This window comes from Kitasatospora sp. NPDC056076 (genome assembly GCF_042266305.1).
Lineage (GTDB): Bacteria > Actinomycetota > Actinomycetes > Streptomycetales > Streptomycetaceae > Kitasatospora.
Window position 1 is genome coordinate 1 of sequence record NZ_JBHJWG010000051.1, and the last position, 57,671, is coordinate 57,671.

36 protein-coding genes and 1 pseudogene (1 of these 37 running past the window's edge) are annotated in these 57,671 nt (G+C 73.2%); 22 read left to right on the forward strand and 15 right to left on the reverse strand.

The annotated features are described in order from the left end of the window. Window positions 1–91: 91 nt before the first annotated feature. Window positions 92–448 carry a hypothetical protein gene (locus ACFC1T_RS31895; RefSeq protein ID WP_375894442.1) on the reverse strand — a complete coding sequence of 119 codons (357 nt, stop codon included), beginning with the start codon at window positions 446–448 and terminating at the stop codon, window positions 92–94. Between the two features lie 452 nt (window positions 449–900). Here ACFC1T_RS31895 and ACFC1T_RS31900 point away from each other — a divergent pair, with 452 nt between their 5' ends. The 6 genes and pseudogenes from ACFC1T_RS31900 to ACFC1T_RS31925 all read left to right on the forward strand — a co-directional run bounded on the left by ACFC1T_RS31900 (window position 901) and on the right by ACFC1T_RS31925 (window position 6,024). Beyond that, a complete protein-coding gene (locus ACFC1T_RS31900) occupies window positions 901–1,383 on the forward strand; it encodes a flavoprotein (RefSeq protein WP_375894352.1) in 483 nt (160 codons plus the stop codon). A 105-nt stretch (window positions 1,384–1,488) separates the two neighbouring features. Continuing rightward, window positions 1,489–2,880 (forward strand): annotated as a pseudogene (locus ACFC1T_RS31905) (NAD(P)/FAD-dependent oxidoreductase). 69 nt (window positions 2,881–2,949) lie between these two features. After that, the gene (locus ACFC1T_RS31910; protein ID WP_375894355.1) at window positions 2,950–4,002 is read left to right on the forward strand and encodes a DUF6528 family protein; all 1,053 of its coding nucleotides are present in this window, start codon (window positions 2,950–2,952) and stop codon (window positions 4,000–4,002) included. 265 nt (window positions 4,003–4,267) lie between these two features. After that, on the forward strand, window positions 4,268–4,579 hold the full coding sequence (locus tag ACFC1T_RS31915) for a hypothetical protein (protein ID WP_375894358.1): 312 nt from the start codon (window positions 4,268–4,270) through the stop codon (window positions 4,577–4,579). Continuing rightward, window positions 4,576–5,235: an acyl-CoA thioesterase gene (locus ACFC1T_RS31920; RefSeq protein WP_375894361.1), complete on the forward strand. Its 660-nt coding sequence runs from the start codon at window positions 4,576–4,578 to the stop codon at window positions 5,233–5,235. Before ACFC1T_RS31915 ends, ACFC1T_RS31920 begins: the two co-directional genes overlap by 4 nt. Before the next feature lie 393 nt (window positions 5,236–5,628). Next, window positions 5,629–6,024, forward strand: coding sequence for a DUF2267 domain-containing protein (locus tag ACFC1T_RS31925; protein ID WP_375894364.1), 396 nt, complete (start codon window positions 5,629–5,631; stop codon window positions 6,022–6,024). 36 nt (window positions 6,025–6,060) lie between these two features. Here ACFC1T_RS31925 and manA read toward each other — a convergent pair whose 3' ends face one another. The 7 genes from manA to ACFC1T_RS31960 form a co-directional block, all read right to left on the reverse strand. Further along, complete coding sequence (gene manA / locus ACFC1T_RS31930) at window positions 6,061–7,251, reverse strand: mannose-6-phosphate isomerase, class I (RefSeq protein WP_375894366.1); 1,191 nt, start codon at window positions 7,249–7,251, stop codon at window positions 6,061–6,063. Window positions 7,252–7,272: 21 nt separating this feature from the next. Then, window positions 7,273–8,199 carry an ROK family protein gene (locus ACFC1T_RS31935; protein ID WP_375894369.1) on the reverse strand — a complete coding sequence of 309 codons (927 nt, stop codon included), beginning with the start codon at window positions 8,197–8,199 and terminating at the stop codon, window positions 7,273–7,275. A gap of 67 nt (window positions 8,200–8,266) precedes the next feature. Then, entirely contained in the window at window positions 8,267–11,320 is a 3,054-nt protein-coding gene (locus ACFC1T_RS31940) for an alpha-mannosidase (RefSeq protein ID WP_375894372.1), read from the reverse strand. Window positions 11,321–11,417: 97 nt separating this feature from the next. Beyond that, complete coding sequence (locus ACFC1T_RS31945; RefSeq protein ID WP_375894374.1) at window positions 11,418–12,719, reverse strand: glycosyl hydrolase; 1,302 nt, start codon at window positions 12,717–12,719, stop codon at window positions 11,418–11,420. 57 nt (window positions 12,720–12,776) lie between these two features. Continuing rightward, complete coding sequence (locus tag ACFC1T_RS31950; RefSeq protein ID WP_375894377.1) at window positions 12,777–13,709, reverse strand: carbohydrate ABC transporter permease; 933 nt, start codon at window positions 13,707–13,709, stop codon at window positions 12,777–12,779. A gap of 3 nt (window positions 13,710–13,712) precedes the next feature. Beyond that, window positions 13,713–14,585, reverse strand: a complete 873-nt coding sequence (locus ACFC1T_RS31955) for a carbohydrate ABC transporter permease (protein WP_375894380.1) — start codon at window positions 14,583–14,585, stop codon at window positions 13,713–13,715. Between the two features lie 173 nt (window positions 14,586–14,758). After that, window positions 14,759–16,048, reverse strand: coding sequence for an ABC transporter substrate-binding protein (locus ACFC1T_RS31960; RefSeq protein ID WP_375894383.1), 1,290 nt, complete (start codon window positions 16,046–16,048; stop codon window positions 14,759–14,761). A 133-nt stretch (window positions 16,049–16,181) separates the two neighbouring features. Between ACFC1T_RS31960 and ACFC1T_RS31965 the strand changes: the two genes are divergently transcribed. From ACFC1T_RS31965 to ACFC1T_RS31990, 6 genes are all read left to right on the forward strand, one after another. Next, window positions 16,182–17,207: a LacI family DNA-binding transcriptional regulator gene (locus ACFC1T_RS31965; RefSeq protein WP_375894386.1), complete on the forward strand. Its 1,026-nt coding sequence runs from the start codon at window positions 16,182–16,184 to the stop codon at window positions 17,205–17,207. Window positions 17,208–17,477: 270 nt separating this feature from the next. After that, window positions 17,478–19,952 (forward strand): discoidin domain-containing protein, encoded by a 2,475-nt coding sequence (locus ACFC1T_RS31970; protein ID WP_375894388.1) that lies wholly within the window; start codon window positions 17,478–17,480, stop codon window positions 19,950–19,952. A 74-nt stretch (window positions 19,953–20,026) separates the two neighbouring features. Continuing rightward, window positions 20,027–24,298, forward strand: a complete 4,272-nt coding sequence (locus tag ACFC1T_RS31975) for an NEW3 domain-containing protein (RefSeq protein WP_375894391.1) — start codon at window positions 20,027–20,029, stop codon at window positions 24,296–24,298. Beyond that, window positions 24,295–24,990 (forward strand): hypothetical protein, encoded by a 696-nt coding sequence (locus tag ACFC1T_RS31980; protein ID WP_375894392.1) that lies wholly within the window; start codon window positions 24,295–24,297, stop codon window positions 24,988–24,990. The genes ACFC1T_RS31975 and ACFC1T_RS31980 overlap by 4 nt, the downstream gene beginning before the upstream one ends. Before the next feature lie 420 nt (window positions 24,991–25,410). Continuing rightward, window positions 25,411–25,578, forward strand: a complete 168-nt coding sequence (locus ACFC1T_RS31985; protein WP_375894393.1) for a hypothetical protein — start codon at window positions 25,411–25,413, stop codon at window positions 25,576–25,578. A 214-nt stretch (window positions 25,579–25,792) separates the two neighbouring features. Beyond that, window positions 25,793–26,776: a serine/threonine dehydratase gene (locus ACFC1T_RS31990; protein WP_375894396.1), complete on the forward strand. Its 984-nt coding sequence runs from the start codon at window positions 25,793–25,795 to the stop codon at window positions 26,774–26,776. Here the strand turns inward: ACFC1T_RS31990 and ACFC1T_RS31995 are convergent. Both ACFC1T_RS31995 and ACFC1T_RS32000 read right to left on the reverse strand, forming a co-directional pair. Next, a complete protein-coding gene (locus ACFC1T_RS31995; RefSeq protein ID WP_375894398.1) occupies window positions 26,665–27,411 on the reverse strand; it encodes a LuxR C-terminal-related transcriptional regulator in 747 nt (248 codons plus the stop codon). The genes ACFC1T_RS31990 and ACFC1T_RS31995 overlap by 112 nt on opposite strands. Next, window positions 27,399–28,706 carry a sensor domain-containing protein gene (locus ACFC1T_RS32000; RefSeq protein ID WP_375894401.1) on the reverse strand — a complete coding sequence of 436 codons (1,308 nt, stop codon included), beginning with the start codon at window positions 28,704–28,706 and terminating at the stop codon, window positions 27,399–27,401. The genes ACFC1T_RS31995 and ACFC1T_RS32000 overlap by 13 nt, the downstream gene beginning before the upstream one ends. 111 nt (window positions 28,707–28,817) lie before the next feature. Here ACFC1T_RS32000 and ACFC1T_RS32005 point away from each other — a divergent pair, with 111 nt between their 5' ends. After that, on the forward strand, window positions 28,818–29,699 hold the full coding sequence (locus ACFC1T_RS32005; RefSeq protein ID WP_375894403.1) for a CPBP family intramembrane glutamic endopeptidase: 882 nt from the start codon (window positions 28,818–28,820) through the stop codon (window positions 29,697–29,699). 119 nt (window positions 29,700–29,818) lie between these two features. Beyond that, window positions 29,819–30,622: an alpha/beta fold hydrolase gene (locus tag ACFC1T_RS32010; protein ID WP_375894445.1), complete on the forward strand. Its 804-nt coding sequence runs from the start codon at window positions 29,819–29,821 to the stop codon at window positions 30,620–30,622. Here ACFC1T_RS32010 and ACFC1T_RS32015 read toward each other — a convergent pair. Further along, window positions 30,612–31,724: a GlxA family transcriptional regulator gene (locus tag ACFC1T_RS32015; protein ID WP_375894406.1), complete on the reverse strand. Its 1,113-nt coding sequence runs from the start codon at window positions 31,722–31,724 to the stop codon at window positions 30,612–30,614. The genes ACFC1T_RS32010 and ACFC1T_RS32015 overlap by 11 nt on opposite strands. A gap of 52 nt (window positions 31,725–31,776) precedes the next feature. Between ACFC1T_RS32015 and ACFC1T_RS32020 the strand changes: the two genes are divergently transcribed. The 5 genes from ACFC1T_RS32020 (at window position 31,777) to ACFC1T_RS32040 (ending at window position 41,656) form a co-directional block, all read left to right on the forward strand. Further along, window positions 31,777–32,172: a cupin domain-containing protein gene (locus tag ACFC1T_RS32020; RefSeq protein ID WP_375894408.1), complete on the forward strand. Its 396-nt coding sequence runs from the start codon at window positions 31,777–31,779 to the stop codon at window positions 32,170–32,172. Between the two features lie 45 nt (window positions 32,173–32,217). After that, a complete protein-coding gene (locus ACFC1T_RS32025) occupies window positions 32,218–32,832 on the forward strand; it encodes a hypothetical protein (RefSeq protein WP_375894411.1) in 615 nt (204 codons plus the stop codon). Window positions 32,833–33,437: 605 nt separating this feature from the next. Continuing rightward, on the forward strand, window positions 33,438–40,337 hold the full coding sequence (locus ACFC1T_RS32030) for an RHS repeat domain-containing protein (RefSeq protein WP_375894413.1): 6,900 nt from the start codon (window positions 33,438–33,440) through the stop codon (window positions 40,335–40,337). A 120-nt stretch (window positions 40,338–40,457) separates the two neighbouring features. Further along, window positions 40,458–41,012 (forward strand): hypothetical protein, encoded by a 555-nt coding sequence (locus tag ACFC1T_RS32035; protein WP_375894414.1) that lies wholly within the window; start codon window positions 40,458–40,460, stop codon window positions 41,010–41,012. A gap of 209 nt (window positions 41,013–41,221) precedes the next feature. Beyond that, the gene (locus ACFC1T_RS32040; RefSeq protein WP_375894416.1) at window positions 41,222–41,656 is read left to right on the forward strand and encodes an SSI family serine proteinase inhibitor; all 435 of its coding nucleotides are present in this window, start codon (window positions 41,222–41,224) and stop codon (window positions 41,654–41,656) included. An 81-nt stretch (window positions 41,657–41,737) separates the two neighbouring features. On the opposite strand, the gene ACFC1T_RS32045 is transcribed toward ACFC1T_RS32040, so the two are convergent. The 4 genes from ACFC1T_RS32045 to ACFC1T_RS32060 form a co-directional block, all read right to left on the reverse strand. Then, window positions 41,738–43,225 (reverse strand): alpha/beta hydrolase, encoded by a 1,488-nt coding sequence (locus tag ACFC1T_RS32045; RefSeq protein WP_375894419.1) that lies wholly within the window; start codon window positions 43,223–43,225, stop codon window positions 41,738–41,740. Window positions 43,226–43,351: 126 nt separating this feature from the next. Continuing rightward, entirely contained in the window at window positions 43,352–44,596 is a 1,245-nt protein-coding gene (locus ACFC1T_RS32050) for a cytochrome P450 (protein WP_375894448.1), read from the reverse strand. 111 nt (window positions 44,597–44,707) lie between these two features. Beyond that, a complete protein-coding gene (locus tag ACFC1T_RS32055) occupies window positions 44,708–45,673 on the reverse strand; it encodes an ankyrin repeat domain-containing protein (protein ID WP_375894422.1) in 966 nt (321 codons plus the stop codon). A gap of 246 nt (window positions 45,674–45,919) precedes the next feature. Then, entirely contained in the window at window positions 45,920–49,126 is a 3,207-nt protein-coding gene (locus tag ACFC1T_RS32060) for a M28 family peptidase (protein WP_375894425.1), read from the reverse strand. 330 nt (window positions 49,127–49,456) lie between these two features. Here ACFC1T_RS32060 and ACFC1T_RS32065 point away from each other — a divergent pair, with 330 nt between their 5' ends. The 3 genes from ACFC1T_RS32065 to ACFC1T_RS32075 form a co-directional block, all read left to right on the forward strand. After that, entirely contained in the window at window positions 49,457–50,899 is a 1,443-nt protein-coding gene (locus tag ACFC1T_RS32065) for a helix-turn-helix domain-containing protein (protein WP_375894428.1), read from the forward strand. A gap of 290 nt (window positions 50,900–51,189) precedes the next feature. Further along, a complete protein-coding gene (locus tag ACFC1T_RS32070) occupies window positions 51,190–52,047 on the forward strand; it encodes a sterol desaturase family protein (protein WP_375894431.1) in 858 nt (285 codons plus the stop codon). A 163-nt stretch (window positions 52,048–52,210) separates the two neighbouring features. Continuing rightward, on the forward strand, window positions 52,211–57,671 hold the 5' portion of the coding sequence (locus tag ACFC1T_RS32075) for an amino acid adenylation domain-containing protein (protein ID WP_375894433.1). 3,824 nt of this gene lie beyond the right edge of the window; the window shows 5,461 of its 9,285 coding nt (coding positions 1–5,461); it begins with the start codon at window positions 52,211–52,213; its stop codon lies off the right edge, out of view.

Sequence of the window (57,671 nt, forward strand, 5' to 3'; positions counted from 1 at the left end):
CGGACGAGGCCGACAGATCCGGTTGAGGACCCGAGGTCAGTCAGAGGTTGAGTCAGACCTGCCCGGGAACCGCTCATGAACATCCTCACTGTCAGAGGTGGCGTTCGACGGCCTCGAAGATGTCGGCGTCGGTCTCCTGCTGCCACTTGGGGAGGTCGTCCCAGTCGGCGGTGTAGGCGGGTTTGGGGGCGGCGATGTGGTGGTGGATCTGGGCGATCCAGCAGAGGGCGACGAAGCGGCCCTTCTGCTCGCGGGTGAGCTTCGAGGTGCTCCCGCCGCTGACGGTGATGAAGTCGCGGACCTGGCCGAACACGGCGGCTGCGGCAGCCCGTTCCCAGTCGGGCGTCTCCTCCCAGGGGGAGACGTAGCCGGGCTTGGGATCGCCGGGGAAGTGCTTGCGCACCCCGGCGATCCAGGCCTCGCGGAAGATCCGGCCGTCCTCGGTCATGGGGGATTCCTTCTCGGTGGTGGGATCGATCCCGTTGTGCAGGTACCGGGTTCGGCCGGCGTCGTCGCGCAGGATGACGTCCGCCGAGACGCGCTTGCGCGCCTGTCGCGCGTTGCCCTCGGCGGGGTGGGCGTTCCAGGCCTCGGTGTCGGTGGTGGTCGGCCTCATGATGGACCTCTCCGGGGCGACGGGATGATGGCGGCGAGCAGGAGGAGTCTGATTCTGCTCGCCCTTCGATGACTTCGCTCGGGTCTGGTTGACGCGCCACCGCTCGCTCTCCTGAAGGCTGGGCCAAGAGTACGGCTACGGAGAGTGTGGTGACTCCGACTCGGAGTCATGGGATCGGAGGGGCGCCGGGGGCGGGCGTTGGGGGGTCTCTGTGGAGGCGTGCGGGAAGATCGTGCATGCGGATCTGGTGGTGGGCTGCTAGGTAAGAGAGGGGCGTGCGGGCGATGCCGATGCTCTATGTGGTGGTGTGTGCGGCCGGAGTGGCCGGCGGGGTGGGGGAGTTGGTCTCCGCCGCGCAGGGGCGGGGGTGGTCCGTCGGGGTGGTGGCGACTCCGTTGGCGATGGGGTTCATCGACGTGGAAGGGCTTGAGGAGCAGACGGGTTTCCCGATCCGCTCCGCCTGGCGGAAGCCCGGGGAACCCCGTCCGCTGCCCGACCCGGACGCGCTGGTGGTCTCGCCGGCCACCTTCAACACGATCAACAAGTGGAGCGCCGGGATCTCGGACACCCTCGCGCTGGGCATCCTCTGCGAGTCCTACGGCTGGGGCATCCCCGTCGCCGTCCAGCCCTGTCTGAGCGCGGCCCAGGCGGCGCACCCGGCGTACGGGGAGAGTCTGGAGCGGCTGCGGCGGATGGGCGTGCGGATCGCGGAGTTCACGCCCGGGTCGTACAGCTGGACCCGGGCGCTGGACCTGCTGGGGGACTGACAGGGTGGCTGGTCCGGCGGCCCGATCCTGGCAGTGTGCGGGTGTTGCCCCGTGAGCGGCCCGGAGTAGCGTCCGGGCAGGTCGGCGACGGTGTGGGAGGTTCCGGTGGCAGCGGTCAACGGCGAGGTGTCGTTCTGGTACGCGGCGGAGGGGGTTCCGCTGTCGGGACCTGCCCTGCCGGGAGACCGGGACGTGGACGTCTGCGTCGTCGGCGGCGGGTACACCGGACTGTGGACGGCCTACTACGTGAAGAAGGCCGAACCCGGCCTGCGGGTAGCCCTGTTGGAGCGCCGCTTCTGCGGCTACGGCGCCTCGGGGCGCAACGGCGGGTGGCTGTACAACGGCTTCGCCGGCCGCGGGGTCTTCGCCAGGACGTACGGCCGGGGCCGGGCGGCGGCGATGCAGCGGGTGATGGACGCAGCGGTCGGCGAGGTCGTGGAGACCGCGGCCGCCGAGGGGATCGAGGCGGACGTCGTCCGGGGCGGGGTGCTCGAAGTGGCGCGGAGCGGGCCGCAGTTGGAGCGGTTGAAGGCCTTCGTCGAAACCGAGCGGGGCTACGGAGAGGGCCGGGTGGAGTAGCTCTCCGCGAAGGAGGCCGGCGAGCGCGTCAACGCCGCGGGCGTCCTCGGTGGGGCGTGGTCCCCGTACGGGGCCCGGATCCAGCCGGCCAAGCTCGTGCGCGGCCTGGCGCGGGTGGTACGGGAGCTGGGGGTCGAGGTGTACGAAGGCACGCCCGTCACCGGGATCGTCCCCGGCGGCGACGGCCGCCGCCCGCGCGCCGTGACGCCGTACGGCACCGTCACCGCCGACCGCGTGCTGCGCGCCACCGAGGGGTTCACCGCCGGGCTGCGCGGCGAGCGGCGGACCTGGCTGCCGATGAACTCGGCGATGGTGGCCACCGAGCCGCTGCCCGCGGAGTTCTGGGCGGAGGCCGGCTGGCAGGGCCGGGAGGTGCTCGGGGACTTCGCGCACGCCTACATGTACGCCCAGCGGACCGCCGACGACCGGATCGCCCTCGGCGGGCGGGGCGTGCCGTACCGCTTCGGCTCGCGGACGGACTCGGACGGCAGCACCCAGGTGGAGACGGTGCGCCAGCTGCGCCGGATCCTGAACGACTTCTTCCCCGCCGCCGCGCACGCCCGGATCGACCACGCCTGGGCCGGGGTGCTGGGCGTCCCCCGGGACTGGTGCGCGACGGTGGAGCTGGACCGGGCGAGCGGGCTCGGCTGGGCGGGCGGGTACGTCGGCAGCGGGGTGACCACCACCAACCTGGCCGGCCGCACCCTGCGCGACCTGGTGCTGGGGCGGGACACCGAGCTGACCGCGCTGCCCTGGGTGGGGCACACCGTGCGGCGCTGGGAGCCGGAGCCGCTGCGCTGGCTGGGGGTGCAGGCGATGTACGCCGCGTACCACGCCGCCGACCGGCAGGAGGCGGCCGGACGGGCCACCACCTCGCCGATCGCCCGGGGCGCGGACCTGGTCTCCGGGCGAATCTGACGGGCCGTTCGGCCGAGGCGCGCGGCTGGTCTGCCGGGTGCCGCGCCGTGCGCCGCGCACCGTTGGGGCGTGCTGAGGAGAACCCTGCCGGCCCTGTGCCTCGCCCTGCTGCTCTGCGTGCCCGCGGGCCGCGCGTATGCCGCCCGTGCCGCGTCCGTTGCCCATGGCGCGTCCGTCACCCGCGCCGCGTCCGCCGCACCGGACACCGCGCAGGACGGGGAGGTGGTCGCCGTGGACCAGGCGTCCCGCCGCGTCCTCGTGCTGCGGGGGGTCGAGGAGCTGACGGGGTACCAGGGCGTCGACCGTCCGCCCGTCGTGTGGTCCTGGGCGGCCGACCGGGCGTCCGACCTCGGCGACCTGGACCCCGAGCAGAGCTGGACCGACCCGGACGAGGCGAAGGGCCGGACCCTGGAGGGCCGGCACTACCTGCTGACCACGGCCTCCGGCGGGCTCGCCGCCGTCGTCGACACCGCCACCGGCGCCAGCCGCTGGGCGGCGGACCTCGGCGGGGACGTCAATCCGCACAGCATCGAGCTGCTCCCGGACGGCAACGTCGCGGTCGCCGCGAGCGCCGGCGGGTGGGTACGGCTGTACGCCGCCTCGCAGGGCTCCCGGGCCACCGCCCATGCGACGTTCCGGCTCCCCGGCGCGCACGGGGTGCACTGGGACGAGCGGACCGGCCTGCTCTGGGTGCTCGGCGACGGAGAGCTGACCGGGCTGCGGGTCGGCGGGGACCCGGACGCGCCCGCCCTGACCGCCGTCCGCAGTGCCCCGCTGCCCGACCAGGGCGGTCATGACCTCGCGCCCGTCCTGGGCTCGCCGGGCCGGTTCTGGGTGAGCACCCTGAACGGCCTCTGGCAGTACGACCCCGCCGCCGACGGGTTCACCGCCGTTCATCTGGCCGATTCCGCCGATCCCGCCCATTCCGCAGATCCGGCCGAGGAGCGGGATGTCAAGAGCATCGGTGACGAGCCCGGCACCGGGCGGCTGCTCACGGTGGTGCCGGACCACTCCCCGGCCTGCGACTGGTGCACCTCGGTGATCCGCCTGCACCGCCCGGAGGGGACGTGGAAGTTGACCGGCACGCAGCTGTACAAGGCGCGCTGGTGGGGTGGCTGGTAGCAGATCAGTGACGGACAGTAGTCGATCTTGGTCGGCGGGTCGGCGATACCACCCGTTCTGCTTACCGCGTTCGGCTGATGGGGCATATTGTGTACCCCGGCAAACTACTCCAATGGAAGTCAGTTTCCCCTCAGCGTCCGAAAACCATCTGCGGACCTGCGCCGACTGGGATAGCGTCGAAGCCGTCGGGGGGCCGACACCGATCGGGTGTATTCGAACGTCAGCTACCGGGCCGTAACGGCCCGAATTGGTCCTGGAGAAAAGCATGCGGAATTCCCCGGAGGAAAGCCGGTCGGACGTCATCGACGATCTGCAGCTCGCAGTCGACTCGCTGGCGGCATTTCCGGCCCGGAATGCGGCCGGAACGGCGGACGTGACCGAACGGCTCGCGGCGGTCGCCGCACTCTGCCGGTCGGTCGACACGGTGCTCGACAGCCTGGTCGTGCAGGCCGCCGCGGAGGCGGCCGAGGAGGGCTGGACCGCGGCCCGGATGGCGGCCGAACAGTCCGGCTACTACGCCAGGTTGCAGCGGGCGCTGCTCCCCACCGTCGCCGGCGCCGGGCTGACGGAGCAGTGAGCGCCCTGCGTCCGGGCGTGCACGTGCTGTCCTGCCCCACCCGGTGGAGCGACGTCGACGAGAACGGGCACATCAACAACGCCCGGCTGGTCGGCTACGTCCAGGAGGGGATTTACGACCTGTTCCGCCACCATGCGACCGCCGTCCGGCAATCGCTGTTCCCGTCCGGATTCATTATCGCCCGGCACGAGATCGATTACCTGGAACAGTTGCACCACCGCCCCGAGCCTTTGTCGGTGCGGCTGACGGTGGAACACCTCGGGCGGAGTTCCGCACACGTCGAGGTGAATGTCTGCCGGGAACCGCTCACGTTTATGCGGGCGCGGACCGTGGTGGTCGCGCGGGACCAGGAATCCGGGCGTTCGCGCAAACTCAGCCAGAACGAGCGGCGCTTTCTGGCGGCGTTTATGTCGGTCTCGGCGGCCGGCCCGGCGCCGGACACGGCGCGTGGCGACCGCCGGGCGGGCGGCCTTCCCGCTGCCGCTGCCGCTGGTGCCGCTGCGGCGGCCCGGGTGCAGGCGTCGGTGCAGGCGTCGGTGCAGGCGCCGGTCCCGGCCTCGGAGTCGGACCCGGTGCGCTGGGCGCCGGCCCGGCTGGGTGGCGGGGTGGGCTCGCCGCGCGGTCCGCGTCGGCGGTGTCGTACCTCGGCGGGCTGAACCGCCCGCCGAACCGCCCGCTGAACCGCCCGGCGACTGAGCCGCCCGGCGACCGTGGGCTCCCGTGCCGGTGACGGCGCGGGCCGGCGGCGTGATCGACAACGGCGTCGATCCGTCGGTCCGGCCCCTCCCGTCCAGCCCCTCCCGTCCGGCCCTTCCCGTCCGGCCCCTCCCGGACCGCTTCCTCCGCACCGCAAGGGCACGGCGTCAGGGTTCCGTTCAGGACCGCCGCCCCACCCGCAGCGGCGGGTCCGCCCGGTTCGGAGCGCAGTACGCTGAGCAGCACGGGAACCGGAACGTCCCCCGGCGGTGACGGGCTGCGACCGACCAGCAGCCTCCATGGACCATCGGCCGCCGACCCGGCCCGGTCCCGCCGACCGGAAGGAGGACGCGATGACCATCTCCTGGGAGGACTTCCTCGCCCGTGTCGTGGAGCGCGGCGAGTACCGGGGCGAGGCGGAGGCGGACCACGCCGTCCGGGTCGTGCTCTGCCTGCTGGGTGAGCACTTGGTGGGTTCGGAGCGCGGCGAGCTCGCCGGGGCGCTGCCCGCCACGTACGCGACGCTGCTCGGGGACGCCCGGCCCGCCGCCGAGCCGCTGACGGCCGAGCGCTTCGTCGAGGCCGTGGTGGGCTGGATCGACGGCGCCACGACCGCGACCGCGCAGTGGGACATCGGGGCGGTGCTGAGCACCCTGGCCGAACTCGTCCCGGGGGAGCTGGTCGACCGGGTGGTCGAGCAGCTGCCGGACGGCTACGACCTGCTCTTCGGCCACCCGCTGCCCGCGTGAACAACCCCGCGTGCACAACCCTGCGGGTCCGGGCGCCTAGGGCACGCCCCAGCGGCCGGTGGTGGCCCGGAACAGCTCCGCGCCCGGCCCGGTCAGCTCGACCGGCCCGGCGCCCGGGGGCAGGTACGCCGAGGCCCCCCGGGGCAGGTCGAGGCCGGGGTGTCCGGGGGCGTGCAGCCGGGCGCTGCCCGCGGTGCAGAGCAGGATCTGCGGGGTGGGCAGCTCGATCCGGACGGGGGCGGCCGACGGGTGCAGCCGGGAGAGCCGGAACTCTGCGGCAGGGGACGGGAATTCGGCCTCGACGGCGGTCAGTGGGCGGGCTTCGAGGACGGCGGGCGCGGCCGCCCGGAAGTCGGTGACGGCCAGCAGTCCGGCCACGTCGACGTGCTTGCCGGTGAGCCCGCCGCGCAGCACGTTGTCCGAGTTGGCCATCAACTCGACGCCCACGCCCCGGAGGTACGCGTGCGGCACCCCGGCGGCGAGGTAGAGCGCCTGGCCGGCGGCGAGCCGGACGTGGTTGAGCAGCAGCGCGGCGAGCAGGCCGGGGTCGCCGGGGTACTCCTCGGCGAGCCGGGCGTAGGCCGCGCAGGTGTCCGCGTGGGGGCCGCCGGAGGCGGCGGTGCGGCGCAGCGCCCCGGCCACGGTGGTGAGTTGGGGAGCGTCGGCGGCCAGTGCCCGGCGCAGCAGTGCGGGCAGTGCCTCGGCGGCGGGCCGCTCGCGCAGGGTGGCCGCCCAGGGGGCGAGCACGCCGAGGGCGTCCAGCAGCCGGGCCGTGGCGGCGGTCGGGCGGAAGCCGCAGAGGGCCTCGAAGTCACCGAGGGCGCCCAGCAGTTCGGGCTTGTGGGAGCGGTCCTTGTACACCCGCTCCGGGGCGGTGGGCGGGATGCCCCGGGCCTGTTCGGCGGCGTACCCGGCCTCGGCCTGGGCGCGGGTGGGGTGGACCTGCAGGGAGAGCGCCCGGTCGGCGGCCAGCACCTTGAACAGGAAGGGCAGTTCCGGGCCGAACCGCCGTACGGTGTCCGGCCCGAGCAGGCCGTCCGGGTCGGCGGCGATCAGTGCGTCGAGCGCCCGGCCGCCGGCCCGGGAGGGCGCGGAGGGGTGGGCGCCCATCCACAGTTCGGCCTGCGGGGTGCCGTCGGGGGCGGTGCCGGTGAGGGCGGGGATGGCGGTGGGGGAGCCCCAGGGGTAGTGGCGGACCGGGTTGTCGAGCAGGGTGTAGGGCGGCATGCCAGGGGTCTCCCGGGACTGTCAGCGGCAGAGCGCGGCGGCGCCGATCAGCCCGGCGTCGGTGCCGAGCTCGGCGCGGCGCACGTCCAGGCCTCGGACGTAGGACAGGGCGGCGTAGCGGTCCAGGTGGCGGGCGAGCGGGGCGAACAGCACCTCCCCGGCGGTGGCGACGCCGCCGCCGACCACCACCCGGTGGAGGTCGACCAGGGCGGCGGTGGCGGCGATCCCGGCGGCCAGGGCCTGGGCGGCCCGGTCGAAGGAGGCCAGCGCGACCGGGTCGCCCGCGGCGGCGGAGGCGGCCACGGCGCGGGCGGTGGCGTCCTCGCCGGGCGGGCGCCAGCCCTCGGCGAGGGCCCGGCGGGCGATCGCGGTGCCGCTGGCGAGGCCCTCCAGGCAGCCGCGGGAGCCGCACGGGCAGGGCTCGCCGTCCAGGTCGACGGTGATGTGCCCGAGGTGTCCGGCGTTGCCGCTGGGGCCGGGGCGCACGGCGCCGTCCAGCACCAGTCCGGCGCCGACGCCGGTGGACACCACCAGGCAGAGCGCGTTGGCGGCGCCCCGGGCGGCGCCCTGCCAGTGCTCGGCGGCGGCCATCGCGACGCCGTCGCCCGCCAGGCGGACCGGGAGTCCGGCCACCGCCGGGTGCGCGGCGACCTCGGCGACCAGCGGGAAGCCCCGCCAGCCGGGGATGTTGACCGGGCTGACGGTGCCGTCGGCGAGGTCGACCGGGCCGGCGCTGCCGATGCCGACGGCCGTCACGGCGGCCCAGTCGGGGGTGCCGGCCAGCTGGTCCAGCACCTTGTGCACGACGGCGAGCACGGCCGGGCCCGGCTCCCGGGCGGGGGTGGGCAGTTGCAGCCGGTGCCGCAGCCGGCCGGCGCCGTCGACCAGGGCGCCGGCGATCTTGGTGCCGCCGACGTCGACGGCGGCGAACAGGGGGGTGAGCGGCATGGCGGGCTCCAGGAGGGGTCGGCGGCGCCCCGGCCGGGCGGGCCGGGGCGCCTTCACCGTACGTCGGTCAGCGGGTGGGGCTGAGGCGCAGCGTGACGAGTTCGAACGGGCGCAGCGCCAGGTGCACCGCGCCGTCCTCGACCGTCACCTCGCCGCGGGTGCCGTCCCAGGGCCGTTCCAGCAGGTCGCAGGGGACGGCGCCGGCCAGCGGGAAGGAGGTGCTGAGCCGGCCCCGGGCGCGGCCGCCGCCGGCCTCGTAGACCCGGACGACCAGGTCGCCGCTGCGGTCGTCGGCGAGCTTGACGGCGCTGACCACCAGGGCGTCGTGGTCCACCTCGACCAGCGGCGCGACCCGCTCGGCGGTGCCGGTGACCCGCCGCTCGGGCAGGCCGATCCGGTAGCCCTCGCGGACGGCGTCGCCGATCGCGGCGCCGGGGACCAGCGCGTGCCGGAAGCGGTGCAGCCCCTGGTCGGTCTTCGGGTCGGGGAAGCGCGGGGCGCGCAGCAGCGAGAAGCGGACCGTGGTGGTGGTGCCGCCGTCGTCGGCGCGCACGCTGCGGGTGACGTCGTGGCCGTAGGTGGAGGCGGTCACCAGCGCGACGCCCCAGCCGGGCTCGTCCAGGTGGACGAAGCGGTGGTTGCAGGCCTCGAACTTGGCGGCGTCCCAGCTGGTGTTGGTGTGGGTGGGCCGGTAGAGGTGGCCGAACTGGGTCTCGGCGGCGTACCGCTCGGTGTGGACGTCCAGCGGGAAGGCGGCCTTGAGGAACTTCTCGGTCTCGTGCCAGTCGACCTCGGTGTCGATGTCGAGCCGCTGCTCGCCCGGGTGCAGGGTGAGGGTCTGGACGACGGTGGAGGAGCCGAAGGAGCGGGCGATCCTGACCTCGGCCCGGCCGTCGGCGGCCGTGGCGGTGAGGGAGTCGACGCCGGTCAGGTCGGTGACGGTGTTGCGGTAGAACTGGTCCACGTCCCAGGCGTCCCACATGTTGGGGAAGTCGGGGTGCAGCTGGAGCAGGTTGGCCCGGCTGCCGGGGGCGACGGTCTCCCGGCCGGTGGCGAGCTCGACGGCCGAGCCGATCAGGCCGTCGGCGTCGACCACCACCTCCAGCAGGCCGTTGCGCAGCGTGAACCCGCCGCCGTCGAGCGCAGTGACGGTGGCGGCCGGGGCGTCCGTGGCGGCGACGGCCGCGCCGCCCGCCGGGACGGCCGAACGGGCGTGCGGAGCGGAGTTGAACACCAACTCCCGCCCGCCGTCGGTGGATCCGGCCAGTGCCTGCTGGGCCGCGTCGATCAGCTCCGCCAGCTCCCGGGCCAGCGCCGCGTAGGTGGCCTCGGCCTCGCGGTGCACCCAGGCGATCGAGGAGCCGGGCAGGATGTCGTGGAACTGGTGCAGCAGCACCGTCTTCCAGATCCGGTCCAGCTGCTCGTACGGGTACGCGTACGGCTGCTCGGCTCCCGCGCGCAACGCGGCGGTGGAGCACCAGAGTTCGGCCTCGCGCAGCAGGTTCTCGCTGCGCCGGTTGCCCTGCTTGGTCTTCGCCTGGCTGGTCAGGGTGGCCCGGTGCAGCTCCAGGTAGAGCTCGCCGACCCAGACCGGCGGGTCGGGGTACTCGGCCTCGGCCTTGGCGAAGAACTCGGCGGGGTTCTCCCAGCGGACGGTGGCCGAGCCCTCCAGGTCCCGCAGCCGGGCCGCCTTGCCGACCATCTCGCGGGTCGTCCCGCCGCCGCCGTCGCCCCAGCCGGTCGGGGCGATCGAGTGCCGGGCCACCCCCTTGTCCTTGAAGTTCCGTGCCGCGTGGGCGATCTCGCTGCCCTTCATGGAGCAGTTGTAGGTGTCCACGGGCGGGAAGTGGGTGAAGATGCGGGTCCCGTCGATGCCCTCCCAGAGGAAGGTGTGGTGCGGGAACCTGTTCACCTGGCTCCAGGAGATCTTCTGGGTCAGCAGCCACTTGGAGCCGGCGTTGCGGATGATCTGCGGCAGGCCGCCGGTGAAGCCGAAAGTGTCGGGCAGCCAGGCCTCGTGGTTCTCGACCCCGAACTCCTCCAGGAAGAACCGCTTGCCGTGCACGAACTGCCGGGCCATCGCCTCCGAGCTCGGCATGTTGGTGTCGGACTCCACCCACATGCCGCCCGCCGGGACGAACCGGCCCTCGGCGACGGCCTTGCGCACCCGGGCGTACACCTCCGGGCGGTGCTCCTTGATCCAGGCGTACTGCTGCGCCTGGGACATGGTGTAGCGGAACTCCGGCTCGTCCTCCAGCAGGGCGGTCATGTTGGCGGTGGTCCGGGCCACCTTGCGCACCGTCTCGCGCAGCGGCCACAGCCAGGCGGAGTCGATGTGGGCGTGGCCGATCGCGCTGATCCGGTGCGCGGACGGCACGGCGGGCGCGGCCAGGACGGCGGTCAGCTCCGAACGGGCCGCGGCGGCCGTGCCGTTGACGTCCTGGAGGTCGATCGCGTCCAGTGCGCGCTCGACCGCGCGCAGCACCTCCCAGCGGCGGGCGCCGTCCACCGGGAGCTCGGCCATCAGCTCGCCGAGCACCTCCAGGTCCAGCGACAGCTGCCAGACGGTGTCGTCGAAGACGGCGAGGTCCATCCGGGCGAGCTTGTACTGCGGACGGTCCCCGGCCGTCTCCTTGTCGCCCAACTCGGTGGGCAGGAAGGGGTGGTAGTCCAGGATCACCGGGTTGGCGGCGGCCTCGACGTGCAGCAGCACCTGCTCGCCGCCGGCCGCCGGGGCGGCGATCCGCACCCACTGGTTGCGCGGGTTGAGGCCCTTCACCGGGCTGCCGTCCGGGCGGTAGACCAGGCCCTCGCACTGGAAGCCGGGCATGTTGGCGTCGAAGCCGAGGTCGATCAGCGCCTCGACCGTCCGTCCGGCCCAGGCCTGCGGCACCGTGCCGGACACCGTCAGCCAACTGGTGCCCCAGGGCGCGCCCCAGGCGTCGCCGACGGCGATCGGGGTGCGCGGCGCGGCCAGGCCCTCGGCGACCGGGACGGGCTCGCCGGGGGCGGTCCAGATGCCGACCTCCAGCGGGACGGACTCCGGGTACACGGCCGGGAGGATGCGCTCCTCCAGGACGCGCTTGAGGCGGGACTCGACGAGGGTGCGGTCATCGTGCATGGCGGCAGGCTCCGTTGCGTGCGGGAGGGCAGTTGCTGGGGGAGGGCGGCTTCAAGCGGGGACGGCTTCAAGGAGGGACGGCTTCAAGGAGGGACGGCTACAGAGAACCTACGTCGGCGGGGTGGACCACCTCGGTGATACCGCGCGCCGCCAGGTGCGCTGCGTCCCCGGCGCGTTCGGCGAGCACGGTGGTCGGGCGGGCGCCGGCCTCGGCGAGGCGCATGAAGGCCTCGTACACCGGGCCGCCGGGGCCGCAGTCCGCGCGGCGCGGGGAGGTGACCTCGTCGCCGGTGGCGACCACCACGGCGGTGCCGCGCGGCTTGGGCGGCTGCCAGCTGCGGCGGGCCTCGGCGGCGGCCTCGGCGAGCCGGGCGCCGGCCGGCTTGACCGCCCGGTCGGTGGTCAACAGGCCGAGGCTGTACTCCAGTTCGGGGAAGTCGGCGAGCGAGCGGTCCACGTCGTGGGAGCACCACCAGGTGACGCCCCAGAGGTCCGGGCAGTCCAGCACGGCCTCGACGGTGGCGCCGGTGAACCGGGCCGCGTCCGCGGCGGTGATGTGCGGGGCGGGCGCGCCGACCTCCTGCAGCCAGACCGGGCGGGCCGGGTCGTCCGCCCAGGCCTTGGACAGCTCGACCAGGTACGCGGCGTGCTGGGCGGTGGCAGTGGAGTGGGCGCCGTAGCGCTGGGCGGTGCCGTTGAAGACCCAGGAGTGCACGGCGGTGGCGCCGCCGAGGCGGGCCGAGTGCCAGGGCGTGAAGGGGTGTTCGTCCAGGTACCAGGCCGCGTCGTAGGAGGCGTGCAGGTGCAGCCGCCCGGGCGCGCCGTCCTCGCAGGCGGTGAGCATCCGGCGCAGCCAGGCCTCCGCCTCGGCGGGGGTGCAGCGGTCGGGGTCGGGGTGCGGGGCGCCGGAGAACTGGTTGATCTCGTTGCCGAGCGTCATCCCGAGGAAGTTCGGGCGTTCGCGCAGGGCCCCGGCGAGGGTGCGCAGGTAGGCGGCCTGGCCGTCCAGGACCTCGGGGTCGGTGAACAGGTTGCGGCGGTGCCAGGTCTGCGTCCAGGCGGGCAGGAAGTCGAAGCTGGACAGGTGGCCCTGGAGGCCGTCCACCGCGACGTCCAGGCCGCGTTCGCCGGCCGCGTCCACGAGCGCGGTCAGCTGTTCGACGGCGCGCGGGCGGATCAGGGTGCGGTTGGGCTGGAACAGCGGCCAGAGCGGGAAGACCCGGACGTGGTCCAGGCCGAGGGCGGCGACGGAGTCGAAGTCGGCGCGCACGGCGTCCAGGTCGAAGTCGAGCCAGTGGTGGAACCAGCCCTTGCTGGGGGTGTAGTTGACGCCGAAGCGCGGGGCCTGCGGGGTGGTGGAAGCGGCGGAATCGGTGGAAACGGTGGTCAGGGTGGTCACGGGTGGGCTACCTCAACTGGGTCGGGGCGTACGGACGGTGTTCTCGTCCTCGGGGGCTCAGCCCTTGACGGCTCCCTCCTCGACGCCCTGGAAGAAGAAGCGCTGGCAGACGGCGAACACCACGACGATCGGCAGGAACGCGATCATGGTGCCGGCCGCGATCAGCCGGGGATTGGCGGAGAAGGTGCCGTTGAGGTACTGGAGCCCGACGGTCAGGGTGTACTTCTGCGGGTCGTTGAGCACGATCAGCGGCCAGAGGAAGTCGTCCCAGGCGCCGATGAAGGTGAAGATGACGATCACGCTGAGCATGCCGCGCACGTTCGGCAGGCCGATGTACCACAGCCGCTGCCAGACGCTGGCGCCGTCCACCAGCGCCGCCTGGTCGAGTTCGGCCGGTACGGCGGCGAAGGCGGTGCGCATCAGCAGCACGTTGAGCATCGCGATCGCCCCGGGCAGGGCCACCCCGGCCAGGCTGTCGGCCAGGCCGAGGCCGCGCACCAGCACGTACTGGGAGACGATGGTGACCTCGCCGGGCAGCACCAGGGTGGCCAGGAAGAGGCCGAGGAGCAGCCGGGCGCCGCGGAAGCGCAGTCGGGCCAGGGCGTAGCCGGCCAGGGTGCAGCCGACCACGTTGCCGGCGATGCAGACGGCCGCGACGGTCAGCGAGTTGAGGGCGTACGTCCACACCGGGATGGTGTCGGCGACCTTGCCGAAGTTGCCCAGGGTGGGCTGGTCGGGCAGGAAGCTCGGGGTGCGGGTGTAGACGTCCTCGGTGGGGCCCTTGAGGGCGGTGGACAGCTGCCAGAGGAAGGGGCCGATCACCAGCAGCAGGACGAGCAGCAGGAGCAGGTAACGGGAGGCGGTCCGGGCGCGGGAGGGGGTGTTGAAGCCGCGGGCGCCGCCCTTGGCCTCCTTGGCCCCCTTGGTCCTCCTGCCCCCCTCGGCGCTCGGGTCGGGCTTGCGGCGGGGGTCGGTGGTCGCGGTGGTCACGGTTCAGGCCGCCTTCCGGTTCAGCCGCAGCAGGAACAGCATCGGGCCGAGGGTGACGACGAACAGCAGCAGGCTGAGCGCGGAGGCGTAGCCCAGGTGGCCGTTGAAGCCGCGGCTGTACATCTGGATCAGCATCACCACCGACATGTCGCGGCCGCCGGGGCCGCCCAGTCCGTTGGAGAGCACGTACAACTCGGAGAAGACGCGCAGCGAACTCACCGAGATGAGTGCGGAGATGAGCACCATGGTCGGGCGCACCCCCGGCAGGGTGATGTGCCAGAAGCGGCGCAGCGGGCTCGCGCCGTCCACGGCCGCCGCCTCGTGCAGCTCGTGCGGGACGTTGGCGAGGGCGGAGAGGTAGATCACCATGTAGTAGCCGAGCCCCTTCCAGACGGTCAGGGCGATCGCGCTGAACAGCAGCAGCCAGCGGTCGGTGAGGAAGGGGACCGGGGAGTCGGCCAGGCCGCCCTCCTGGAGCAGGCCGTTGACCAGGCCCCGGTCGTCCAGCACCCAGCCCCAGATCAGTGCCACCACGACGGCGGAGGCGATCACCGGGGTGTAGAAGGCGGTGCGGAAGAAGGTGATGCCGGGGATCCGGCGCTGCACCAGCAGGGCGAGCAGCAGTGGCAGGACGGTCAGCAGGGGGAGGCAGACCAGCATGAACACGATGCTGTTGAGCAGGGCGTCGGCGAGCTGGGCGTCGTCCAGCAGTCGGCCGTAGTTCTCCAGGCCGGTGAACCGGCCGCCGCCGATGGGCTTGGCGTTGGTGAAGGAGAGGATCACCGTGTTGACGGCCGGCCAGAGGTTGAAGACGGCCAGCCAGAGTATCGCGGGGCCGGCGAGCAGCCAGGGAGTGAACCAGCGCCGGTGGGTCATGCGGATGCCTTCCTGGGGCTGGGCCTTCCGGGGCCCGGGGTGGTACAGGCCCCGGGGGTGTGCGAGGCCCGGGGCGGCGGGTGTGGGGGAGGACCCGCCGCTTCGCCGGTAGGGGGTACGGGACTGCGGTTCGTCGGGACGCCGGGACGGTGAGGCCGCGCGGCGGCGGGGGATCAGCCCTTGAGCAGCTTGTTGCACTGCTCCACGGCGGTGTCCAGGGCCTGCTGGGAGCTGCTCTGGCCGCTGATGGCGAGGGCGAACTGCTGCTTGACGACGGTGCCCATCGCGTCGTCCACCTCGACCGGCTGGATCAGCTCGGCCTTGGCGAGCGAGGTGAAGGCGATCGCCTTGGCGTCGCCCGCGTTGGTGCCGTCGCTCTTGCTGAAGAACGGGTCGCTCGCGGAGGCCTTGGTGGACGGGAAGACGCTGGTCAGGTGGGCGAAGGCGGCCTGGTTCTCCGGGCTGGTGACCCAGCGGGCCAGGGCGACCGCGGCGGCCGGGTTCTTGGTGTTCTTCGGGATGGACAGGCCCTGGACGTACAGCGGCGGGGTGCCCATCGCGGGGGACGGGACGACCTTCGGCGCCAGGGTGGGGTTGTCGGTGGCGAGGCTGGTGATGAAGTTGCCGCCGCCGGTGGTCCAGGCCGCGGTCCCGGCGCTGAACAGCTTGGAGTTGCCGGCGTAGGTGTCGGTGAGCACCCCGTTCGGCATCAGGCCCTCCTTGAAGGCGTCGCGGTACTTGTCGAGCAGTGCGGCGGCCTCCGGGGTGTTGAAGGTGAAGGACTTGCCGTCGTCGGCCATGATCTTGACGCCGATGTTGTAGAGGTCGCCGAGGCCGGGCTTGCGGCTCATCAGGTAGGCCTGGCCGCCGGACTTCTCCTTCATCACCCGGGCCTGGGCGATCAGCTCGTCCAGGGTGGTCGGGGGCTTCTTCGGGTCCAGCCCGTCCTTCGTCAGGAGGTCGGAACTCCAGTAGTTCACATCGGTGTTGAGGTACCAGGGGTAGCCGAAGGTGCCCTGGTAGCCGCGGTAGCGGTAGGCGCTCACGCCGCCGGCCACGTACTCGTCCGCGAGCTTCGGGTCGGCCTTGGCGACGTCCAGCAGGACGTCCTTCTTGGCCAGCGGGAAGGCGAAGTCCGGCGGGAGGTTGACCACGTCGGGCAGGGTGCCGGAGGCGGCCTGGCTGAGTACCTTGTCGGAGTAGCCCTCGCCGGGCTGGTCCAGCCAGTCGACCTCGACGCCGGGGTACTTCTTCTTGAAGCCGTCGATCACGCCCTGCATGTAGTCGGTGAACTTCGGCTTGAGCGCCCAGGTCTGGATCGAGACCTTGCCCTTGACCTCACCGGTGGCGGCCGCACTCGCCACGTTGTCGCTGCTCTTGGTGTCTCCGGAGCCGAGTCCGCAGCCGGTGAGGGCCGCCGCGGTGAGGGCCGTGGTGGTCAGTGCCGCCCAGATTCTTCGCATGAGGGTCTCCCGGTGTTCCTGGGGTTCTGGGATGGGTGGTGGTGTGTCAGAACCTGCTTAACTAAACCGGTCTAGCTCTGGCAGGGACTATGCTCCCGCCTAAACTTGACTGTCAAGAGAGGAGTCGGATCCTGTGGGCAGACCGACGATCGCCGACATCGCGCGCCAGGCCGGCGTCTCCAAGGGCGCGGTCTCCTTCGCGCTCAACGGCCGCCCCGGTGTCAGCGAGGCGACCAGGGACCGGATCCTGCGGGTCGCCGAGGAGATGAACTGGCGCCCGCACAGCGCCGCCCGCGCCCTCGGCGGCGCCCGCTCCGACGCCGTCGGCCTGGTGATCGCCCGCCCGGCCCGCACCATCGGCGTCGAGCCGTTCTTCAGCCAACTGCTCTCCGGCCTCCAGGCCGTGCTCTCGGCCAGCTCGGTCGCCCTGCACCTGATGGTGGTCGAGGACACCGCCGCCGAGATCGGGGTCTACCGGCGCTGGGCCTCCGAGCACCGGGTGGACGGGTTCATCGTGGTGGACCTCCAGGTCAAGGACCCGCGGCTGCCCGTCCTGGACGAACTCGGGCTGCCCGCCGTCGTCCTGGGCGGGCCCGGCAAGGGCGGCAACCAGCTGCGGATCTGGGCCGACGACCGGGAGGCGATGCTCTCCATCGTCGACTACCTGGCCGCCATCGGGCACCGCCGGATCGCCCACCTCGCCGGGCTGCCGCACTTCCAGCACACCCAGCGCCGGATCCGCGCGCTGCGCGACGCCTCGCGCCGGCTCGGGCTGGAGGAGGCGCTGTCGGTGCCCACCGACTTCAGCGACGCCGAGGGCGCGGCGGCCACCCGCACCCTGCTCTCCCGGCCCGGGCGGCCCACCGCGATCGTCTACGACAGCGACGTGATGGCCGTCGCCGGGCTGGGCGTGGCGGGGGAGATGGGCGTCTCGGTGCCCGGGGAGCTGTCCATCGTCTCCTTCGACGACTCGGTGCTCGCCCGGATCGTCCACCCGCCGCTGACCGCGCTCAGCCGGGACACCTTCGCGCTCGGCGAGCAGGTCGCGCGCAGCCTGCTGGAGGCCCTGGACGGCGCCGGGCCCGACCGGGACCTCCAGATGCCGACGCCCCGGCTGACGGTGCGGGAGTCCACCTCCCCGCCGGGCAGCGGTTCCTGACTCCCTCGGTGCCGGGCCCTGACTCCTCCGGGCGCCGGGCCCTTACTCCTCCGGGTGCCGGTTCCTGACTCCGTCGGGTGGTTGTTGTCCGGGTCGTTGACACCCGTTCTGAACCGGTTTAGCCTCGCTGCGCCGAGAGGGTCCGCTCCTGCTGCCCGTTCCTGTGGCCTCCGGCCCCCCTCGGTTCAGCACCGGCACGCCCGCATGCGGCCGGCCCCCGTCCGCGACGGCGGGCCCGCCCCCACCCCTCCGCCCGATCGGAGCCCCCGCATGTCACGACGCCTACCCCTGCTGCTCAGCGCAGTCCTCGCGACGGCCGCACTCACCGCCACGCCCTCCGCCTGGGCCGCACCCGTGACGGCCGCCGCGCCGCCGCCCATGGCTGCCGCGCCGCTGCCCACGGCACCCGCCGGCCCGGGCAGCCAGCCGTACGCCTCCTACTGGTACCCCAGCACGATCCTCAGCTGGGATCCGGCCACCGACCCGGACGCCCGGTTCAACCGCTCCCGCGTCCCGCTCCAGCCCCGCACCAGCGACCCGGCCCTGGCCGCCAACCCCAACGCCCGCGCCGGCGAGGGGAAGATCGCCTCGCTGGTCTCCTTCGGCCCCACCTCCAACAACCCCTCCCAGGGCTCCGCCGACCCCAACTACTATGCCTTCGGCTACTGGCAGTACGTCGACAAGCTGGTGTTCTGGGGCGGCTCGGCCGGCGAGGGCCTGATCCTCGCGCCCAACCCGACGGTGATCGACGCCGCCCACCGCAACGGCGTCAAGGTCTACGGCACCGTCTTCTTCCCGCCCGCCGCGTACGGCGGCCAGCTCCAGTGGGTGCGCGACTTCGTCCAGAAGTCCGGCAACCGCTACCCCGTCGCCGACAAGCTCGCCCAGGCCGCCCAGTACTACGGCTTCGACGGCTGGTTCATCAACCAGGAGACCGGCGGCGGGGATTCGGGCCTGGCCGGCGAGGTGCGCAACCTGATGCAGTACACCAAGGCGCAGAGCGGAACCGACTTCATGTGGTACGACGCGATGACCACCTCCGGTGCGGTCGACTGGCAGAACGCCCTCACCTCCGCCAACTCACCCTTCCTGCAGGACGGTTCGAAGAGAACCTCGGACTCGATGTTCCTCAACTTCGGCTGGAGCCAGGACGGCCTGGACTCCTCCCGCACCCTGGCCCGGCAACTCGGCCGCAGCGAGTACGAGTTGTACTCGGGTATCGACACCGAGGCGAACGGCTACAACACCTCCGTCGACTGGAACACCCTCTTCCCGTCCGGGCAGCCGCACACCACCTCGCTCGGCCTCTACCGCCCCGAGTGGACCTGGAAGTCCGCCACCGACCGGGCCGACTTCTACGCCAAGGACACCCGCTACTGGGTCGGCGCCAACAACGACCCGTCCAAGGTCGACCTCTCGTCCGGATGGCCCGGCCTGGCGGGCTACGTCGCCGAGTCCTCGCCGATCACCGCCAAGCCCTTCGTCACCAACTTCGACACCGGCCAGGGCGACTTCTACAACGCGGCCGGCACCCGGGTCGCCACCGGCGGGTGGAACAACCTCTCGCTGCAGGACGTCCCGCCGACCTACCGCTGGGTGGTCGACTCCACCGGCAGCAGGCTCAGCCCGTCCGTCGACTTCACCGACGCCTACCAGGGCGGCTCCTCGCTGCGGCTGACCGGCACCCTGGACGCCACCAACACCGTCCGGCTCTACCAGACCCGGCTGCCGGTCGCCGCGAACACCAAGCTCGACCTGGTGGTCAAGACCCCGGCCGCCGGCCCGACCAAGCTCAAGGCCGCCGTCTCCTTCACCGACGCCCCGGGCAGCTTCACCACCGTGGACGTCGGGAGCAACGCCGGGACGGGCTGGGAGCGGCACACCCTCGACCTCTCCCGGTACGCCGGCCGCACCATCGCCCAGCTCGCCCTCCAGGTCACCGGCAACGACCCGGCCTACGACCTGCGGGTCGGCCAAGTCGCCCTCTACGACGGCACGGTGGAGAGCCCGGCCGCGCCGAGCGGGCTGACCGTGCTCGGTGCGAGCGACGTGACGGCCGGCGCGAGCCAGTCGCTGCGACTGTCCTGGACGGCGGCCCCCGGCGGCAACGTCCACCACTACGAGGTGTACCGGCGCAACCCGGACGGCAGCCGGACCTTCCTGGGGGCCACCCCCAACGACGCCTACTACGTCGGGCGGTTGGACCGGGCCGGCACCGAGGCCGCCACCACGCTGGATGTGGAGGCGGTGTCCACCACCTACGGGCACTCGGCCGTCGCCTCGACCACCGTGGGCTGGAGCGCCACCCCGCCGACCGGCTCGACCGACCTCGCGCTCAACCGCCCCGCCACCGCCTCCGGCCAGTGCAACGCCAACGAGGGCCCGGCCAAGGCCGTCAACGGCAGCGTCAACGGCGGCACGAGCGACAAGTGGTGCACGCTGACGGCCGCCAAGTGGCTGGAGGTGGACCTCGGTTCGGCGAAGAAGCTGAACAGGTTCGTGGTCCGGCACGCCCAGGCGGGCGGGGAGAGCGCCGCGTACAACACCCGGGACTTCTCCCTCCAGACCCGCGTGAAGAGCACCGACCCGTGGACGACCGTCGCCACCGTGACCGGCAACACCGCGGGCACCACCACCCACCCGGTGGACACCACCGCCCGCTACGTCCGGCTGGTCGTCACCAAGCCCACCCAGAACGGCGATCCGGCCGCCCGGATCTACGAGTTCGAGGCCTGGGGCCAGTAGGCGTCCGCACCGCATCTCCGTACCGGGTAGGCCTGCGTCACCGCGTAGGCCTCCGTACCGAAAGGACCACCCCCGTGCCGGTCACCACCATCACCGCCGTCGAGAGCACCGACCTGTTCGTCGGCCCCGAGGACGCCCCGCGCCAGATCCTGCGGGTGACGGTCGAGGGGCCGGCCGCCCCGATCACCGTCAGCGGGACGGGCGTCCGCGGCGAGGCGACCGGCACGGGGCTGGTCGACGTCCCCCTGGAGATCACCGGAGCGTCCGTCGGCGCGCAACTTCCCGTCACGGTAAGGGTGGTGGGCAGTGAGGCGAGCGGTGTGGTGGAGGTCGCCGAGCCCGGCTGGACGATGTTCCTGGTCTCCCACTTCCACTACGACCCGGTCTGGTGGAACACCCAGGCCGCCTACACCTCGCCGTGGGAACTGCTCGGCGCCGACGCCACCACCCGGCCGCTCTGGGAGCGCAACGGCTTCGCCCTCGTCGACGCCCACCTCGACCTGGCCCTGCGGGACCCGGTGTACAAGTTCGTGCTGGCCGAGGTCGACTACCTGAAACCGTACTTCGACCAGCACCCGGAGCGGCGCGCGGTGCTCCGCACGCTGCTGGAGCGCGGGCAGGTCGAGCTCGTCGGCGGCACCTACAACGAGCCCAACACCAACCTCACCGGCGCCGAGACGACCATCCGCAACATCGTCCACGGCATCGGCTACCAGCGCGACATCCTCGGCGGCGACCCGCAGACCGCCTGGCAGCTCGACGTGTTCGGCCACGACCCGCAGTTCCCCGGCCACCTCGCCGCGGCCGGCCTCACCGGCAGCGCGTGGGCCCGCGGGCCGTTCCACCAGTGGGGCCCGATCCAGAAGAACTTCCGCCAGGGCAAGGACGACGCCCGGGTGATGCAGTTCCCCAGCGAGTTCGAGTGGATCGCGCCCGGCGGGGAGGGCGTACTCACCCACTACATGCCGCACCACTACTCGGCCGGCTGGTGGATGGACTCCTCGCCCGACCTCCCCGCCGCCGAACAGGCGGTGTACGAGCTGTACCGCAAGCTCAAGCCGGTCGGCGCGACCAGGAACCTGCTGCTGCCGGTCGGCACGGACTACACCCCGCCGAACAAGTGGGTCACCGCGATCCACCGCTCCTGGCCCGAGAAGTACCTGTGGCCGCGCTTCGTCTGCGCCACCCCGCGCGACTTCCTGGACGCCGTCCGGGCCGAACTCGCCGCCACCGGGCGCCGGCCCAGCCCGCAGACCCGCGACATGAACCCGGTGTACACCGGCAAGGACGTCTCCTACATCGACACCAAGCAGGCCCAACGGGCGGGCGAGGTCGCGGCGGTGGACGCGGAGAAGCTCGCCGCGCTGGCCGTCGTGAACGGGCTCGGCGCCTACCCGGCCGCCGCGCTCGACAAGGTGTGGCGCCAACTCGCCTACGGGGCGCACCACGACGCGATCACGGGGAGCGAGTCCGACCAGGTGTACCTGGACCTGCTGGGCGGCTGGCGGGAGGCGTACGACCTGGCCTCGGCGGTCCGGGACGCGGCGCTGGACGCGCTGACGGCGCGGATCTCCACGGTGGGCATCTCCACGGCGGGCGTCGGCTCGGCGGGTATCTCCACGGCGGGCGTCGGCTCGGCTCTGGTGGTGACCAACACGCTGTCCTTCGACCGGACGGATCTGGTCTCGGTCGAACTCCCCTCCGGTGAACGGTCGGTGCGGGTCGTGGACGACACCGGCGCGGCCGTGCCGAGCGCCGTGGACCGGGGCATGCTGCGGTTCCTGGCGGCCGACGTGCCCGCGCTCGGCTGGCGCACCTGGCGGTTGCTGCCCGGGGAGCCCTCGGCCCCGGCGTGGGCCGAGGCCGACGGCGTGGTGATCGCCAACGAGCGGTACCGGGTGACGGCCGACCCGGCGCGCGGCGGCGGGCTCGGATCGGTGTACGACCTGCTGCACGAGCGGGAGTTGATCCAGGAGGGCCGGATCGGCAACGAACTGCGGGTGTACGAGGAGTACCCGCAGCACCCCGACTTCGGCGAGGGCCCGTGGCACCTGGTGCCGAGCGGGCCGGTGGTCGGCTCCGGGGACCGCGCCGGTTCCGTGCGCCGCGAGACCGGGCCGCTCGGCGAGCGGCTGGTGATCGCGGGGACGGTCGACGGCCTGCGCTACGAGCAGACGGTCACGCTGTGGCGCGGGCTGGACCGGGTCGACTGCCGCACCAGGGCGGTCGACTACTCCGGCGCCGACCGGCTGCTGCGACTGCGCTTCCCGGTGGACGTCCCCGGCGGGCTGCCGGTCAGCGAGGTCGCCGGCGCGGTCGTCGGGCGCGGCTTCGCGATGCCGGACGTGGACTCGGCGGAGGCGCCGTGGACGCTGGACAACCCGGCCAACACCTGGTTCGGGCTGGGCGCCACCGCGCGGGCGGAGCTCACCTCGGCCTCCGGCGAGGTCATCGGCTCGCGCGCGCTCGGCGTGGCCGAGGTGGTCGTCCCGACCCTGGACGACGCCGCCGACGCCCGCCCGCTGCTGGTCGCGCTGGCCCGGGTCGGCGTCACCGCCACCACCTCGGGGGCGGACTGGGCGCGGTACGGCTGGCTGGACGTCGACTCCAACCTGCCGGACTTCCGGATCGTCGTCGGCGGCCCGGAAGTCAACGACGCGGCACGGGAGTTGATCGACCGGGCGGGCGAGGAGTACGCGGCCGCGCTCAAGGCGCACGGCGCGGTGTGGGTGCCCGCGCTGACACCGCTGGCCGAGGTGTGGCGGCCCGACGCGGACCTGCGGGACCTGCGCTCCCTGCCCGCCCTGGTGGTCGCCGATGTGTCGGCCCTGGTGGACGACCTCGCCGACGCCCGGATCACCGCCGTCTGCCCGATGACGGTGTCGGAGCCGGTGTCGGAGCCGGTTCCGGAGTCGGAGGAACTCGCTGACCACACCGTGGCCTTGCTCAGCTTCGGCCTGCCCGGCTTCGCGGTGGACACCACCGGCGCGCTGCACCTGTCGCTGATGCGCTCCTGCACCGGCTGGCCGTCCGGGGTGTGGATCGACCCGCCCCGGCGCACCCTGCCCGACGGCGCCTCCTTCCAACTCCAGCACTGGACCCACGAGTTCGGCTATGCCCTGGTCGGCGGTGACGGTGACTGGCGGGTGCAGGCACTGCCCGCGCGGGGGCAGGAGTTCAACCACCCGCTGTACGCGCGGATCCTGGCCGCGCCGCAGGACGGCCCGCTGCCCGCCACGCTGTCCTGGCTGCGGGTCGAACCGCAGCGCGAGGTGCTGCTCGGCGCGCTCAAGCCGACCGGGAACCCGATCGCCCACGGCTCGGCGGCGCCCGTCGGACCCGAGCTGACCGTGCGGCTGGTCGAATCCACCGGCCTCGGCCGGACGGCGGCACTCGGCGGTGCGCTCGGGCTGACCGACCTGCGGGCGGCCGACCTGCTGGAGCGCCCCCTCGGCCCGGCCGAGCTGGACCTGCCCGGCTCGTCGATCACCACCCTGCTCGCCGCGCCCGGCGTCTCGGCCCGGCCCGGGGGCACGGCCGGGGGTACGGTACTCGGCCCGGTCGCCGAACCCGCCCAGCCCGTCCATGCCCGCTACTGGCTGCACAACCGGGGCCCGGCGCCGCTCGGCTACCTGCCGGTGTCGGTCGGCGCCTCACCCGGGCTGCTGCGGACGGCGGGGGAGCCGGTGACGCTCTCGGTCGCCCTCTCCTCCCAGCTGCGGGACGCCGCGGTCGAGGGCACGGCCGTCGTGCTGCCGCCGGAGGGCTGGGCGACCAGCCTCGGCAGCCGCCCGTACCGGCTCGCCCCCGACGGCCACCTGCGCTTCCCGGTCACCCTCACCCCGCCGGCCGACGCCCGGCCCGGGCTGCACTTCGCCGCCGTCCGGATCGAGCACGACGGGCAGGCGGTCGAGGACGTGGTCACCATCGCTATCGGCGACCTCCCCGCGCTGCTGCCGGTCCCCGGCGAGGCCCCGGAGGACTGGACGGCCGCCCAGGGCACCAAGGCGACGACCGGCCGCGACACCGGGCTGTCCGTGGACGTCTCCACCGAGACCCTGCGGGTGGCCCCCGGCGGCCGGGCCCTGCTCGGACTCACCCTCACCAACCGCACCCGCGGCGAGATCCGCGGCGAGCTGCAACTGGTCTCCCCGTGGGGGACGTGGGAGGCCGTCGCCGACCCGGTGCGCGGCTTCGCCGTCCCCGCCGACTCGGCCGTCACCGTCGACTTCGCCGTCACCGCCCCCGAGTCCCTCGACCCCGGCGCGTACTGGGCCCTCGCCAAGGTCATGTGGTTCGGCCGCTGCCAGTACGCCCCCACCGTCGCCCTGGTGGTGGAGGCATGACCCTCGGCCTGCTCGACGGACGCCCCCTCCCGCGCACCGCCCTCGACGCCCGCCTCGCCGCCCTGCGGGGCGGCCCGCGCTCCACCGCCCTTCCCCTGCCCGGCAGTTCGGAGGACCGCCAGCTCACCCGGTGGGTCGCCCAGGTGCTGCTGACCGAGGCCCTCTGCGAGACGGTCGCCGCCGAACGCGGCCTCCCGGTCGTCGCCCCCGGTCCGTCGCGCCTCGACCAACAGGCCGCCGTCGAACTCGGCTCCATCACGGCGGCCGCCTACGAGGGCAGCGCGGCCGTCCGTGCCGTCTACGCATCCGTGACCGCCGGCATCGAGCCGTCCGCCGCCGACCTCGCCCACTACCGCGCCGTGACCGCCCGCCCACCGACCACCCGCTGGCACCTCGCCCTCCCCGACGGCGGCTTCGAAGCCGACCCCGACACCCTCCCGGAGGCCCTCGCCGAGGCGCTTCGGGAGGCCCCGCCAGGCGAGTGGGTCACCGTCGGCCCCTGGACGGCGATGCTCCTCGCCACCCTGGCCGTCCCGCAGAACCCCGACCCCACCCCGGCCCTCCGGGAGGCCGCGCGAAGGGCGGAGTTCGTCCGCTGGCTGGACCACGAGCGGGCCCAACGCCTCACCCTGGTCGAGGGATTGGAACACCCCGGCGACCCGACCCAACCCGACAACCACCACCGCCACTGAGCGGCCCCGGCGTGCCCGCCACGCTCGCCCCGAGCACGGCGGGCACGACGGCGTCGAGGAGTTGTCGGAGAGGCTCAAGGGCGGGTGGGTGAGGCTTTCGGTGGAGGTCTGCGCGGTGGATCTTTAGGCCGGAAAGTCGCTATCCGAAACCGATGATCAAACCATAGGAATAGCTCCACGGCCTGACCGGCCACCCCCGATCAGAAGGAGCCACCGCCCATGATTCGCCTCCGTACCACCTGTATGGCCATCGCCGGCACTGCGGCGATGTTGGCCCTGGCCGCGGCGCCCGCCCAGGCTGCCCCGGGCGACGTCACGACCATGTGCGGAAGCACTCTCACCCCGGCCGGCTCTGTCGATGTGAGTTGGGGTTACAGCAGCAGTTGCGGTACGCAGAGCTTCAGCCCGAACATCAAGCAGGTGAAGCAGCTCACCGGACTGCCCGTCGGCACCGTGGTCCAGGCCTGCAGCACCACCTACCCGCCGGCGGGCTGGGTCCAGACCGGCTCGTACTACACCAGCAGCTGTGTCGCCTGGTCGAACCCGAGCTTCAACAACAACGCCTGGCAGCTGAAGCGCGTCTCCTGACCCGGCGACTCCGGCTGCGCGATGCGGAGGGCCCCGGCCGATCGCCGGGGCCCTCCGTCGTTCACGATCCACCTCGACGGGGGCCGGGCCGGCCCGGGGGTTGGTGATCTAGGGTGGGCCGGAGCCGGGTGCGAGTCGTGCGTCGCGACGCAGGGCGTCGAGGGCGGTCGACGTGGCGGTCGGTGTGGCGGTCGAACGACAAGGGAGCAGGGACATGCGCGGACTCACCTATGGCGACATCGAAGCCGCCGGGGAGCGGATCGCCGGGCACGTTCGCCCGGTCGCCCTGGCGGCGGTCGAGGAGCGTACGGAGCCCGGTGAGCTGTGGCTGGCGCTGGAGTTCATGCAGCACACCGGGTCGTTCAAGGCCCGTGGTGCGCAGAACTTCCTCCGGGCCCACGGGGAGGCCGGCACCCTGCCCGACGCGGGGGTGACCATCGCCTCCGGCGGGAACGCCGGGCTGGCGTGTGCCTGGGCGGCCCGGCAGCTGGGCGTGCGGGCGACGGTGTTCGTGCCGGCCACGGCGCCGGCGGTGAAGGTGTCCAAGCTGCGCGGCTACGGCGCCGACGTGCGGCTGGTGGGTTCGGAGTACGCGGAGGCCCAGGCGGCCTGCGCGGAGTTCGCGGCGGTCGGCGGTGCGCTCGCGGCGCACGCCTACGACCACCCGCTGATCGCGGCCGGGGCGGGCACGCTGCTGGAGGAGATCCGGGACCGGATCCCGGGCCTGGACACCGTGGTGGTCGCGGTCGGCGGCGGCGGGCTGTTCGCGGGGGTCGCCACCGCTGCCCGGGAGCACGGCGTGCGGACGGTCGCGGTGGAGCCGGGGAACTCCCGGGCGCTGAACGCCGCGCTGGCGGCGGGCCGTCCGGTCGACGTGCCGGTGGACTCGGTCGCCGCGGACTCGCTCGGGGCCCGGCGGGTCTCGGCCACGGCGTTGGGTGTCGCCCAACTGGGCGGCGTCCGGAGCCTGTTGGTGCCGGACGAGGAGATCGTCGGCGCGCGCCGTGCCCTGTGGGACGACCGCCGGGTGGCCGTCGAGCACGGCGCCGCCACCGCCCTCGCGGCGCTGGGCGGCCAGGCGGGCGGCTACCGGCCCGAGCCCGGCGAGAAGGTCTGCGTGGTGCTGTGCGGGGCCAACACCGATCCGTCGGACCTGGTCACGACCCCGGACGCCGGGCCCGGTGCTGAGGGTCGCTGAGGGGCTCCGAGGTGGGTGAGGACGGCGAGGACGCGCCGGTCGCCGCTGTCCTCGGGCGGGAGGTCGAGTTTCAGGAAGATGTTCCCGACGTGCTTGTGCACGGCCCGCTCGGTGACCACGAGGCGACCGGCGATCTCGGAGTTGCCGTACCCCTGGGCCATCAGCGCGAGGACCTCGCGTTCGCGCTCGGTGAGACGGGACAGCGGGTCGGTGGGTGTCGCGAGCAGCTGCCGGACCACGTCCGGGTCCAGTGCCGTGCCGCCGGCCGCGACCCGGTGGAGCGCGTCGAGGAAGTCGTCGACGCGGGCGACCCGGTCCTTGAGCAGGTAGCCGACGCCGGTGCCGTCGGCGAGCAGCTCCCGGGCGTAGGTGTCCTCGACGTACTGGGAGAGCACGAGGATCGGCAGCCCGGGGACGCGCTCCCGGGCGTGCAGCGCGGCCCTGATGCCCTCGTCGGTGAAGGAGGGCGGGAGCCGGACGTCCACCACGGCCACGTCCGGCCGGTGGGTGACGGCGGCCGTCAGGAAGGACTCGGCGTCCCCGGTGGTGGCGAGCACCTGGTTCCCCAGGGCCTCCAGCAGCGCGGTGAGTCCCTGCGCGAGCAGCGCGTTGTCCTCGGCGATCACGATGCGCACGGGCACTCCACGGTGATCACGGTGGGGCCGCCGGCCGGGCTCCGGACCAGCAGGACGCCGTCGACGGCCTCGACGCGCTGCCGGATGCCGCGCAGTCCGGTTCCGCGTGGTCCGGCGGTGCGTGGTCCGGTGCCGTGCGGTCCGGTGCCGCCGTCGGGCCCGTCCTCGGCCGCGCCGCCCCGGCCGTCGTCGGTGATCTCCGCCCGCAGGGTGGCGCCCGTCCTGGCCAGGGTGACGGTCACGGCGCCGGCGTCGGCGTGCTTGGCCGCGTTGGTGAGCGCCTCGGTGACGGCGAAGTACACGGCGACCTCGATCTGGGCCGGTACGTCCCCGAGTTCACCGACCTCCACGGTGGCGGGCACCGGGCAGCGGGCGACGACCGCCGAGACCGCGCCGGCCAGGCCCCGGTCGGCGAGGACCGGCGGGTAGACGGACCGCAGCACGTCGCGCAGTTCGGCCATCGCCTCCTCGGCGCCCTCCCGGGCCCGGGTCAGCAGCGGGCCCACCGCGGCGGGGTCGGAGCCGAGCGTCCGTTCGGCGAGCCCGAGTTGCATGGCGAGGGTGACCAGCCGGGCCTGGGTGCCGTCGTGCAGGTCCCGCTCGATGCGGCGCAGCTCGTCGCCGTGCGCGGCGATCGCTCCGGTACGGGTCCGGTCCAGCGTGGACACGCGCTCGGCGAGGACCGCGGCGGCCGAGGGGGCGAGCAGCCACCGGCTCAGCGCGGCCGCCGTCCTGGCGAGCAGGGGCGGGCCGAACAGGGCGAGCAGCGCGCTCAGCAGGAACTGGGGGACCCCGGCGTAGAGCGCGGACCCCCAGCTGTCGACCGGGACGTTGAGGAGCGGCCTGATCGGATCGTCGGCCGGGAACAGCCACCACAGGCCGACGAGCGCGAGCACGGCGGCCGGGAACAGGAACAGCGCCGTGCCGAGCAGCCCGAGCGCGGTGCCGAGGACCGCCATGACGGCCGCCCAGCGCAGGTCACGGCCGGTCGCCGGATCGGAGAGGGCCGCCCCCAGGCGCCTGTGCGGGTGCGGTCCGGCCGGTGCCGGAGGGTTCGCCGTCCACCGCCCCAGGAGGGCGCGTTCGCCGTCGGCGAGCCACCGCAGCAGCCGGAGTTCGGGCGGCAGGACGAGCAGGCCCACGCCGACCAGGCAGAGCGCCGCCGAGTACAGGAGGACGGGCACCAGTACGAGCAGGGCCAGCCCCCGGGCGAACACGGCAGCGCAGTACCCGGCGGCACGGGCCGAGCGCGCCGCGCCCGCCCGCGACGCCCGCGTCATCGAAGTGTCGTTCACGGCGGCCAGTCTCCCCTCCTCGGGTTCCCGGCGCAGTGGAGCGTGCTACACCATCGGTCGACGCGCCTGCACGATCGTCCCGGCCCCCTGGCGGTTCGTAGCGTCACGGCCATGAAACGAACGAACACTTCGGACGGCTCGCGCTCCGAGCTGGTGCTGTTCCTGACGATCAGTTTCGTCGGCGCCTGGATCACCATGGTCCCGCTCTGGCTGGACGGCCTCCGCCGGACGAGCGCCGCGCAGGGGACGCCACGGCTGGCGGCGGTGTGCATGGTCCTGATGATGCTGGTGCCGGCCCTGACCGCCTTCGGCCTCACCGTGCGCGGCCGGGGCCCGCGCCAGGCCCTGCGGCTGCTCGGGCTCGCCCGGTCCACTCCCTGGCGGCACGAACTCCGCTCCGTGGCCGTCGCGTTGACGATTCCGCTCGGCCTCACCGCGGCCGGTCTGACCGTCGCCACGCTCACCGGCTGGTACGCCCCCGCGCACCTGCCCGGGCCCGGCACGGTCGTGCCGCTGGTGCTGAGCGCGCTGGTGTCCGTACCGCTGTACTTCGGCGAGGAACTCGGCTGGCAGGGCTACCTGTTGCCCCGGTTGCTGCGCTACGGACGGACCCGCGGCCTGCTGATCGGCGGCGCGATCTGGGGAGCCTGGCACGTCCCGATGACGGCGCTCGGCGGGAGCTACCCCGGCCATTCGGTGCTGCTGGGCATACCCGTCGCCGTGGTGACGGCCATGCTGCTGGGTACGGTCATCGCCGCCATCCGCTTGTCCACCGGGTCGGTGTGGGCGGCCGTCGCGGCGCACCTGTCGCTCAACGAGTTCACGCTGCCGCTGACCCGCGAGGTCTCGGGCCGCATCGTCGACCCTCTGCTGGCCGGCCCGTTGAGCATCTCGACCTGGCCGGTGACCGGCCTCGTGGTGCTGGTCGGCTGGCTGGTCCACCGGCGGAGCGCCGGCCGGGGCCCGGTGCTGCGGAACGGGCAACTCCGTTGATCGGCACGGGGCGTTGCGACATGATCGGGGTCCGCCCGATTCGCTGGAGGTACGACGACGTGGCACCGACCGACGAGGCACGGACCGACGAGGCAGGGACCGGCGTGGCGCGGCCCGACGTGGGATGGTCCGAGCGGCTGGTGTCGCATGACGGTGTCCGGCTCGTCTGCCGGGACTGGGCCGGGCCGGGTCGGCCCGTCGTGCTGCTGCACGGGCTGGCCGGGCACGCGGGTGAATGGGACGCGGTGGCAGCGGAGTTGAGCACCCGCCACCGGGTCGTCGCGGTCGACCAGCGCGGACACGGCGCGAGCGAGCGCCGCCCGCCGGAGGTCTCCCGTGCCGCCTACGTCGCCGATGTGGTGGCCGTCGTCGAGCAGTTGGGGCTGCGACGGCCGGTCCTGGCCGGGCAGTCGCTGGGCGGGCACACGGCCATGCTGACCGCCGCCGCGCACCCCGGACTCGTCGGCGGGCTGGTACTCGTCGAGGCCGGCCCGGGCGGGCCCGACCCGGACGTGGCCGGGGAGGTCGGCGACTGGCTCGACTCCTGGCCGACGCCCTTCCCCGCCCGCGAGGCGGCCGTCGAGTTCCTCGGCGGCGGGCCGGTCGGCGCGGGCTGGGCGGCCGGGTTGGAGGAACGCGACGGCGGCTGGTGGCCGCGCTTCGACCGGGACGTGATGGTGGACTCGCTGACGGAGCTCACCCAGCGGTCCTTCCTGGCGGAGTGGGCGCGGATCGCCTGCCCCACGCTGGTCGTCCTGGGCCAGTCCGGGTTCGTCCCGGCGGCGGAGGCCGATGAGATGCTCCGGCGGGGCCCCGCCACCATGGCCGTCAGCATCCCCGGCACCGGGCACGACCTGCACCTGGAGCGGCCGGAGGCGCTGCACGCCGCACTCGCGGCCTTCCTCGCCGGGATCACCGACTGAGCGGGTCGGTGCCCGCTGGCCCGGTGCCGGCCGTCCCGGGAGGTGGTATCCCGGGAGGTGGTGTCCGGGCCGGAGCGGTCTCCGCCCGCGGGGACGCCTCCGGCCCGAACCGGTGCCGGTAGGCCGACGGCGAGATGCCCGTCTCCCGGCGCACCAGCACCCGCAGGTTGGCGGCCGTGCCCAGCCCGCTGCGGCGCGCGACCACCTCCATCCGGGACTCGCCCCGCTCGATCAGCCGGCAGGCCAGGGCCACCCGTTCCCCGGTGAGCCAGGCCAGCGGTGTGGTGCCCAACTGGGCGCGGAAGCGGCGGTGCAGCGTGGCCGGGCTGACCGCCGCGCGCGCCGCCAGGTCGGCGACGGTGAGCGGTGCGTCCAGCCGTTCCTGCGCCCAGGCCAGCAGCGGCGCCAGTGACTCGTCCGTCCGCTCGGGCACCGGCCGTTCCACGAACTGCCGCTGCCCGCCGTCGCGGTGGGCCGCGAAGACCAGCCGACGGCTCACCGCGTTGGCGATCTCGGCACCGTGGTCGCGGCGTACCACGTGCAGGCCCAGGTCGAGCGCGGCCGCGCTGCCCGCGGCCGTCAGGATGTCGCCGTCGTCCACGAACAGCACGTCCGGTTCGAGCCGGACGGACGGGAAGCGGGCCCGGAAGTCGTCCGCCCACTGCCAGTGCGCGGTGGCCCGCCGCCCGTCCAGGACCCCGGCCTCGGCCATCGTGAAGGCGCCGCTGCAGAACCCGACCAGCCGCGCGCCCCGCGCGTGCGCCCGCCGGACGGCCTCCAGTACGGCGGGGCGGCGCGGCACCTCGACGTCGGGCCGGTTCGGGACGATCAGGGTGTCCGCCGTGTCGGCCGCCTCCAGGCCGGCGACCCCGGTGAGGGTGAAGAACCCGTCCCGCATCAGGGTGCTGGGCTCGGGGGAGCAGAGCCGGAAGTCGTACAGCTCGCGGCCGACCTCCGGCCTGCGCAGGCCGAACACTTCGGTGGCGCAGCCGAGTTCGAAGGGGTTCGAGTTGGCGTCGACGATCACGACCACCCGGTGCGGGCCGGCCGTCGAGGGGTGCGGCTGCTGCGGTGGTTGCGGCTGCGAGGATCCTTGCGACATGTGCCATGTCTAGCACTCACGCCGGGCGGGCGGGGCGGCCCAGGATGGGCGCATGAGCAACCGACCCATCGCCCTGGGCCAGGCCCTGGCCTCCTTCGACGCCCTGTGGAGCCCCCGCATCGTCACCCGCGTCAACGACTACGACGTCCGGATCGCCAAGGTCCACGGCGAACACGTCTGGCACGCCCACGGCGACACCGACGAGTTCTTCCTCGTCCTCGACGGCGAACTCCGCATCTCCCTGCGCGAACCCGCCGGCGAACGCACCGTGCTGCTCCCGAAGGGCTCCGTCTTCACCGTCCCGCGCGGCACCGAGCACAAGCCGTCCGCCCCGGACGGCGCCGCGATCCTGATGTTCGAACCCACCGGCACCCCCACGGTCGGCGACCGCCACGACCCCGTCCCGGCCCACGTCGACGCGACCACCGGCCACGCCCTGGACACCTGACGGCCGGAGCCAGGGCGCCGGGAGAGCACGGGTAGCGTCGGGAGCATGACTGAACCCAGTGACTGGACCTACGTGGTGACGGACATCGAGGTGGACGGCCCGTGGGCCGGCGCCAACTCGATGCGGTCCTTCGCCTCCGTCGCCACGACGACGGACGGGCGGACCTTCGGCGAGTTCGAGGCCGTCCTCGAACCGCTCCCCGGGGCGGCGCCGAACCCGCGGACCAAGGAGTGGTTCGACTCCGAGCCGGGCACCTGGGAGGCCGCGACCGCAGACCCGCAGCCGGTCGCCCAGGTGATGGCCGGGTACGTGGAGTGGGTCCGGTCACTGCCCGGGCCGCGGGCCTTCGCCGCCGCGCCGGTCTCCTTCGACGGGACGTGGATCGACTACTACCTGCGCCGGTTCACCCCGTACGGACTGCACCAGGGGCCGTACGAGGAGGACCGCCTCTTCCACGGGCCGGCGCTGTGCCTACGCACCTACACGGCGGCCCTGACCGGCCGCCCGCCGGCGGACCTGGCCTCGCCGAAGCTGCCGCCGCACTGGCTGGGCGACGTCCCGCACACCCACAAGGCCATCGACGACGTCCGCGGCTTCGCCCACCTGCTGCACTTCCTCACCCGCACCACGGGCACTCCGACGCTGCGCCTGGAGGCGTGAGCCGCACCCGGCGGCGGGGTGGCCGGTCGCGCCTGCGGGGAGTGTGGACTGCACTGGACGGGGCACCTGTTTCCGCCAATGGCCGAATGGCAGCCCGATGCGCCGCACGCCTTGACCGGTTCGACCGGAGAAGTGACGAACGTACACGACAGGCAAGCCGTGCCCGATGTGTCCTGCCGCAGGGCCGGCTTCCTGCGGAACGGGTCACCGGGTATCCCGCAGCGAGGTGTGACGGCCTGATGCTGCTGGTCGCAGCGGTGGAGCCGCTTGGTCGGCGGGCGCTGGTGTCACCGTGGACAAACTACCGTGCTCGGCAAAGGAGCAGTCAACTGGGGTTTTCGGTGTTCGTGCCCGATTTGGCCCGACGGATTCCGATTCAAGCCGACCATGATGTGCGTCACGTGATGGTCGAATCAGCAATTCCCTAGACCTGCGTCTTGCTTGCCCTTTACTCTCCGCCGGGGTCATCCGTTCGCGCGTGTTCTGCGGATGACAGGCAGTCAGTCTGTGAGGGGGTAGGGATGTTGATCGATCATGTCCACTTCCGGCGGGGGCCGGACAGGGAGGAGGGACCGCCCGGGCGGTTCCGGTCCCGACTGGCACTGGTGAGCACGCTGGCGGTCCTGGGGTCGCTCCTGTCGCCGTTGGTGCCCGCCTTCTCGGCGCCGTCGGGTGGGGACAAGGACGGGATCTGGACTCCGCCGAACACGCCGTTGGCGAGGACCGTTTCGGTCCCCGGAGCGGCGGACAAGCCCAAGGCTTCGACGCCGCAGACCGGCTCGCCCAACTGGGTGCCGCCCAAGGCGGCACCGAAGCCGGTGGCCGGTAGCGCGGTGGTGGGTCTGGACAAGGGGGCGTCCAAGCAGGCGGGTGACCTTCCGGTCTGGCTGGCGCCGGCCGATGCGGCCGCTACTCCGGCCTCGGGCTCGGTGCGGGTCAGGACGGTAGAGGGTGCGGACAGTCGGACGGTCGTGGCCCTCTCGCGCAGTGACGGCGCGGAAGTGGGCAAGGTCAGGGTTGGGATCGACCTGGGCTCCGTGGGGTTCGGCGGGGACTTCGCCCACCGCGCCCAGCTGTCGGTCCTGCCCGAATGCGCGTTGACCAGCCCGGGTGACGCAGCCTGTCAGGTGCGGACGCCGGTGGCCTCGCACTACGACGAGCGGGCGAAGCAGCTGGTCGCGGATGTGGACCTGCCCGCCACGGGCACCGCGACGGCCCGGCAGCGGGCTGAGTCGCTGTCCGCCGGAGTGGCGTCGGCGGCGCCACAGCTCCTGCTGACGCTGGACGGGACGCCCACCAGCGGAACGGGCAGCTACAGTGCGACACCGTTCTCGCCCAGCCAGGCGTGGGCGGCAGGAGGGTCGTCGGGTTCCTTCACCTACAGCTACCCGATCGCCGTGCCGCCCGCCCTCGGCGGCGGCGCTCCACCGCTGGCGCTCGGCTACGACTCGGCGTCGGTGGACGGGAAGACGGCGTCGACGAACGCCCAGGCGTCCTGGATCGGTGACGGCTGGGACCTCGGCGCCGGCTTCGTGGAGCGTGCCTATCGCCCGTGCGACAAGGCGGGCATTCCTGGTTCGGGCGATCAGTGTTGGGGTGGTCCGAACCTGACGCTGTCGCTGGGCGGGCATGCGGGTGAGCTGGTGCCGGAGGACTCGTCGTGCGTCGCCGGGACGGCGGCGGACGAGCAGTCGCGGTGCAAGTGGCGCCTGAAGGACGACGACGGGACGAAGGTCGAGTTCCTGACGGGTGCCAACAACGGCACCTGGAACGGTTCCTACCTGAAGGTGACGGACACCTCGGGGACGGTGTACTACTTCGGGCTCAACCAGCTTCCGGCGGCGGACGGTTCGCCGAGCAAGGCGGGTCCGGAGAGCAAGTCGGCGTGGACGGTTCCGGTGTACTCGCCGAACCCGGGCGACCCGTGCTACGACGGGTCGAAGGGCAAGGGTTCGTGGTGCCAGAGCGCGTGGCGTTGGAACCTCGACTACGTGGTCGACGCGCACGGGAATCTGACCACGTACGCGTACACGCCCGAGACCAACTGGTACGCGCGTGGTGGTGCGCAGAACGGTGGCAAGGGTACGAACACCGCGTACACGCGTGGCGGGGTGCTGGCCGCGATCACCTACGGGCAGTTGCTGTCGGACCAGTTGGGTGCGGGCGGCTCCTATCAGTCCGCGGCGCGGGTCGACTTCGACTCGGGTGAGCGGTGCGTGTCGGACGCGGCGGCGTGCGATCCGGCGCAGCGTACGGCGGCGAACGCCGCCAACTGGCCTGACGTCCCGATGGACAAGCAGTGCCAGGACAGTGGTGCCTGTACCAACTACGGTCCCACGTACTGGTCGACGAAGTGGCTGAACGGGATCACGACCTCGATCCGCTCGGGCGGTTCGTACCGTCCGGTGGACAAGTACGAGCTGACCCACGTGTTCAAGACGCCGCAGAACGCGACGGAGAACGCGCCGATCGCCTGGTTGCAGTCGGTGAAGCGGACGGGCAAGGACACTGCCAACGGGCAGGCCGAGCAGGCGCTTCCGGCGGTGACCTTCGCGGACCTGCTGCTGCCCAACCGGGTCGACGGCCTGGTGCCGGCGCGTCCGCGTTACAACCGGCCGCGCATGGCGGTGATCACGACCGAGACCGGTGGCACGATCGTGGTGTCCTACACCAAGGACTCGTGCTCGCGGACGGCCGGGCGGATGCCGTCCTCGGCCGATGGCAACTCGATGAGCTGCTTCAACGTGAAGTGGTTCGACACCGGTGTGCAGTCCACGGTGGACGACTGGTTCCTGCGCTACCCGGTCGACACGGTAACCGTCGACCCGAACGGCAACCTCGTCTCCGGCTCCGTGCCGATGACCACCTCCTACACCTACGGCCCGGCAGCCTGGCACCGCAACGACAGCGCGCTGGTCGAGTCCGACTATCGCACCTGGGACCAGTTCCACGGCTACGCCAGCGTCACCACCGTGACCGGCTCGGGCAAGGACGGCCCCCAGGCGAAGAGCACGACCAGCTACCACCAGGGCATGAACGGCGACCTCAAGGCCGATGCCAAGCCCAGGGCGGCCACGGTGGCCGGGGTCAAGAGCGGAAGTCGCCCGGACGAAGGATGGCTGACCGGGCGTGTGCTGGAGACGGACGCGTACGCGGACACGTCTAGCGCCGCAGGGTCGCCGCTCTCGTACACCGTCAACTCCTACGAGAACCCGGCGGTGACGGCCACCCACAAGCGCGCCGGCCTGCCGGACCTGGTCGCCCAGTACGCGGCCACCAGGACCACAGCCGTGAGTACCTCGGCGGCGACCACGGGCACCCGCACCACCACGACGGTGTCGACCACGGACGCCGGGAACAACAACCGGGTCACCACGTCGCTGAGCTCGGCCGACGGCACCCCGGACCTCTGCACCCGCTACCGCTACGCGGGCGCCGCGAACCCCCAGGTGACCGGCTTGGTCTCCGAGCAGTTCGTCATCTCGGGCGCCAACGCGTGCACCGCGGACGCGAACGCGTCCAACACGGTCTCCGACACGCGCACGCTCTACGACGGCCAGGGCTTCGGCACCGCCGGCACCAAGGCCGAAGCCACCGGCAGTCAGGTGTTGAACGGCTACGACGCCAACGGCTCGGCGCAGTACGTCGCCACGAGTGCGAGCACGTACGACCAGTACGGCCGGGTCACCTCGGTGACGGACCCGACGGTCACCGACAGCGCCAACCCGAACGGCGCGGTCACGACCACGGCGTACAGCTCGGCCAACCCGGGCGAGCTGCCGAACAAGGTGGTCACCGGATCCGCGGCCCCGGCCGGTGCGCCGGACGCGGGCACCCGTCGGGAGAGCACTTCCACCTACAACCCGGCCCGCGCCCTGCTGCTCACCACGACGGATGCCAACACTCGCACCGTCACCCAGAGCCACGACGGGCTGGGCCGTCTGAAGGCCGTCTGGATCCCCGGCCGGGACACCACGGCAGGTGCCAACTTCACGTTCGACTACGCGGTCAACGGCGGCTCGATGCCGTCCACGGTGACGACGAAGTCGCTGCGCCCCACCGGCACTGCCTACGGTACGGCGACGCAGATCATGGACGGTCTGGGCCGGGTGGTGCAGACGCAGGGCGACCCGGCGATCTCGGCCTACCACGGCCGGATGGTCACGGACACGTTCTACGACTCGCAGGGGAGGGTGAACCGGAAGAACAACACGTACTACGAGGACACCAACGCGCCGAACACCACGCGCTGGATCCCGGACGGCGCGATGGTCCCGAACCAGAGCGTCATGGGGTTCGACGGTCTGGGTCGTGCGGTGAGCGCCCAGTTCGTGGCGCTGGGCAAGCCGCAGAGCACCACGACGACGGCGTACCCCGGCGCTGACCGGATCGACGTCTCGCCGCCGCCCGGAGCCACGCCGACCAGCACGGTCACCGACGCCCGCGGGCGGACCAGCCAGCTCTGGCAGTACCGGACGTCTTCCGCCACCGGCAACCGGGCGGATGCCGACGTGTCCGGCTACACCTACACGCCGGGCGGCCAGACGGCGACCCGGACGGACTCGGCCGGGAACACCTGGAGTTACACCTACGACCAGCGCGGTCGTCAGGTGAAGGTCGACGACCCGGACACCGGTGTCTCGACCCGAACCTACGACGGTGCGAGCCGACTCGCCACCAGCACGGACGCGCGTGGGCAGACCATGGCCTTCGCCTACGACCTGCTGGGTCGCAAGACCGGCACGTTCAACGGATCGGTGGCCCCGGGGAACCAGCTGACCGGCTACACCTACGACACCGTCGCGAAGGGCCAGATCGCCAGCTCGACCCGGTACGTGGGTGGCGCCGGGGGTGCGGCCTACACCAAGTCCGTGAGCGAGTACGACACGGCCTATCGCCCGACCAGGACCAGCATCTCCCTTCCGGGCAGTGAGATCGGGCAGGCCGGGCAGGTGAGCTTCGAGTACTCGGCCGCCTACAACCCGGTCACCGGATCCATGGTCAGCGACACCCGGGCCGCAGCGGGCGACCTCGCCAAGGAGGCCGTCGGCTACAACTACGAGAGCTACGGACAGCTCAACGACGTCAGCGGCTCCGGGGCGACCTACCTGCGGCAGGCGGACTGGGACGCGTACGGGCGCAACACCCGGACCACGATGAATCCGTGGGGGACGCAGGTCGTCGCGACGAACACCTACGACGAGTCGACGGGGCGGCTGCTGACGCAGTACGTGGACAAGCAGACGGCCACCACCGGCACGGTCCAGAACACCACCTACGCGTACGACCCGGCGGGCCGGATCACCGCGCTCCGGACGATTCCGGACAACAGCCCGGACCGGACGGACCTGCAGTGCTTCACGTACGACTACCTGGGCCGGCTGACCACGGCATGGTCGGACACCGGGAAGCTCAACCAGCCCACCCCGTCACTGGCGGGCCAGGGGTCCTGCGCCAACTCCTCTCCTACGAGTGGGGTTTCGGCTCCGTCGAAGACGACGGTGGGGGGTAGTGCGCCGTACTGGCAGGACTACACCTACGACGCGGTCGGCAACCGGACGAAGCTGGTCATGCACAACCCGACCGGCGATGTGTCGAAGGACCTGACGATCGGTCAGGACGTGCCTGCCGCGGGGAGCCGCAACACGGGGACGGGTGCGGGTGGTCCGCATGCGCCGTCGGCCGTGAAGTCGACGTTCCCGAACAACGGCAGCACGCCGGGGAGTTACCAGTACGACGCGGCGGGCAACACGACGAAGATCGCCAACCCGGGCGCGAACAAGACCCTGGGCGCGGGCTTCGTGCTCAACCCGGGCGAGTCGGTGCGCTCCAGCAGCGTGCAGCTCACCATGCAGTCGGACGGCAACCTGGTGCTGACCTCGCTGCGGACCGGTCTGGTGACGTGGTCGACGAACACGGCCAACCACCCGGGTGCGTGGGCGACGATGCAGGACGACGGCAACTTCGTGGTCTACGACCCGCAGCGGGTTCCGCTGTGGTCCTCGCAGTCGTGGGTCGGCCCGAACAGCAAGTACTTCGCGGTCGTCCAGGACGACGGCAAGTTCATGGTGTACGCACCCGGCTGGGCCCCGAAGTGGGACTCCCGCACCTGGAACGCGGTGGACGCCGCCAACGGCGCGGAGATGACCTGGGACGTCGAGGGCAAGCTCGCCACGATGAAGCAGGGCAGTGCCACGACGTCCTACGTCTACGACGCCGAAGGCAACCAGCTGATCCGCCGCAACCCCGGCAAGGTCACCGTCAACCTCGGCGGCGGAGACGAACTCACCTACGACACCGGCTCCAAGACCAGCACCGGCACCCGCTACTACGCCCTCCCCGGCGGTGTCACCCTCGTCCGCCAGGGACCGACCAAACTGACCTACCAGTTCGCCGACCACCACGGTACCGGCACCCTGTCCATCGACTCGGCCACCACCGACGTCAACCGCCGCTGGACCGACCCCTTCGGTGTCCTCCGCGGTTCCGGCAGCGGCAACGCCTGGGGCGGCGACAAGGGCTTCGTCAACGGATTGAGGGACGACTCGACGGGCTTCACCACCCTGGGCGCCCGCCAGTACCAGCCCGGCACCGGCCGCTTCCTCAGCCCGGACCCCGTTCTGGCACAGGCGGATCCCCAGCAGTGGAACGCCTACGCGTACGCGCACAACAACCCGATGAACCGAGCGGACGGGTCCGGGCTCTACGACCCGGATGTGCGGTGCATGAAGATGCCCGAGAGCTTCGACTGCATCAACATGTACAAGGCCGGCACGCAGGCGTCCCTCGACGCGGGACAGCCGGACGACAAGTACCACGTCGGCCGGGCGGACGAGCCCAAGGTCGACTTCGGGAACGATTTTCCCTACGACCCGTCCGTCAAGGCAACGGAGAAGGACAAGCAGAGCTACAAGAGCTGGCGGACGAAGGGCATCGTGGCCCAGAACTGCAGTTGGATGCATGTCAGCCGGTGTGACGTGAAGGACGGGGCGGATGCTTACATGCACTACTCCGACGGGTCCGGCGCCGACTACACGGTGGACTACAAGAAGGCCTACGAGGAGGACGACGAGATCCACAAGCTGGTCGACGAGGAAGTGGACTCCGCGAAGGACTGGGCCGAGAAGATCGCCCTGCGAACGGGCCGGACGACCTTCAGCATGACGGGGCGCGACGTGTCCGCTCGTGCCAAGGACCACTACCCCTCGACCGAGAACTGGCAGAAGGCCTTGGGCGACCACCGGGTCTGGGGTAGCGCCGATGTCAGTGTGAAGGGGAATCAGGTGACCATGAAGGTCACCATCCATGCGCTGGACCAGTACGACTTCAACAAGAACATGTCGGACATCGCGACCGGAACCCCGGACAACGAGAACGGCAGGTTCGCGACCCTGGGCTGGGCCAAGCCCTTCACCACACGGGGGAGTCTGGAGACGACCGTCACATGGACCATCGGTAGCCCCGGTAGCAGCACCATCTCGGGCGGTGGGTCGGGAAACAGGTGACGTGAGGACGCAGGGCCTGCCCCGGGGATGAGTTCGCCGGGGCAGGCCCTGCCCGCGTCGTTCGATGTCGTTCGACCGAGGAGATTTCGACCGTGCGAGAGATACGAGGATGATGAACCGATGAACCGTGTACAGCTGAACGGGCGTTCCCGTCGTGCCCGAACCCTGATCCTCCTGTCCGCGGTGGCGCTGTTCGCCGCCGGCTGCGCTTCGGATCGGACCCGGGCGGAATCCGAGGATCGTCGGAGCGTCCCGGCGACACCCACCGCCACGGCGACCACGGCGCAGATCCGTACCGATGTCGACCCGTTGAAGCGTCGGTTTCCGCAACTGGGTGAGCTGTCGGGGGCGAAGTGGGTCGGCCAGACGCTGGGGAAGGACAGCGGATCGGGGGTGCCCGGGCCGACTGACGTGAGCCTCGACGGCGTTGTCCACATCGAGCCTGCGACGCTCGCGAGCATCACCGGGGGCGGGACCTGGAAGGAGCAGGGCATCGACTGCCCCGTGCCGGGTGCGCTCGCCGGGGAGCTCGGCGACACCAAGTCGGCGTGGCTGCACAGCGAATCGTTCGACCGGACGGTCACGCAGAACCAGTACACGGGCAGCTTCTACATCGACAAGCAGAACAGCCGGGTCTACTTCTGCACGGTGAACCCGAAGACACGCACCGACTGACCGGCTCGGCTGCGGCCCCGGGGCGGCGGTGCGGAAGCGGTGGAGCGACCGGTTCCGCACCGCATGCGGGGTGGCCGAAATGATTGGCGTGAACCTGACATAGAAGTTCGGGTGATCTTCACTCCTCGCGCACCTCCGGCTGGTTGTGTGGTGCCCACAGCCTGCCCGGGCACGGATGGCCCGGGCAGCACGAAGGAAAGGCACTGCTCATGCGACGCATCGCAACGGTGGTCACTGGCCTGCTCGCGGCCGGCGCGGCCACGGTGATCCTCACCACCGGCACCGCCCAGGCCCTCACCACGGACGCGACGCAGCTCGGCTCGGTCCACCTGACCAGGACCGACGCCGCCGGCAACACCACCTCGGCGGACCTGTCCTGTACCGCCGTGCAGTCCGGCGCCGGCTTAACCGTCACCGGCACCGGCACGGTCGCCGACCCGACCGCCGCCTGCAGCGAACTGGCCGGCGTCAACGGCGACTTCGCCAAGCTGCTGGTCCACCCGACCTGGCTGCCCACGGCCCAGCAGGCCCCGGTCACCGCCACCGCCCAGGGCAACTGGGGCGCCACCGCCGTCACCTGGTCGCACACCTACGCCAACGGCAGCACGCTGACCAAGTACACCGGGGACGTCTTCGGCTTCTGAGCCCGGTTGTGACACCTGCCCACGGCGTGGCAGCGCCCCTCCCCCTGGACTTCGTCGGTCCGGGGGAGGGGCGCTGCCACGTCAGCCGGGGAGGCGGTCGTGGAGGAGGAAGGTCGTGAGCGGGTCGCGGACGAGGGGGTCGGTGAAGTCGACGCCGTGGCCGGTCGCGTCGACCGTCACCATGGCGGCGCGGTGGCCGAAGGCCGCGTGGGTCCGGCGGGCTCCGGAGTACGGGGTGGAGGGGTCGTAGCGGTTCTGGAGCATCAGGATGTCGCGCGGCCCGTCGGCGTTCGGGCGGACCTGCGGCTCCTCGGGGCGGTAGTGCCAGAAGGCGCACGGCCAGACGTTGCCGGACATGCCGGCGGTCAAGGGGTAGCGCCGCCGGTCGGCGGCGGTGCGCGCGGCGTAGCCGGCGGGGTCGCGCGGCCAGGCGGAGTCGCCGCAGATCACCGCGTCTTGGGCGGCGACGAAGTTGTCCGGGATGACGGTGGGGAGCGGGTTGCCGCCGGAGCCGCCGTCCGACACCGAGGTCGACCGGGTGGCGGCCCGCTCCAGGACGGCGGCGGCCAGCGGGTAGTAGCGCGGGTTGTTCAGCGAGGAGTAGGTGACGGCCCGCAGCTTGACGCCGTCCAGCACCCGGCCGTCCGACAGGACGAGGGGGTCGCGGTCGAGTTCGGCGGCGAGCCGCAGGTAGCTCGCCCGGACGGCGCCGGGGGTGGCGCCCAGGTGGAGGGCCGCGTCGCGGTCGGCGAGGTAGCGGGCCAGGGCCGGGAAGGCGTCCTCGGTGCCCTCGCTGAACAGGCCGATCGCCTGCTGCTCGCCGCCGGGAGCCACGGTGCTGTCCAGGACCACGTGGTCGGCGCCGGCGGGGAACAGGCTGGCGTAGACCTGGCCCAGGTAGGTGGCGTAGGAGGTGCCCAGGTAGGAGATCCGGCGCTGCCCGAGCGCGGCCCGGATCCGGTCCAGGTCGCGGGCCGAGTTGGCGGTGGTGATGTCGGCGAGGTACGGGCCGGCGGCGGCCGCGCAGGTGTCGGCGATCCGGCGGGCGTAGGCCAGGTTGGCGGTGATCGAGCCGTCGGGCGCCGGGAACGGGTAGTTGAGCTGGGCGGCGCGGTCGGTGGCCGGCAGGTCGCAGTGCACCGGCGTGCTGTTGCCGACGCCCCGCTCGTCGAAGCCGATCAGGTCGTAGGAGCGCAGGACCTCGGGCGGCAGGAAGCCGACGGCCGCCCCGGGGTAGTCGAGGCCGGAGCCGCCCGGGCCGCCGGGGACCACGACGAGGTCGCCGCGCCGGTGGGCCGGGTCGGCGGTGCGGATCCGGGAGACGGTGAGCGAGATGCTGCCGGAGCCGGGGTGCCGGTAGTCGCGGGGGACGCGCAGCGTCGCGCACTGCTGGCGCGGGTCGCGGGGGAACGGGATGCCGTTGGCGTTCGGGGTCGGCGCCGGGCAGGCGCCCCAGGAGAGGGCGGCGGGCGCGGCTTCGGCCGGCGAGGGCGCGACGGCGGTCGGCAGGAGGGCCAGGGAGAGCAACAGGCCACCGGCGGCGGCCGTGCGGCGCGTGAACGCGGTCATGTCTTCGACGGTAGGCCGGTGGGCGGTGAGGGGCCTCGGACGTCGGGTGGAGGCGCCGGGTGGAGACGTTGAGCCCAGACGGGTGGAGAACCAACCGCCGCTCTCCACCCGGCGGTTGAGCGGGACCTACCGGCGGAAGGCGGCGGGGGTCGGGCCGTTCGGGCGAACGGTGATGCTGTAGGCCGCCCCGGTCGGGCGGGAGCGGAACTCCAGGGGGCCGAGGGGGAGCAGGAGGTCCAGCAGGGCGGTGGTCTCCCGGAGGGCGAACTGGGTGCCCAGGCAGGCGCGGGCGCCGAGGCCGAAGGGGAGGTAGGCGCCGAGCTGGGCGGGACGGGCGCCGTCGGGGGCGAAGCGGGCGGGGTCGAAGCGCTCCGGGTCCGGCCACAGGGCCGGGTCGCGGTGGGTGAGGTAGGGGCAGACCAGCACGTCCGTCCCGGCGGCGATGCGGTGGCCGGCGAGCACGTCGTCCTCGACGGCGTGCCGGGGGAGCAGCCAGGCGGAGGGGTAGAGCCGGAGGGTCTCGCTGACCAGGGCGTGGGGGTCGGCCTGCCGGGCCCCGGGGTTGTCGTCGAGCAGCAGGAACAGCCAGGTGAGCGTGGTGGCGGTGGTCTCGTGGCCCGCGACCAGCAGGGTGACCAGCTCGTCGCGGATCAACCGGTCGGTGTACTCGGGGTGTTGGTCGGCGGCGTCGAGCAGGACGCGCAACACCCCCGGCTCCGGCAGGTCGGCGGCGCCGCGGGCCGCGTCGATCGCGGCCTGGGCGACGGCGTCGATCCGGGCGAGGTCCTCGGCGACGGTGTCCCGGGCGTCGGCGGCGTTGGTCGGCAGTGTCGGCATCGCGGCCACCACCCGTTCCACCGAGCGCAGTTCGGCGTCCGTGCGGTCGTCGAGCGGCAGCCCGGTGAGCGCCCGCCAGACGGTGTCCAGGGCGAAGCCGCGCATCTCCTCGGCCACGTCGAAGGTCTCCCCGCTGCGCCGGTACCCCTCCCAGCGTGTGGCGGTGCGGCGTGCGGCGGCGGCGATCCGCTGCTCGTAGCGGCGCATCCCGGTGCCCGTGAACTGCGACTGCAACAGCCGCCGTTGCCGCTTCCAGGCCTCCCCGGTGGCGGACAGCACGCCGTCGCCGACCAGCATCCGGGCCCGGTGCGAACGCTTCACGTACCGGTCGGGGTGGCGTCCCAGCACGTGCTGCACCGCGGCCGGATCGGTCACCAGCACGGTGGGCGTCGGCCCGAGCCGGAACGCGGCGATCCCGCCGACGCCGCGCTGCGCCCGCGCGAGCAGCTCGACCAGTTCCGCCTCCTCCGCCCGCCACTCCTCGACGGCCTCGGGGGCCAGTTCCGGCACGGGCACGGTGTCCGTGGTCACCAGGTTCTCCTCGACTCGGCCGACGAAGGGCAGGGCGGTTCCGCCCCGGCGCCCGACTCTACGTCAGCCGCGTCGCCACGCGGTGACACCCGGTCACTTCGCCCACCGGTCCGCTCACTGGTCGGTCGGGTCCTTCCAGTAGTCCAGAGCGGGCAGGCGTATCCAGACGTCGGCGGGCCCGGTGACGGCTCGGGCGTCGGTGGGGTGCAGGCCGGCGAAGGCACAGGCGTAGGCGATCGCCTGGTAGTGGTAGAGGTACCCGGTGAGGACCTCCTCGGGGGTGTGACCGGGGAGGGGCCCGCCGCCGGGGTGGAGGTCCCAGTCCTCCGTGACGCCGTCGCGGTGGATGCCGCCCTGGTTCCCGCTCTTGGGATTGGCGTACATGCCGTAGCCGAAGGTGCCGGCCGTCAGCCGGGCCATGACGCCCGGGGTGGACGGGGTGTAGCCCCAGGGCTGGGTGACGATGCAGCCGCCGGGCACGGTCGTGACGCCGACCAGGAGCAGGCTGTCGTCCTGGTCGTGGTCGTACGGGTCGTCGAGGAAGTCCGCCATGAACTCCTCGCCCACCGGCTCGCCGGAGAGCCGCCGGACCGCCTCGGCGGCGTCGATGCCGGCCACGCAGGCGAGGCCGGTGCCCTCGTAGTGGAAGTCGCCGAGGTTCGCGAGGAGTCGGCGGGCGTTCCGGGCGGTGGCCTGCTCGGCCGCCGTCAGCCCGGGCTCCCCGGCCGGGACGGGGAACAGGTCGGGGACCGGCCCGGCCAGCGCGAGCCGACCGGGCGACCAGCCGCCGAGCTGGGGGCGCCAGGGATCGGCCCCGGCGGCGGCCAGGGCGCGGGCGTTGTCCGGCCGGCCGGCGAGGACGGCCTCCCACAGCGCCGTGGTCCCGTCCTGCGGCGCGTCCACGTCCGCCACCTGGCCCGCGAGTTCGGTGATCACCTCGGGGGACCCGTAGGACGCGGCCCGGTGCAGGGGCCGCTGGCCGAAGCCCCAGTCCTCCGGGTCGGCGCCCGCGGCGAGGCGCGCGCGGATCTCCTCGGCGTCCCGCCAGCTGTCCCAGGTCACACCCGCCCAGCCCGTCATCGTGCCTCCTGTGCCCTGTGCCCTGGGCCCTGTGTCCGTGCGTCCGGTTGTCGGCGGCCACTCCGCCCGGTGGCTGCCGGATGCTGCTCCGTACACGGAAGCACACGGGTCCGACAATGCAGCAGGCAAGGCCCTGCCCGGCCCCGCCTCCCGCAGGCCGCGGACGCGGCTGCGCCGCGGTCCGTCCCCCTCGACGGATCGCGGCGCAGCGGTTCTGGGGGTGTCAGGCAGGGTGGCCCGGGTGGGTCACAGCTGCTGCCAGAGGGCGGGGACGATCGGCGGTTCCCAGCCGACCTGGGCGGTGTGGCCCTGGATGCAGCGGTAGCTGACGCCGTTGTAGGTGACGACGTCGCCGGCCTGGTAGGTGGTGCCGGGGGTCCAGGCGTTGCCGGGTTCGGGGGTTCCGCTGCCGACGACCAGGGTGAAGCTGGTGGTGTGGGTGGCGGAGCCGGTTCCGGTGACGGTGATGCTGTAGGTGCCGGCCGCGGTGCTGGTGGCGGTGGCGACGGTCATGGTGGCGGAGGCGCCGGACTGGACGGAGGAGGGGTTGAAGGAGACGGTGACACCGGCCGGGGCGCCGGAGGCGGTCAGGTTGACCGTCTGGGCGGAGCCGGAGGTGGTGGCGGTGGCGACGGTGGCCGTGGCGGAGGCGCCGGGCTTGACGGTGGCGGTGGCCGGGTTCACCGAGACGGAGAAGTCGTTGGCCGGGGTGGTGCCGCCGACCGAAGTCTTCCAGATGGTGTAGGCCACGCCGTTGGCGTTGCGCTTGAGCACGGTGGCGTCGACGTTGGAGGTGGTGTCGCAGGACTGGTGGTAGCAGGAGTCGTAGGACTGCCCGGCCGATCCGCCCCACTTGGCGGCCTGCGCGGAGGTCTTGACGGCGCTGGCGCCGGCCGCGTAGCCGGAGGTCGGGACGCCGGCCTGCTGGAAGGAGTAGTCGTCGGAGCGGCCCACGCCCTCGACGTTCTCCTCGGGCTGGAGGTTGAGCGAGTCCCAGTAGGCCTTCATCGGCGCGGAGGCCGCGGCGGTGAGGTTGTTGATGAAGTAGCCGGCGTTCGGCGAGCCGACCATGTCGAAGTTGTAGTAGGCCTTGATCGCGGAGCGCTGGGTGGAGCCCAGCTGGCCGACGAAGTACTGGGAGCCCTGGAGGCCCTGCTCCTCACCGGTCCACCAGGCGAAGCGGACGTGCCGGGTGAGGGTGGGGTTCTGCTGGGCGAGCGCGAGGGCGTTCTCCAGCAGGACGGCGGAGCCGGAGCCGTTGTCGTTGATGCCGGGGCCGGCCGAGACGCTGTCCAGGTGGGCGCCGAGCATGGTGACCTGGTCGGACGGGCCGCCGGGCCAGTCGGCGACCAGGTTGTTGGACTGGTAGGTGCAGGAGGTGCAGGTCTGCTCGCTGACCTGGAAGCCGGCCGCCTGGAGCTTGCCCTTGATGTACGCCAGGGACTGGCTGTGGCCGGCGCTGCCCGCCCGGCGGTTGCCGCCGTTCTGGTTGGCGATGGTGTTCAGCTGGGCCAGGTCGGCCTGGATCTTGGCCACGTCGATGTCCGGCGCGGGGCCGCCGGGCGTGCCGCCGCCGCCGACGGTCAGGGTGTACTGGGCGGTGTGGGTGGCCGCGCCGGCGGTGCCGGTCACGGTGATCACGTAGGTGCCGGCGGGGGCGCCGGAGGAGGCGGCCAGGGTCAGCGTCGCGGACCCGCCGGTCTGCACGGAGGACGGGCTGACCGTCGCGGTGACCCCGGTCGGGGCGCCGGTGGCCGTCAGGCTGACGGTCTGCGCGGTGCCCGAGGTGACGGCGGTGGAGACCGTCGCGGTGGTCGACGAGCCGGGCTGGACGGAGCCGGCGGCGGGGCCGAGCGCGAGCGAGAAGTCGTTGTTGCCGGACGGCGTGCAGGTCGGGTCACCGCTCTGCGCGGGCACGCTGACGGCGTCCCAGGCGGCCTTGGTGCGGTTGAAGAAGGTGCAGCTCGGGTCGAGGTTCTTGGCCGCGGTCAGGGTGGTGGTGCGGTACCGCTTGTAGGTCATGCCGCTGGTCTTGAGCAGCATGCCGCCGTACCAGACCTGGCCGGCCTGCTTGACGCCGATGCCGGTGACGCTGGAGTTGTTGCAGGTCGGGCTGGTGGGCTTGCCGCCGCCCGGGTTGGAGCCGTTGGACAGCAGGTAGAACCAGTGGTTCAGCGGTCCGGCGGCCGCGTGCACCTCGGTGCTCGGGATCGAGGAGGAGTAGCAGTTCGGGTCGTTGTTGACCAGCGAGGGCTGGTAGAGGTTGCGGATCGGGCCCTGGCCGACCAGGTTGATCACGCGGCCGACCTGGTAGTCGGGGTAGTCGTACGGCGCGGGCTCGTTGTTGTACTCCTTGGTGAGCGCGCCGAAGATGTCGCCGGTGCCCTCGCCGAGGCCGTTCTCGTTGTTGGCGCCGCCGGGGGTGTACTGGTCGATGCCGTGGCCGAACTCGTGGCCGACGACGTCCTGGGCGGCTATCCACTCGCCGGCCTGGTTGTGGCCGATCGAGACGGAGCTGCCGTCCCAGTAGGCGTTGACGTCGTTGAGGCCCATCTTGATCGGCCAGCTGCCGCCGTTGCCGTCGTGGCCGTTGCGGCCGAGCCAGTCGCGGAGCATGTCCCATTCCTTCTGGGCCGCCCACATGGCGTCGCCGCAGCCGGTCTCCCGGCTGGACGGGTTGCCGTTGCCCCAGGAGTCGGAGGACTTGGTGAACACCTGGCCGGTGTCGTTGTCGGAGCAGGACAGGCCGGGCCGGCTCGGGTCGCGCAGCGCGTACGAGCCGCCGGAGTTGGTGGTGCTGATGGTCAGCGGGCCGGGGCCGTTCCACTTGCTGTTGACGGTGCCGGCCTCGACGTCGTCGTAGCTGTCGACGACCTCGCCGGTGGCGGCGTCGACGAAGACGTGCAGGTGGCTGGGCGCGGTCTCGGTGCGGCCCTTGAGCACGGTCTCCCAGGCGAGCCGGCCGGCGCCGTCCTTGACCCGGACGACCAGGCGGCGGGACTCGACCTGGTCGACGACGGGCAGCTTGGTCCGCGCGGTCTTCTCCGCGTTCGCCGCGCTGATCTGCGGGGTGATGGAGCCGCCGACCGGCCCGGTGGCGGCCGACTGGAGGCCGCGCACGGTGCCCTTGCCGTCGGCGAGCACCACGGCGTCGCCGCCGACCACGGGCAGGCCGCGGTAACTGCGCTCGTACGAGACCGAGTAGAGGCCGTTCAGCCAGGGGGTGACGGCCTTGCGTTCGTAGGTCTCGCCCGGTCCCTTGGCCAGGGCGTCGGTGCCGGCCGCGGCGGCCGCGTCGGCGGCGTTCACGGCGGCGGCCAGGGCGCTGGGCGGCGCGGGGGAGGGGGTGGGCGCGGCGGTGGCCGCCCCGGCGGTGGCGCCGATCAGGCCGGCCAGTACGGTCAGGGTGGTCGCCGTGGTGAGCAACCGTCCTGGGGAAACTCTGCGTTGCATCGAGGCTCCTCGCGAGTGGGGGTCCTCGACCGCGGACGGGAAAGGCTGGTGGGCGCACCGCGGGCCGCTTCTGGGGGACGGCCGTGCGGGCCGTCCGCGCTCGGGTGCCCGAACACTCACATGGCGTCATGCCCGGGTCAATGGCTGGTGCAGGCTCTGCATAGGGTTGGCAAATTCCGTCAAGGTGCGGCTGCCGTTTCGCGTCAAGCTGGGCTTTCCTGTCAGTGGTTGAGACCACCTCATGTACGGGAGGGGAGCCATCGAGTACCGTCCTCCTCGTCGGACTCGTCCCAGGGCCCCGCGTCGGGGGCGTACAGGGGGAGGACAGCCGTGTACCGGAACCGTTCGGCCCCGGCCTCGCCACCGGACGTCCAGCAGGCGGGCGCCTGGCGGGAGTTCGGCGCCCGGCTGCGGCACTGGCGGCGCCGGGCCGGACTCACCCAGGCGCAGCTCGGCGCGGGGATCGGCTACGACCACACCGCGGTCAGCAAGATCGAGCACGGCTCCCGCCGGGTCGCCCCCAGGATGGCCGAGCGGATCGACGAACTCCTCAATGCAAGAGGGGAGTTGGTGGCCGCCTGCCTGCGCGCCGAGACCGCCGGGCTGCCGCTGTCGGCCCCCTTCGCCCCCGGCCTGCTCCGGCCGCCGCTGCCCGGCGGGGTGCCGGACGGGGTGCCGGTCGGGTCCGAGTCCGCCGCCGTGCCCACTCCCGTCGAACCGGTCCTGCTCGCCCCGGCCCGGCTGCCGGACTACGGACTGCTCTGCCCGCTGCACGACGCCGAGGGCTGCGCCGTCCCGCCGCCGGGGGAACTCGCGCTCCTGTGCGAGGAGTTCCGTGCCGCCGACCCGGCCACCGCGCCGCCGCTGGACGCCGCCACCGCGCACGCCCTGGCCGGGCTGCTCGCCGCCCAGCTGCGGGCCGGCGAGACCGGCGCACTGGCCGGGCTGGTCGCCGCCGTCGAACGCACCCTGCACGTGGTGCTCGCCCGGCTGGCCGTCGCCCCCGCCGCCCAGCGCCGCCCGCTGGCCCGGCTGGCCGCCGAACACGCCCACGCCGCCGGGGCCCTGCGGATGCAGGGCGGCCGCAACGCCACCGCCATGGCCTGCTTCGACCGGGCGCTCACCTGGGCCGGGCTGGCCGGGGACCGGGCCACCCAGGTCGGCACGCTCAGCGACCTCAGCATCCTGGCCCGGCTGGACGGCGACCCGGTGGCCGCGCTCGGCTACGCCCGGGAGATCGACCGGGTCGCGCCCGGGCGGCCCTGGGCCGGGGCGATGGGCCGGATCAGCCGGGCCCGGGCCCGGGCCCTGACCGGGGACGTGCGCGGCACCGTCCGCGACATCGCGCTGGCCCGGGCGCACCTGGAGCACATCGACGCCCGGGATGAGGCGGACGTGCCGTGGCTGTCCATCGCCTCGATGCGGCTGCGGGTGGAGTCCGCCGCGGCCGCCGCGCTGCGCGACCTCGCCGCCGCGGTGGACGATCCCCGGCTGGCCCGGCGGGCGCTGGCGGCCACCGAGACCGCGCTCGGCCTGCTCGGGCCGACCCAGCTGCCGTCCAGTCGGCTGCTGTTCACCGTCCGGGCGGCCGACTGCCACGCCTGCGCGCACGATCCGCGCACGGCCGTGGACCTGCTGGCGCCCGCCCTGGAGTCGGTGCCGGTGGCCGCGCTGCCCGCGCTGGTCGGGCACGAGTTGCGCGGCCTGCGTGAGCGCCTCGCGCGGTACGGGCCGCGGACCGCCGACCGGTTGGCGGAGCTGGCCGGCTCCTGAGCCCCGCCGGCCCGCTCTCGGACGCTCCCGTCGGCCCCTGACGTGTGGTGGGCGTCGGAGGGGGCGTGGGCGCCGGACCGTACGGGAATCGCGCGCGCCGCACTCCGGCACGACCCGACCCGCCCTCGAATGCGCCCTGTTCACGCCGCCGATTTGTCAACTTCGTGTGCGGAGCTTCCTCCGATCGGGTTATTCATGGCGTTAACACGTCGAATGACTGACCCCGCCTGCGCCTCCCGCTAGAGTCTCTGACGTTTCCATTCGTTAGTCCGCGAAGAACTAGGGGGAGCGTGCTGTCAGCCATCGCACGCCGGCTCGCCCATCCGCTGCTGCTCCTGGGGGTGCTGTGCACTGCCGTCGCGACACTGCGCTTCCACTGGGCGCCCGACCAGGTCTCCCCGCTCGTGCTGATCGCCGTCATCTGCTACCTGGCGGTGCTGGAGCGGGTGATCCCGTACCGGACCGACTGGCACCCGAGCGGGCGTGAACTGCGCTGGTACGGCGTGTACTTCGTGCTGAGCATGGCGGGCGGCGGGCTGGCCCAGGGGCTGGTGACCACCCTGGTGGTGGCGCTCGGTCCGGCCCGTCCGGCGCTGCCGTTCGCGCTGGAGATCCCGCTCGCCCTGCTGATCGGCTCGCTCGGGGACTACCTGGTGCACCGCTGGTCGCACCGCAACCGCTGGCTCTGGCGATTGCACGGCGTGCACCACGTGCCGGACAAGGTGAACGTCGCCAACAACGGCGTCAACCATTTCCTGGACGTGCTGTTCGCCCAGTCCGTGGTCCAACTCCTGCTGGCGATGATCGGATTCTCGGCGGATTCGGTGTTCGTGGTCGGAATATTCGTGATGGCGCAGGGGTATTTCGTTCACGCCAACATCGACGTCCGGATCGGCTGGCTCGGCCACGTCCTGGCCGGCCCGGAACTCCACCGCCTGCACCACAGCACCGACCTCGCCGAAGCCGGCCACTACGCCTCCGACCTGTCGCTGTGGGACCACGTGTTCGGGAGCTTCACCTGGCGGCCCGGGCGGATCCCGGAAGCGGTCGGCCTCACCGACCCGGCCGCGTTCCCGACCACCGGAGAGCTCGGCGCCACCCTGCTGCACCCCTGGCGCCGGATGAAGACCACCGAGCAGTCCGCCTGACCCCAACGGCCCCCCGCGTCACCGCTCGTCGACCTCCCGCCCCGTTCCCACCCGCCCCCGTTCCCCTTGCCCCGTTCCCACCAGCCCCCCGTTCCGACCGGTCCCCGGGCAGCCGCCCCGCCCGTGCCCCGTGCCGTCCCCGCCACCACCCTCGGATTGGACCATGACCACCTCGCCCTTCGCCGTGCCCTGCGAACGGATCGCGATCACCGGCATCGGCTGCCGCCTGCCGGGACACGCCAACGACCACCGGACCTACTGGCGCAACCTGATCGAGGGCCGGGACTGTCTCACCGACACCCCCGCCGACCGGTACGACACCGGCACCCTGGGCAGCCGTGACCGCGCCAAGCCGGGGCGGCTGATCGGCGGCCGGGGCGGCTACATCGACGGCTTCGACACCTTCGACCCCGCCTTCTTCGGGATCAGCCCCCGCGAGGCCGCCCACATGGACCCGCAGCAGCGCAAGCTCCTGGAGGTGAGCTGGGAGGCGCTGGAGGACGGCGGGCTGCGCCCCGGCGCGCTGGCCGGGCGGGACGTCGGCGTCTACATGGGCGCCTTCACGCTGGACTGGAAGATCCTCCAGTTCGCCGACCTGGACTTCACCACCATCGCCGCGCACACCGCCACCGGCACCATGATGACGATGGTGTCCAACCGGATCTCGCACTGCTTCGACTTCCGCGGCCCCAGCGTCTCGATCGACACCGCGTGCAGCTCCTCCCTGGTCGCGGTCCACCTGGCCTGCCAGAGCCTGCTCCGCGGCGAGACCGAACTCGCCCTGGCCGGCGGCGCCCTGCTGCACATGGCGCCGCAGTACACGATCGCCGAGACCAAGGGCGGCTTCCTCTCCGCCGACGGCCGCTCGCGCGCCTTCGACGCCGCCGCCGACGGCTACGTGCGGGCCGAGGGGGTCGGTGTGGTGGTGCTCAAGCGGCTCTCCGACGCGCTGCGCGACGGCGACCCGGTGCACGCCGTGATCCTCGGCAGCGGCGTCAACCAGGACGGCCGCACCAACGGCATCACCGTCCCCAGCGCGGACGCCCAGGCCGCCCTGATCGAACGGGTCTGCGCCGGCGCCGGGGTGCTGCCCGGCAGCCTCCAGTACGTCGAGGCGCACGGCACCTCCACCCCGGTCGGCGACCCGATCGAGGCGGCCGCGCTCGGCCGGGTGCTCGGCATCGGGCGCCGCGAGGGGGAGCGCTGCTACGTCGGCTCGGTGAAGACCAACATCGGGCACACCGAGGCCGCCGCCGGGGTCGCCGGACTGATCAAGACCGCGCTCGCCCTGCGGCACCGCCGGATCCCGCCGCACCTCAACCTGGAGCGGCCCAACCCGGCCATCGACCTGGCCGCGCTGCCCTTCGACATCCCGACCGCCCCGGTCGACTGGCCCGAGCACCAGGGGCCGGCCCGGGCCGGCGTCAACTCCTTCGGCTTCGGCGGCACCAACGCCCACGTCCTGCTGGAGGAACCGCCGCCGCCCGCCCCGGTCGCCCCCGCCCGGCGACCGGCCGTCACGGTGCTGCCGCTGAGCACCCGGGACGCCGCCGGACTGCCCGAACTCGCCGCCGCCGTACGGCGGGAGATCGCCGCCGGGACCTGCCCGGCGGACCTCGGCCACACCCTGGCGCACCGCCGCGAACACCTGCCCGAGCGGCTCGCCGTGGTGCACACCGGGCCCGCCGACCTGGCCGAGGCGCTGGCCGCCCACGAACGCGGCGAGGACCACCCCCGGGTCGTCCGGGGCCTGGCCCGGGAGCGTCAACAGCGCCGACTGGCCTGGGTGTTCACCGGGATGGGCCCGCAGTGGTGGGGCATGGGCCGGGGCCTGTACGAGAGCGAGCCGGTCTACCGGGAGGCCGTCCGGGCCGTGGACGCCGAGATCCGCGCCCAGGCCGGCTGGTCCCTGCTGGACGAACTCGGCCGGGACGAGGCCGACTCCCGGATGGCCGCGACCTGGCTCGCCCAGCCCGCCAACTTCGCCGTCCAGCTGGGGCTCTCGGCGCTCTGGCGCAGCCACGGCGTGCACCCCGACGCGGTGGTGGGCCACAGCACCGGGGAGGTCGCCGCCTTCCACGAGGCCGGGGTCTACGACCTGGCCGACGCCGTCCGGGTGGTGCTCGCCCGCAGCTCGCTCCAGCAGCGGCTGGCCGGGACGGGCTCGATGCTCGCCGTCGGCCTGCCGGAGGCCGAGGCGGAGCGCCGGATCCGCCCGTACCGCGACCGGGTCTCGCTCGGCGCCGTCAACAGCCCCTCCGCGGTGACCCTCGCCGGGGACACCGAGGCGCTGCGCGAACTCGCCGCCGCGCTCGAAGGGCAGGGCGTCTTCGCCCGCCTCCTGGACGTCGAAGTGCCCTACCACAGCGTGCGGATGGACCCGATCCGGGCCGAACTCACCGCCGCCCTGGCCGGGATCAGGCCGCAGCGGGCCCGGCTGCCGCTCCACCTCACCGCCCGGGAGGGGCTCGCCCTGGGGCCCGAGCTGGACGCCGGGTACTGGTGGCACAACGTCCGCCACCCGGTGCGCTTCCGGGCCGCCGTCGAGCGGATGGCCGAGGACGGGCACCGGCTCTTCCTGGAGATCGGCCCGCACCCCGTGCTCGGCCACGCGATCCGCGAGTGCGCCGAGCAGGCGCACACCCTGCCGTCGATCCGCCGGCAGCAGGACGAACCCGAGCGCGTCGCCCGGACCTTGGCCGAACTCCACACCCTCGGCGTCGAGTTGGACTGGCACGCGCTGCACCCGGCCGGGCGCCCGGTGCCGCTGCCCGGCTACCCGTGGCGGCGCGAGCGCCACTGGACCGAGCCGAAGCCGGTCGAGCGGGTCCGGCTCGGGCAGCTCGACCACCCGCTGCTCGGCCGCCGCACCGCCGCCGCCCAGCCCACCTGGACCACCGCGCTCGACCCCGAGCGGCTGCCCTACCTGGACGACCACCGGATCGAGGGCCGGGCGGTCTTCCCCGCCGCCGGGTACCTGGAGATGGCCGCCCAGGCCGTCCGCGCGCTGACCGGCGGCAGCCAGGTCGTGCTGGCCGAGGTCGAACTGCACCGGGCGCTGTTCCTCTCCGACACCGAACCCGTGCCCGTCCAGCTCGGCTACGCCCCCGAGGACGCCCGCTTCACCATCGCCGCCACCCCGGCCGGCGGCGAACCCACCGTGCACGCCGGCGGCCGGGTCCGCACCGGCCAGCGCCGCTCCTACGGCCCCGCCGCCGACCTCGACGCGCTGCGCGAGCGCGGGCAGCACCTCGACGGCCCGGACTGCTACCGGCGGCTGGCCGAGCGCGGCTACGACTACGGGCCGGCCTTCCGCGCCGTCGTCGAGGTCTGGGCCGGGCCCGGCGAGGCGCTCGCCCGGATCCGCCCCACCGAGCGGCTCGGCCCCGGCGCCGCCGACCACCACCTCCACCCGGTGCTGCTCGACGCCTGCTTCCAGACCCTGCTCACCACCCGGCTGCACGCTCCCGGGGACGGCAGCGTCCGGCTGCCCGTCTCGATCGAGGAGGTCCGGCTCGACGCCGTCGGCGACCGCCCGATCTGGGCACATGCCACCGTCACCCGGGAGAGCGCCGAGGAACTCGTCGGCGACCTCGCCCTGTACGCCGAGGACGGCACCCCGCTCGGGCGGATCACCGGCTTCAAGGTCGCCGACGTCGCCCGGGCGGCCGCCTCGGTCGGCCTGGCCACCATCGACGGCTGGCTCACCGAACTCGCCTGGCAGGACGCCCCGGCCGCGCCGCACGACGCCCCCACCGGCGACCTGCTGCTGTTCGCCGACGCCGGCGGCCTCGCCGAACGGCTGGCCGCCCTGGCCGCCGGGCGCGGCGCCCGCTGCCACCTCGTCCGGCCCGGCCCCTCGTACGCCACCGGGGACGGCGGGACGACCGTACGGCCCGACTCCGCCGAGGACCTCCAGCGGCTGTTCGCCGAGCTGGACCCGGCCCACCGGACCGTCGTCCACCTGTGGAACCTCGACCTGCCCGCCCTGGACGCCCTCGACCCCGGCGACCCCGGGCAGCTCGACCGGCTCGCCACCCACGGCGCCTACTCGCTGATCACCCTCGCCCGGGCCCTGGCCGCCGCCCGCCCCGACGGCCGGCTGCACATCGTCACCCGCGGCACCCAGGCCACCGGCCCGCAGGACCGGGTCGAACCGCTCGGCGCCCCCGCCTGGGGCATCGGCCGGGTGCTCTGGCAACAGGAACTCGTCGCCCAGCGCGGCAGCCTGATCGACCTGGACCCGGCCCGGCCGGCCGCCGACCAGGCCGCGGACCTGCTCGCCGAACTCGCCGACCCGGCCGCCGCCCGCCCGGGCGACCGCCCGGCCGAGGCCGAGCAGGAACTCGCCCTGCGGGCCGGCCGCCGGCTCATCAGCCGGCTGCGCCCCGCCGAGGGCCTCACCCGGCCGCTGCCGCCGGTGCTGCGCCCGGACGGCTGCTACCTGGTCACCGGCGGGCTCGGCGCGCTCGGCCGGCTGCTCTGCCGCACCCTGGTGCGGCGCGGCGCCCGGCGGCTGGTCCTGGTCGGCCGCACCGCCCTGCCGCCGCGCGCCGACTGGCACGCCGTCGACCCCGCGACACCCGCCGGGGAGCGGATCGCCTTCCTGCGCGAACTGGAGGCGCTCGGCGCCGAACCGCTGCTCGCCACCGTGGACGTCACCGACGGACCGGCCCTCGCGGCCTGGCTCGCCGACCACCACCGGCGCCAACTCCCGCCCATCCGCGGGGTGTTCCACCTCGCCGGACAGGTCAGGGACACCCTGCTGGCGCAGATGGACCGGCCCGCCTTCGACGCCGGGTACGCCCCCAAAGTGGCCGGCGCCCACCTGCTGCACCGGCTGCTCGCCGACGAACCGCTCGACCACTTCGTGCTGTTCGCCTCCGTCGCCTCGCTGCTCACCACCGCCGGACAGACCAACTACGCGGCCGGCAACGCCTTCCTGGACGCCCTCGCCCACCACCGCCGGGCCCAGGGCCGGCCCGCGCTCAGCCTGGACTGGGGCCCCTGGGCCACCGGCATGATCGAGGAACTCGGCCTGGTCGCCCACTACCGCGACGCCCGCGGCATGAGCTCGCTGCCCCCCGAGGCCGGCACCGCCGTCCTGGAACGCGTCCTCGGGCAGGACCGTGCCCAGCTGCTGGTCGCCACCGTCGTCGACTGGCCCACCTTCCTCGCCTGGTACCCCGCCCCGCCGCCGTTGGTCGCCGAGCTCGCGGCCGGCGCCGCCGCACAGGCCCCGGCCGAGACCGGCGGCTTCCTGGACGGCTACCGCGCCGCCGACCCGCAGGCCCGCCGACAGCTGGTCGCCGAACGGTTCGGCGCGGCCGCCGCCGCCGTGCTGCGCACCGCCGTCGAGCGGATCACCCCGGACACCAGACTCGGCGCCCACGGCCTGGACTCGCTGCTCGCCATGGAGCTGCGGGCCCGGGTGCACGGCGAACTCGGCGTCGCCCTCCCGGTGGTGGCGCTGCTCAGCAACGGCAGCGTGGCCGACCTGGTCGAGCTGCTCACCGCCGGCCTGGCCGAGCAGCTCGCCGCCGAGGGCGGCCCGCAGCAGGCCGAGGTCGAACTCCACACCGACGAGGCCCGCTACCCGCTCACCCACAACCAGCAGGCCCTGT

Excerpts from the sequence above, each read along its gene's own strand:
- ACFC1T_RS32020 (WP_375894408.1), top strand. The coding sequence starts at position 31,777 with ATGAGCAACCGACCCATCGCCCTGGGCCAGGCCCTGGCCTCCTTCGAC.
- ACFC1T_RS31935 (WP_375894369.1), bottom strand. The coding sequence starts at position 8,199 with ATGCCGCTCACCCCCCTGTTCGCCGCCGTCGACGTCGGCGGCACCAAG.
- ACFC1T_RS32045 (WP_375894419.1), bottom strand. The coding sequence starts at position 43,225 with ATGACCGCGTTCACGCGCCGCACGGCCGCCGCCGGTGGCCTGTTGCTC.
- ACFC1T_RS32035 (WP_375894414.1), top strand. The coding sequence starts at position 40,458 with ATGAACCGTGTACAGCTGAACGGGCGTTCCCGTCGTGCCCGAACCCTG.
- ACFC1T_RS32025 (WP_375894411.1), top strand. The coding sequence starts at position 32,218 with ATGACTGAACCCAGTGACTGGACCTACGTGGTGACGGACATCGAGGTG.
- ACFC1T_RS31960 (WP_375894383.1), bottom strand. The coding sequence starts at position 16,048 with ATGCGAAGAATCTGGGCGGCACTGACCACCACGGCCCTCACCGCGGCG.
- ACFC1T_RS32055 (WP_375894422.1), bottom strand. The coding sequence starts at position 45,673 with ATGACGGGCTGGGCGGGTGTGACCTGGGACAGCTGGCGGGACGCCGAG.
- ACFC1T_RS31970 (WP_375894388.1), top strand. The coding sequence starts at position 17,478 with ATGTCACGACGCCTACCCCTGCTGCTCAGCGCAGTCCTCGCGACGGCC.
- ACFC1T_RS31900 (WP_375894352.1), top strand. The coding sequence starts at position 901 with ATGCCGATGCTCTATGTGGTGGTGTGTGCGGCCGGAGTGGCCGGCGGG.
- ACFC1T_RS31955 (WP_375894380.1), bottom strand. The coding sequence starts at position 14,585 with ATGACCCACCGGCGCTGGTTCACTCCCTGGCTGCTCGCCGGCCCCGCG.
- ACFC1T_RS31980 (WP_375894392.1), top strand. The coding sequence starts at position 24,295 with ATGACCCTCGGCCTGCTCGACGGACGCCCCCTCCCGCGCACCGCCCTC.
- ACFC1T_RS32005 (WP_375894403.1), top strand. The coding sequence starts at position 28,818 with ATGAAACGAACGAACACTTCGGACGGCTCGCGCTCCGAGCTGGTGCTG.
- ACFC1T_RS31915 (WP_375894358.1), top strand. The coding sequence starts at position 4,268 with ATGCGGAATTCCCCGGAGGAAAGCCGGTCGGACGTCATCGACGATCTG.
- ACFC1T_RS32040 (WP_375894416.1), top strand. The coding sequence starts at position 41,222 with ATGCGACGCATCGCAACGGTGGTCACTGGCCTGCTCGCGGCCGGCGCG.
- ACFC1T_RS31925 (WP_375894364.1), top strand. The coding sequence starts at position 5,629 with ATGACCATCTCCTGGGAGGACTTCCTCGCCCGTGTCGTGGAGCGCGGC.
- ACFC1T_RS31895 (WP_375894442.1), bottom strand. The coding sequence starts at position 448 with ATGACCGAGGACGGCCGGATCTTCCGCGAGGCCTGGATCGCCGGGGTG.
- manA (WP_375894366.1), bottom strand. The coding sequence starts at position 7,251 with ATGCCGCCCTACACCCTGCTCGACAACCCGGTCCGCCACTACCCCTGG.
- ACFC1T_RS32060 (WP_375894425.1), bottom strand. The coding sequence starts at position 49,126 with ATGCAACGCAGAGTTTCCCCAGGACGGTTGCTCACCACGGCGACCACC.
- ACFC1T_RS32015 (WP_375894406.1), bottom strand. The coding sequence starts at position 31,724 with ATGTCGCAAGGATCCTCGCAGCCGCAACCACCGCAGCAGCCGCACCCC.
- ACFC1T_RS31940 (WP_375894372.1), bottom strand. The coding sequence starts at position 11,320 with ATGCACGATGACCGCACCCTCGTCGAGTCCCGCCTCAAGCGCGTCCTG.
- ACFC1T_RS31990 (WP_375894396.1), top strand. The coding sequence starts at position 25,793 with ATGCGCGGACTCACCTATGGCGACATCGAAGCCGCCGGGGAGCGGATC.